The 57,671-nt window shown below is 53.3% G+C and carries 49 protein-coding genes, 1 other RNA gene, 2 pseudogenes and 1 riboswitch (3 of these 53 only partly in view); of the genes and pseudogenes, 22 read left to right on the plus strand and 30 right to left on the minus strand.

Annotation, left to right across the window (positions count from 1 at the left end; genetic code table 11):
* On the minus strand, positions 1-2 hold a 2-nt sliver of the coding sequence (locus tag HMPREF1628_RS00510) for a glycosyltransferase (RefSeq protein WP_052038721.1). It extends 1,195 nt beyond the left edge of the window; a 2-nt sliver of its 1,197-nt coding sequence is all that appears in the window; only part of the start codon is in view: it crosses the left edge, with 2 bases visible at positions 1-2; its stop codon lies beyond the left edge, outside the window.
* Positions 1-1,153, minus strand: partial view of a glycosyltransferase gene (locus HMPREF1628_RS00515; RefSeq protein ID WP_084703126.1) — the 5' portion only. It extends 2 nt beyond the left edge of the window; only the first 1,153 of its 1,155 coding nucleotides appear in the window; it begins with the start codon at positions 1,151-1,153; the stop codon is cut by the window's left edge — 1 of its three bases falls inside, at position 1. The genes HMPREF1628_RS00510 and HMPREF1628_RS00515 overlap by 4 nt, the downstream gene beginning before the upstream one ends.
* A complete protein-coding gene (locus HMPREF1628_RS00525) occupies positions 1,153-2,226 on the minus strand; it encodes a glycosyltransferase (protein ID WP_034506456.1) in 1,074 nt (357 codons plus the stop codon). Before HMPREF1628_RS00525 ends, HMPREF1628_RS00515 begins: the two co-directional genes overlap by 1 nt.
* 11 nt (positions 2,227-2,237) lie before the next feature.
* The gene (locus HMPREF1628_RS00530) at positions 2,238-3,338 is read right to left on the minus strand and encodes a glycosyltransferase family 4 protein (RefSeq protein ID WP_034506459.1); all 1,101 of its coding nucleotides are present in this window, start codon (positions 3,336-3,338) and stop codon (positions 2,238-2,240) included.
* Positions 3,339-3,468: 130 nt separating this feature from the next.
* On the opposite strand from HMPREF1628_RS00530, the gene HMPREF1628_RS00535 reads away from it, so the two are divergent.
* Positions 3,469-5,061 carry a hypothetical protein gene (locus tag HMPREF1628_RS00535; RefSeq protein ID WP_034506461.1) on the plus strand — a complete coding sequence of 531 codons (1,593 nt, stop codon included), beginning with the start codon at positions 3,469-3,471 and terminating at the stop codon, positions 5,059-5,061.
* 32 nt (positions 5,062-5,093) lie between these two features.
* Here the strand turns inward: HMPREF1628_RS00535 and HMPREF1628_RS00540 are convergent, their stop codons facing one another.
* The 4 genes from HMPREF1628_RS00540 to HMPREF1628_RS00555 all read right to left on the minus strand — a co-directional run bounded on the left by HMPREF1628_RS00540 (position 5,094) and on the right by HMPREF1628_RS00555 (position 9,169).
* Positions 5,094-6,365 (minus strand): lipopolysaccharide biosynthesis protein, encoded by a 1,272-nt coding sequence (locus HMPREF1628_RS00540; RefSeq protein ID WP_232219340.1) that lies wholly within the window; start codon positions 6,363-6,365, stop codon positions 5,094-5,096.
* Positions 6,366-6,477: 112 nt separating this feature from the next.
* A complete protein-coding gene (locus HMPREF1628_RS00545; RefSeq protein WP_034506466.1) occupies positions 6,478-7,464 on the minus strand; it encodes a Gfo/Idh/MocA family protein in 987 nt (328 codons plus the stop codon).
* Positions 7,464-8,567: a DegT/DnrJ/EryC1/StrS family aminotransferase gene (locus tag HMPREF1628_RS00550; protein WP_034506468.1), complete on the minus strand. Its 1,104-nt coding sequence runs from the start codon at positions 8,565-8,567 to the stop codon at positions 7,464-7,466. The genes HMPREF1628_RS00545 and HMPREF1628_RS00550 overlap by 1 nt, the downstream gene beginning before the upstream one ends.
* Complete coding sequence (locus HMPREF1628_RS00555) at positions 8,567-9,169, minus strand: acyltransferase (protein WP_034506471.1); 603 nt, start codon at positions 9,167-9,169, stop codon at positions 8,567-8,569. Before HMPREF1628_RS00555 ends, HMPREF1628_RS00550 begins: the two co-directional genes overlap by 1 nt.
* A 142-nt stretch (positions 9,170-9,311) precedes the next feature.
* On the opposite strand from HMPREF1628_RS00555, the gene HMPREF1628_RS00560 reads away from it, so the two are divergent.
* From HMPREF1628_RS00560 to HMPREF1628_RS00570, 3 genes are read left to right on the plus strand one after another with little or no spacing between them, the layout of a single operon-like run.
* Positions 9,312-9,986 (plus strand): glycosyltransferase family 2 protein, encoded by a 675-nt coding sequence (locus HMPREF1628_RS00560; RefSeq protein WP_034506473.1) that lies wholly within the window; start codon positions 9,312-9,314, stop codon positions 9,984-9,986.
* A gap of 8 nt (positions 9,987-9,994) precedes the next feature.
* A complete protein-coding gene (locus tag HMPREF1628_RS00565; RefSeq protein WP_034506475.1) occupies positions 9,995-10,384 on the plus strand; it encodes a DUF2304 domain-containing protein in 390 nt (129 codons plus the stop codon).
* 1 nt (position 10,385) lies between these two features.
* Positions 10,386-11,705, plus strand: coding sequence for an LCP family protein (locus HMPREF1628_RS00570; RefSeq protein WP_052038722.1), 1,320 nt, complete (start codon positions 10,386-10,388; stop codon positions 11,703-11,705).
* A gap of 255 nt (positions 11,706-11,960) precedes the next feature.
* On the opposite strand, the gene HMPREF1628_RS08950 is transcribed toward HMPREF1628_RS00570, so the two are convergent.
* Entirely contained in the window at positions 11,961-12,128 is a 168-nt protein-coding gene (locus tag HMPREF1628_RS08950; RefSeq protein WP_156956796.1) for a hypothetical protein, read from the minus strand.
* 17 nt (positions 12,129-12,145) lie between these two features.
* Between HMPREF1628_RS08950 and HMPREF1628_RS00575 the strand changes: the two genes are divergently transcribed.
* On the plus strand, positions 12,146-13,195 hold the full coding sequence (locus tag HMPREF1628_RS00575; RefSeq protein ID WP_232219341.1) for an LCP family protein: 1,050 nt from the start codon (positions 12,146-12,148) through the stop codon (positions 13,193-13,195).
* 72 nt (positions 13,196-13,267) lie between these two features.
* On the opposite strand, the gene galE is transcribed toward HMPREF1628_RS00575, so the two are convergent.
* The 6 genes from galE to HMPREF1628_RS00605 form a co-directional block, all read right to left on the minus strand.
* On the minus strand, positions 13,268-14,284 hold the full coding sequence (galE, locus tag HMPREF1628_RS00580; RefSeq protein ID WP_034506478.1) for a UDP-glucose 4-epimerase GalE: 1,017 nt from the start codon (positions 14,282-14,284) through the stop codon (positions 13,268-13,270).
* 21 nt (positions 14,285-14,305) lie between these two features.
* The gene (gene purE, locus HMPREF1628_RS00585) at positions 14,306-14,803 is read right to left on the minus strand and encodes a 5-(carboxyamino)imidazole ribonucleotide mutase (protein WP_034506719.1); all 498 of its coding nucleotides are present in this window, start codon (positions 14,801-14,803) and stop codon (positions 14,306-14,308) included.
* 5 nt (positions 14,804-14,808) lie between these two features.
* On the minus strand, positions 14,809-15,930 hold the full coding sequence (locus HMPREF1628_RS00590) for a 5-(carboxyamino)imidazole ribonucleotide synthase (RefSeq protein ID WP_034506481.1): 1,122 nt from the start codon (positions 15,928-15,930) through the stop codon (positions 14,809-14,811).
* 66 nt (positions 15,931-15,996) lie between these two features.
* Positions 15,997-17,322, minus strand: a complete 1,326-nt coding sequence (locus tag HMPREF1628_RS00595) for an ATP-binding protein (RefSeq protein WP_034506483.1) — start codon at positions 17,320-17,322, stop codon at positions 15,997-15,999.
* A 3-nt stretch (positions 17,323-17,325) separates the two neighbouring features.
* Entirely contained in the window at positions 17,326-18,006 is a 681-nt protein-coding gene (locus HMPREF1628_RS00600; RefSeq protein WP_034506722.1) for a response regulator transcription factor, read from the minus strand.
* Between the two features lie 163 nt (positions 18,007-18,169).
* Entirely contained in the window at positions 18,170-19,231 is a 1,062-nt protein-coding gene (locus tag HMPREF1628_RS00605; RefSeq protein WP_034506486.1) for an adenylate/guanylate cyclase domain-containing protein, read from the minus strand.
* Positions 19,232-19,454: 223 nt separating this feature from the next.
* Here HMPREF1628_RS00605 and ssrA point away from each other — a divergent pair.
* From ssrA to HMPREF1628_RS00620, 4 genes are all read left to right on the plus strand, one after another.
* Positions 19,455-19,822: a transfer-messenger RNA gene (gene ssrA / locus HMPREF1628_RS08795) on the plus strand.
* A 318-nt stretch (positions 19,823-20,140) separates the two neighbouring features.
* The gene (locus HMPREF1628_RS00610) at positions 20,141-20,338 is read left to right on the plus strand and encodes a hypothetical protein (protein ID WP_034506490.1); all 198 of its coding nucleotides are present in this window, start codon (positions 20,141-20,143) and stop codon (positions 20,336-20,338) included.
* Positions 20,339-21,230: 892 nt separating this feature from the next.
* On the plus strand, positions 21,231-23,795 hold the full coding sequence (locus HMPREF1628_RS00615; protein ID WP_034506493.1) for an AAA family ATPase: 2,565 nt from the start codon (positions 21,231-21,233) through the stop codon (positions 23,793-23,795).
* Between the two features lie 548 nt (positions 23,796-24,343).
* Positions 24,344-26,239, plus strand: coding sequence for a bifunctional metallophosphatase/5'-nucleotidase (locus HMPREF1628_RS00620; protein ID WP_034506495.1), 1,896 nt, complete (start codon positions 24,344-24,346; stop codon positions 26,237-26,239).
* A 134-nt stretch (positions 26,240-26,373) separates the two neighbouring features.
* On the opposite strand, the gene HMPREF1628_RS00625 is transcribed toward HMPREF1628_RS00620, so the two are convergent.
* The gene (locus HMPREF1628_RS00625) at positions 26,374-26,844 is read right to left on the minus strand and encodes a hypothetical protein (RefSeq protein ID WP_034506497.1); all 471 of its coding nucleotides are present in this window, start codon (positions 26,842-26,844) and stop codon (positions 26,374-26,376) included.
* Positions 26,845-26,858: 14 nt separating this feature from the next.
* A riboswitch (SAM riboswitch) is annotated at positions 26,859-26,973 on the minus strand.
* 83 nt (positions 26,974-27,056) lie between these two features.
* Here HMPREF1628_RS00625 and HMPREF1628_RS00630 point away from each other — a divergent pair.
* Positions 27,057-27,995 (plus strand): serine hydrolase domain-containing protein, encoded by a 939-nt coding sequence (locus tag HMPREF1628_RS00630; protein ID WP_034506501.1) that lies wholly within the window; start codon positions 27,057-27,059, stop codon positions 27,993-27,995.
* Positions 27,996-28,121: 126 nt separating this feature from the next.
* On the opposite strand, the gene HMPREF1628_RS00635 is transcribed toward HMPREF1628_RS00630, so the two are convergent.
* Positions 28,122-29,702, minus strand: coding sequence for an FGGY-family carbohydrate kinase (locus HMPREF1628_RS00635; RefSeq protein WP_052038725.1), 1,581 nt, complete (start codon positions 29,700-29,702; stop codon positions 28,122-28,124).
* Between the two features lie 143 nt (positions 29,703-29,845).
* Positions 29,846-30,439 (minus strand): flavodoxin domain-containing protein, encoded by a 594-nt coding sequence (locus tag HMPREF1628_RS00640; RefSeq protein WP_034506504.1) that lies wholly within the window; start codon positions 30,437-30,439, stop codon positions 29,846-29,848.
* A 229-nt stretch (positions 30,440-30,668) separates the two neighbouring features.
* Here HMPREF1628_RS00640 and HMPREF1628_RS00645 point away from each other — a divergent pair, with 229 nt between their 5' ends.
* The 6 genes from HMPREF1628_RS00645 (at position 30,669) to HMPREF1628_RS00670 (ending at position 37,589) form a co-directional block, all read left to right on the plus strand.
* Positions 30,669-32,243 (plus strand): xylulokinase, encoded by a 1,575-nt coding sequence (locus HMPREF1628_RS00645; RefSeq protein WP_034506508.1) that lies wholly within the window; start codon positions 30,669-30,671, stop codon positions 32,241-32,243.
* A 19-nt stretch (positions 32,244-32,262) separates the two neighbouring features.
* Positions 32,263-33,309 (plus strand): NAD(P)H-dependent glycerol-3-phosphate dehydrogenase, encoded by a 1,047-nt coding sequence (locus HMPREF1628_RS00650; RefSeq protein ID WP_034506510.1) that lies wholly within the window; start codon positions 32,263-32,265, stop codon positions 33,307-33,309.
* A 102-nt stretch (positions 33,310-33,411) separates the two neighbouring features.
* The gene (locus HMPREF1628_RS00655; protein ID WP_034506513.1) at positions 33,412-34,191 is read left to right on the plus strand and encodes a DeoR/GlpR family DNA-binding transcription regulator; all 780 of its coding nucleotides are present in this window, start codon (positions 33,412-33,414) and stop codon (positions 34,189-34,191) included.
* A gap of 196 nt (positions 34,192-34,387) precedes the next feature.
* Entirely contained in the window at positions 34,388-35,761 is a 1,374-nt protein-coding gene (locus HMPREF1628_RS00660; RefSeq protein ID WP_034506516.1) for an ABC transporter permease, read from the plus strand.
* A gap of 3 nt (positions 35,762-35,764) precedes the next feature.
* On the plus strand, positions 35,765-36,913 hold the full coding sequence (locus HMPREF1628_RS00665) for an ABC transporter permease (RefSeq protein ID WP_034506518.1): 1,149 nt from the start codon (positions 35,765-35,767) through the stop codon (positions 36,911-36,913).
* 43 nt (positions 36,914-36,956) lie between these two features.
* Positions 36,957-37,589 carry an ABC transporter ATP-binding protein gene (locus HMPREF1628_RS00670; RefSeq protein WP_034506521.1) on the plus strand — a complete coding sequence of 211 codons (633 nt, stop codon included), beginning with the start codon at positions 36,957-36,959 and terminating at the stop codon, positions 37,587-37,589.
* 110 nt (positions 37,590-37,699) lie between these two features.
* On the opposite strand, the gene HMPREF1628_RS00675 is transcribed toward HMPREF1628_RS00670, so the two are convergent.
* Both HMPREF1628_RS00675 and HMPREF1628_RS00680 read right to left on the minus strand, forming a co-directional pair.
* On the minus strand, positions 37,700-39,022 hold the full coding sequence (locus tag HMPREF1628_RS00675; RefSeq protein ID WP_034506523.1) for an McrC family protein: 1,323 nt from the start codon (positions 39,020-39,022) through the stop codon (positions 37,700-37,702).
* On the minus strand, positions 39,003-40,898 hold the full coding sequence (locus HMPREF1628_RS00680; RefSeq protein ID WP_052038726.1) for an McrB family protein: 1,896 nt from the start codon (positions 40,896-40,898) through the stop codon (positions 39,003-39,005). Before HMPREF1628_RS00680 ends, HMPREF1628_RS00675 begins: the two co-directional genes overlap by 20 nt.
* 447 nt (positions 40,899-41,345) lie before the next feature.
* On the opposite strand from HMPREF1628_RS00680, the gene HMPREF1628_RS00685 reads away from it, so the two are divergent.
* Complete coding sequence (locus tag HMPREF1628_RS00685; RefSeq protein ID WP_034506526.1) at positions 41,346-42,302, plus strand: DUF418 domain-containing protein; 957 nt, start codon at positions 41,346-41,348, stop codon at positions 42,300-42,302.
* 2 nt (positions 42,303-42,304) lie between these two features.
* Entirely contained in the window at positions 42,305-43,363 is a 1,059-nt protein-coding gene (locus HMPREF1628_RS00690) for a trypsin-like serine protease (RefSeq protein ID WP_034506530.1), read from the plus strand.
* 126 nt (positions 43,364-43,489) lie between these two features.
* Here the strand turns inward: HMPREF1628_RS00690 and HMPREF1628_RS00695 are convergent, their stop codons facing one another.
* The 4 genes from HMPREF1628_RS00695 to HMPREF1628_RS00710 all read right to left on the minus strand — a co-directional run bounded on the left by HMPREF1628_RS00695 (position 43,490) and on the right by HMPREF1628_RS00710 (position 47,057).
* Entirely contained in the window at positions 43,490-44,128 is a 639-nt protein-coding gene (locus HMPREF1628_RS00695; RefSeq protein ID WP_034506533.1) for a hypothetical protein, read from the minus strand.
* 291 nt (positions 44,129-44,419) lie between these two features.
* Positions 44,420-44,725, minus strand: a complete 306-nt coding sequence (locus tag HMPREF1628_RS00700) for a type II toxin-antitoxin system YafQ family toxin (protein WP_081940728.1) — start codon at positions 44,723-44,725, stop codon at positions 44,420-44,422.
* Positions 44,722-44,994 (minus strand): type II toxin-antitoxin system RelB/DinJ family antitoxin, encoded by a 273-nt coding sequence (locus tag HMPREF1628_RS00705; protein WP_034506535.1) that lies wholly within the window; start codon positions 44,992-44,994, stop codon positions 44,722-44,724. Before HMPREF1628_RS00705 ends, HMPREF1628_RS00700 begins: the two co-directional genes overlap by 4 nt.
* 437 nt (positions 44,995-45,431) lie before the next feature.
* Entirely contained in the window at positions 45,432-47,057 is a 1,626-nt protein-coding gene (locus tag HMPREF1628_RS00710; protein ID WP_034506537.1) for an ABC-F family ATP-binding cassette domain-containing protein, read from the minus strand.
* A 278-nt stretch (positions 47,058-47,335) separates the two neighbouring features.
* Between HMPREF1628_RS00710 and HMPREF1628_RS00715 the strand changes: the two genes are divergently transcribed.
* Both HMPREF1628_RS00715 and HMPREF1628_RS00720 read left to right on the plus strand, forming a co-directional pair.
* Entirely contained in the window at positions 47,336-48,679 is a 1,344-nt protein-coding gene (locus HMPREF1628_RS00715; protein ID WP_084703129.1) for a glycoside hydrolase family 1 protein, read from the plus strand.
* Complete coding sequence (locus HMPREF1628_RS00720) at positions 48,676-49,917, plus strand: MFS transporter (RefSeq protein ID WP_034506541.1); 1,242 nt, start codon at positions 48,676-48,678, stop codon at positions 49,915-49,917. The genes HMPREF1628_RS00715 and HMPREF1628_RS00720 overlap by 4 nt, the downstream gene beginning before the upstream one ends.
* A 61-nt stretch (positions 49,918-49,978) precedes the next feature.
* On the opposite strand, the gene HMPREF1628_RS00725 is transcribed toward HMPREF1628_RS00720, so the two are convergent.
* Both HMPREF1628_RS00725 and HMPREF1628_RS00730 read right to left on the minus strand, forming a co-directional pair.
* On the minus strand, positions 49,979-51,226 hold the full coding sequence (locus HMPREF1628_RS00725; RefSeq protein ID WP_034506545.1) for a DUF6688 domain-containing protein: 1,248 nt from the start codon (positions 51,224-51,226) through the stop codon (positions 49,979-49,981).
* 204 nt (positions 51,227-51,430) lie between these two features.
* Positions 51,431-52,120 (minus strand): cyclase family protein, encoded by a 690-nt coding sequence (locus HMPREF1628_RS00730; protein ID WP_034506547.1) that lies wholly within the window; start codon positions 52,118-52,120, stop codon positions 51,431-51,433.
* A gap of 370 nt (positions 52,121-52,490) precedes the next feature.
* On the opposite strand from HMPREF1628_RS00730, the pseudogene HMPREF1628_RS09140 reads away from it, so the two are divergent.
* Positions 52,491-53,231 (plus strand): annotated as a pseudogene (locus tag HMPREF1628_RS09140) (oxygenase MpaB family protein).
* 59 nt (positions 53,232-53,290) lie between these two features.
* On the opposite strand, the gene HMPREF1628_RS00740 reads toward HMPREF1628_RS09140, so the two are convergent.
* Positions 53,291-54,106, minus strand: coding sequence for a hypothetical protein (locus HMPREF1628_RS00740; protein WP_034506549.1), 816 nt, complete (start codon positions 54,104-54,106; stop codon positions 53,291-53,293).
* 352 nt (positions 54,107-54,458) lie between these two features.
* On the opposite strand from HMPREF1628_RS00740, the pseudogene HMPREF1628_RS00745 reads away from it, so the two are divergent.
* Positions 54,459-54,779 (plus strand): annotated as a pseudogene (locus tag HMPREF1628_RS00745) (virulence RhuM family protein); the annotation flags it as partial.
* Between the two features lie 97 nt (positions 54,780-54,876).
* On the opposite strand, the gene narI reads toward HMPREF1628_RS00745, so the two are convergent.
* The 3 genes in view from narI to narH are tightly spaced (each overlapping or abutting the next) and all read right to left on the minus strand, a layout consistent with a single transcriptional unit that may run on beyond the window.
* Complete coding sequence (narI, locus tag HMPREF1628_RS00750; RefSeq protein ID WP_034506551.1) at positions 54,877-55,650, minus strand: respiratory nitrate reductase subunit gamma; 774 nt, start codon at positions 55,648-55,650, stop codon at positions 54,877-54,879.
* Positions 55,647-56,309, minus strand: a complete 663-nt coding sequence (gene narJ, locus HMPREF1628_RS00755) for a nitrate reductase molybdenum cofactor assembly chaperone (RefSeq protein ID WP_034506553.1) — start codon at positions 56,307-56,309, stop codon at positions 55,647-55,649. The genes narI and narJ overlap by 4 nt, the downstream gene beginning before the upstream one ends.
* Positions 56,306-57,671: the 3' portion of a nitrate reductase subunit beta gene (gene narH, locus HMPREF1628_RS00760; RefSeq protein ID WP_034506556.1), read on the minus strand. The gene runs 164 nt beyond the window's last position; the window shows 1,366 of its 1,530 coding nt (coding positions 165-1,530); its start codon lies beyond the right edge, outside the window — the gene reads right to left on this strand; it ends in the stop codon at positions 56,306-56,308. The genes narJ and narH overlap by 4 nt, the downstream gene beginning before the upstream one ends.

Genomic DNA, 57,671 nt, shown 5'->3' on the forward strand with positions numbered 1-57,671 from the left:
ATGATCCCATTTCCTTATATGCGCAAAGAGCTTGTCCATAAACATCGGTGTGGAGTTTTGCGTATGCGTCTCCTGAGAACCTCTCGTAGGCTACCCGCCTTACCTCTTCTGGTTCTTTAATGACACTGCCCGAGGCAAAATCACGCATAGCATCTACCAGCGCATCGTGATCGTCGATCGGCACCAGAATCCCCGTTTCCTCTTGGACCATGTATGCGCCGCCTAAACTCGCTGACGCAATTACGGGAATGCCCAATGCTTGCGCTTCGGCAAAAACCATGCCAGCTGTTTCGATTGAAGATACCAAAACCAATACGTCCTTAGTGGAAAGCACGCTCGGTAGTTCATCGCGGCTGACTTGGCCAAGCACCTTGACCACACCAGCAACCCCTAATTCCTCAGCAAAAGCGCGTACCTCAGTCCAGCGATTCTCAGGTCCGCCAATAACATCAAGGCATACGTCGAATCCTTCATCAACAAGCACTTTGAGCGCGATTATCGTCTCTTCAACACGCTTCCTACGTTCCAGACTAGAAATATGAACGAACTGCGTCTTTCCGGGCTTCGGAGCATGTAACGGATAATCATAAAATGTCTGCGGAACCGGTAGCGTTCCAACGCCGAATTCCGCTCCGTATTTTCCCCCAAGTTCCTTCGCGAAGTTAGGAGAAACCCCTAGCCTGAAATCTGCATCTTTAACCGCATGTTTAATTGCTCGGAAGCGGGGATTGCTCTCGTTAGCGTAGAGTGTGGATTCTCTATGCTCCGTGATTCCAAACGGTACGTTCCAGTACTCAGCCATCACTTGGGCTGTGAGAATACCCGGGAAAACGGATTGCGCATGAATAATGTCCGGTTTGCCCCAACGCTTCGCATAGGCTCGGGCAGCCTCAATCGTATGACGTTTAATAAGAGCGTAGTCTCCAGGCAAAATTCCGCGCGGTACGGTTTTAACCGTCTGTCGTATTACGCGCTTGTCTCGATCTATCTGAAGCTGGCGGTTCCCCTGCTGCCAAAAGCTCTTGGGATCCAGACAATATACTCCTACCTCATGCCCGTGCTTTCGCAGAATATCTATGGCCTCTTCAAAAAAGTGCCCATTAAGCGGAAACTCGGGGCTCGGGTACCATGACGGCGTCCATAGAACATGCATTATTGTCCCTTCGTCAGCAAATCAGCAACAGCTTGTGCACGTGCACGCCAAGTATTGTTCGACCTGTCGGCAAGCACCTTGTTTGTGTGCGCAACCACTTCCTGTTCATCTTGGTTCAAGCGTTCGAACAAGTTCACAAGCGCTTGCTCTTCATTGGGAACGGTCCATCCCCAGTCGTTGCGCGAAACAACTTTAGCTGCCAAAGTCCCATCAGTAGCGATTATCGGTTTGCCGCGCCCCACGTACTCATACAGTTTGAAAGGCACGGCAAACGACCAATAGTGAGTGGGATCAACAGCAATCACCGCTACATTCGCGCTCGCATAGTAGTCATCCAGATCGCTACCTTTAACGTGCACTATCCGCACGTTAGATTCACGAATGTCATATTCGTGCTCAACGGCCCTCCAGCGATCCTCATCTGTACAAATCGTGAGTGTAACCGCGGGAACGCGCTGAACGGCTCGCACCAACTGGTGCAAGTTGTAATGAGCACCGATACCGCCAACATAGAACATGTTTAGAGGTGAGGGGGACGCTGGCACGTCTACCGGTTCACCGCCCGGAGGTAACTCTTTTACCTTTGCAATGCGCAGTTGAGGAATCTCTTGTGCCATTTCAAACGAAGGCACAAAAATTATGTCGACGTAACGCTTATAGAGTGCTAACTCATACCTGTACAGTGCGCGCATTCCAGCTGCAAGCGGTTTGCCGATTCGCTCCTCGTATTCGTCATACACCCAATACAAGTCGCGGTAAAAGACCGACGTGGGCACACCATACTTTTTCAGCGTGCGAAAAATTTGCGCATCTAATAGCAAATGCGGAAAGTGGTTGGCATCTCCAATCATCGCAGGGATTGTCGCAGATTCTGAATACATGAACGCGAACTGTTCCCCACCAGCTAGCTTCGCTTTCAGCTTGCGGAACTTCGCTCTTCTAACCGAGCTCTGTCCCGTCAAGTCAAAAACTTCGAAGCCTGCATCTTTGAATGCCTGGAGCATTCGGCGCGGCCTGATCGCAGAAGCGGATACAGACTCGTAGTTGAGCTCATACGCGGCATGGTAAATCATCCTTACCAATGTCAGAAGCCTCGCTGCTCAATACCGCGCTTGTACAGATCTATATACGAGGTAGCAATCTTATGCGGCTCAAAACTATCGCCAACCGTAGCGGCAATACGCTGCGCATCCCAATCAGCAGTATTTTCGAACAAGTCGACAACCGCGTCGGCATATCCACCCGCATCCTGCACACTCATGAGCCTGCCAATCGCCGGATCAATGTACTCCCCGTGACCTCCGTTAGCTCCTACAACTAGCGGGCGACCGTTAACGATCGCCTCGGCAGCAGCTACGAAGAAATTCTCACCTTGCGTTGGGCCAATGAAAATATCAGCTTCCGCGAGCGCCTTTTGCACCCCAGCTTTGTCGACCGTCCCAGGGTATTTCGCGTTAACACCCAGTTCATCAGCAAGCGAGATGGCCTCGCCGCGCAACGGTCCATCCCCTAGCCAAGTTAGTGTGGCCTCGAAACCGCGTTTTCTGAGCTCATCCAACACTCGTACCGCGAGCAGAGGATCCTTACGCTCAACTAGCGCTCCAGTAGAGATCAAACGGATAACTCCGTCACGCTCACGCCGTGCCACCACCTTTTCGGGCGCTGGAACCTGACATGGAATAACCTCAACCGGCTTTGAACCGCGGATGCGACGTAGCGGCTCTGCTAGATAATCGCAGACGGCAATAGCAACATCTGGAAGTAATTCCATCTTCAAGAGGGCAGGGCGAAGTTTTTGCCATGACGCGGGCAGAGTTTGCGGGTTGGTTATCCCAGACCAGTGCTCGGTGTGCGCCCAAAACTGCTTGGGGCGACCGAACACGAACGGCTCGATAGCAGAGATTGCCTGGGTATGTACCACATCAAAATCTTTAATTAATGGCGCTATTTCAAGACGTGCGCGCACGATGTCTAACGGATTGGAGGTACTCATTGGCACCCGAATGGTTCGAATCCCCGAAACAACTGTCTTTCGGCTTCCGTCATCTTCATGGGGAGGCACCAAATGCACAACGCTTAAGTCCACACCCGCTTCACGCAACGCCTGACTATCTTTCAAAACAAACGCGCCTGAACTCGGGTTCACCTGCGTGGGAAACCACGGCGTAACAATGCCAACGCGCATTCCGCTCTCCCAAAATAGATATCTAAGATTATTTATTCATCCTAACCCACCCCGTGAGTCAAGACGAGTATTCAGCATCCATACGCCTAGCCTGTAAGCTTAGAAAGGCCAGTCACGAAAGGGATATTCAGTGAAGATTGCGGATGCACCAAAGTGGGAACAGTTTGATGTGCCAAACGGGCACCTGTGGTGGCGTTCAACCCTAAATGTGGCCCCCGAGCTTTTAAGCGGTAGTTCCATCACCGATTTTGTCGCGGCTCAACGTGGAAACTGGGCGGCGATCATTCAACGTGACGATCAGGTTTGGGCAGTCACAGATGGCTTGCGTTCGTTCCCGATTCTCTACATCTACATCGACGGTGAGCTGATCCTGTCTTCGTCCCCCGGTGAGCTAACCCAGATGATGAAGAAACCAGTGCGCAATGAAGAGGCAGCACAAGAGTTTCTTCACACCGCATTCGTACTTGGAACCGATACGCTCATCGAGGATGTGCATACGGTACCAGCCGGAACAATCGCCGAGTTCAGCTCGACTAAAGCTGTTCGCCTCACTGCTCACGCTAGTGCGTTCAACCATGAACAGACACAAAATGATCCTGATGCACTCATGGAAGAGTTCTACCAGACCATTCTTGAACTCACTTCCAATTTTGTAGATGATGCGCACGGCCACCAAATTTTAATTCCTCTTTCGGGCGGCGCAGACTCACGCCTTTTCATGACTGCGCTAAGAGAAGTTGGCGCCGACAATGTACTCGCGTTTACCTACGGCGTAAAAGACTCATCTGAAGCAGAAATCTCGCGCATGGTCGCAACCGGCCTAGGATACGAGTGGAAATTCGTAGAACTAGATCCTGCCAAGGTACGACGACGCTGGTACAGCCCCGATACCACCGCGTTTTTGAAGGATACCTGGAGCGGGAACGCCCTTCCTCACATCCAAGATTGGTATGCACTAGGCGAACTTAAGAACGATCCGGATGTAGATCCGCTCGGCGTCGTTAGCCCCGGACACACGGTGGTAGGAAACGAACACGACACGTGGGCTTACGACCCGAATCTAACGCTTGGGTATGCAGACATGGCGCGCGTACTTGCCCAGCATCACTTCACCTTGCAAGGGGACCCTGGGTTCGCGGCAACGCACAGCTACTCGCGCAATAAACTTTCCGCATTCTTGCAACATTACTGGCCAGATGCAGATCAACTGGACAAGATACTGGTATTCATTCAGTTCAACCTGCTAGAACGTCAGGCAAAATACATCAACAATTCCGTTCGGGCATACGAGCATTTTGGCTTCCAGTGGGCAATGCCCATGCTTGAAGCCAAGGCATGGGACAGTTGGTTCACCGGCACGCCAAAGGCCTGGGGAGACGATCGTGAACCGTACATCCGCTTCACCAACGAACGCTACGAGCATGTCTCCGGAACTTCCCTGCCCAACTTCGGCGGCCCCGCTGCACAGTTGGATCCCACGTTCAAGAAGACACTCAAGAAAGCCCTCAATCTTGTTGGACTGTCAGACGTTATTGAAAAAGCCTATGCGGCACATGTGACCCGCCACCATCCGATGGCATTTGAAGCACTCACAGGAAACCTAACGCCCAGGCAACTGGATTGGAAATTACTAAAGGGCAGGACGATCCTGGGAATATACAGCGAGCTTTTCTTGGATGGGACGTGGACGCCGGAAGGCGCTGTGCTACCTCCAAGCAAATGATCCATACCTTAGGCCAGGCCTAGGGCAAAGTGCTAGATGGAATCCTCTGTGGCGAGTTCGCGTCGATCGAACCGGCGGGCTGCGAAAACAGACATTACGGTCATTGCAACCAAGAATGCGGCCATGATTGCTCCCATCACGTAGACGGTTCCAAGCAGATCAAGTGGAGACAGAAGCAACCAGGTCAATGGACCGATCGTGTAAAGGATCGAGTAGATCAACAACCAGTGCTGCGTGCCAGTAACAACAAACATCGTCGAAATTGGTGAGGTGATGAGCAGCATCGCCATCCATGGGATAAGGGCACGTGCAAAATAACCCGACTGGCTAAAATCTGCCCCAAATAAAATCGGTAGCAGCCACGGCGCTACCAGCCACAGAAGAGCGAACGGAACAACTCCAATCAAAATTGCACGTTTGATTACGTTCTTAACTTCCGGCAACATTTGGCCCGGCTCAACCGTAGATAGCTTTTGGAAGAACACCTGTGAGACAGCCGAATTAATCAACATCACGGGAACATTTACCACTTGGTTCGCGATGTTGTACTCACCGAAATCGCCAATGGAGACTCTGCCAATAAGCAGATTAATGCCGTTGATTCTTACCGCATCAATCAGCACATTCGGGCCATTCAATACAGGCATCTTCCAATGCTTACGGGCAAGTTTTCGCATTGAGCGAGCCCCAGATACATCCAGCGTGCGCAAGTCTTTGGCTCGAATACCAAGATTAAAGAAGGCATACGCCTGTCCAACAATCTGGCCACCCACCAGGCCGGGAAGGGTATGAATACCTGCCCATCCAAAAACCACCTGACCGCTACTGGTTCCAACCTGTTGCACCACACGGTTTTTAGCGATGGTCTTGTAATCAGTTTTCCGGTTGTACCAATACTGAAACAAAGTTGCGCCTGCCATAAAAAATGTGGTCAGGCCAGCTAGAGGCATCCAGCTTGCAACCGATTCAGAATAAAGTTTGGCTACCACATCACGTAGAGGGAACGCCAAAACAGTTATTACTAGCGAGTTGATCGCGATCAGGCGTAGCGCCAGCATGGCTACTACTTTTGCGTCACGATCATCTTTTTCGAGCATCAACGCCATGTCATAGCGCCCCGCAGCAATCGCAACTGCGATAGCTACTATCGAGTTGAAGGTCCCCAACTCTCCTAAGGCTTCACGCCCATAAAGCCGGGTAATGATCATCATCATGAAGAAGACAACCATCTGTGCAAGTGCCGTACCCGTCACAAGTGTCAAGACGTGACGAAGGAACGGAGAAGAAGCCGCGACACTCTTCACATACGAACTAATTCTGTCGAACAACAACTCCCCCTAACCACACTCAAAGATAAGGACAGGGGCAGCCCCGCTCCAAATCGAAGCAGAACCGCCCCTGCACCAAAGCACTGAACTACAGCTTCACAGCCTCACCAGACGCGGCCGAATCCAGCATCGCCTGAATCACCTTCATAGTCTGTAGACCCTCACGCATCGTCACGTGCTCCGTGCCTGTGCCTAGGATGGCGTCACGGAAATGCTCATGCTCAACGCGGAGCGGCTCGCGCTTAACCAGAGCAAAACGCGTAACCTCGCCCTCAGACACGCCGCGGAATGCCGCGATCTGATCCCACTCAACCGGGAAACGACCATTCTCGTAGAACGTCAAATCAGACATCGCGGTATCAGCCACAAGAGCGCCACGTTCACCCGTAACGATCGTAATGCGATCCTTGAACGGAGTAAGCCAGTTAACCAAGTGGCTAACCAGTACACCATTCTTAAAACGGCCGGTAGCCGAGACCATGTCTTCAAACTCGCGGCCCGAACGGTAAGCAGTCTGCGCATAGATCGACTCGTACTCAGAGCCCGCAACCCACGCAGCCAAATCCACGTCATGCGTTGCCAGATCCTTCACCACGCCCACATCCGAAATGCGAGCCGGGAACGGGGACTGACGGCGAGTCACAACCTGGTAGACCTCGCCGAGGTAACCCTCCGACACCAAGCGGCGCATCTCCAACAACGCCGGGTTACAGCGCTCCACGTAGCCAACCGCGCCAACCACGCCAGCCTCGTCAAACGCCTTCACCATTGCTTCGCCCTCTTCAAGGGTGGAGGCCAGCGGCTTTTCAACCAGCGTGTGCACACCGGCCTCAGCCAGCTTCATCACGGCCTCGAAATGGTAAGCGGTAGGTACAGCCACAACAGCTGCATCAATACCGACCTCGAGCATCTGCTCAACGCCCGGCAGAACCTCCATGCCGCGAGCCACATCAAAACGGTCACCGCCTGGATCCGCGAGCGCAACTAGCTCAAAGCCTTCCGTCTCACGTGCATTACGCACGTGGTGGCGGCCCATGGAGCCAATGCCAAGAACACCAACTCGAATATCAGACATTAAGCACCAGCCTTAGCAAGAGCATTCACGGCCTCAACAATGCGATCCAGGTCAGCCTGAGAGAGCGACGGGTGAACCGGAAGTGAAACCACGGTCTTCGCGGCCTCTTCGGTTACCGGTAGCTCAAGGCCCGGAGCGTAGGGAGCAAGGGAGGGCAAGCGGTGGTTTGGAATCGGGTAGTAAACGCCCGAGCCAACCTGGTACTCGTCGCGCAACGCCTCCATGAAACGATCGCGGTCAGTATCAACTACGCGGATCGTGTACTGGTGGTAAACGTGCACAGCGCCCTCGGCAACAGCCGGAACAACAACGCCCTCAAGGTTTTCTGAAAGGAACTTCGCGTTTTCCTGGCGCTTCTGCGTCCACGCGCCAACCTTCTTCAACTGTTCGCGACCAATCGCGGCGTGAATATCAGTCATGCGGTTGTTCAAACCAACCAGCTCATTTGCGTAGCGCTTCTCCATACCCTGGTTGCGTAGCAAACGGCTATTGCGCGCCACCTCGGGATCCGTGGTGGTGATCATGCCGCCTTCACCGGCAGTCATATTCTTGGTGGGATAGAACGAGAATGCCGCGAATGTGCCAAACGTTCCAACCTTCTTTCCATCCAATGAAGCACCGTGAGCCTGCGCAGAATCCTCAAACAACATGAGGCCGTGCTTGTCCGCAATCTTCTTCAGGTCATTCATGGGAGCCGGATGACCGTAAAGGTGGACGGGCATAATCGCCTTAGTACGCTCCGTGATCGAAGCCTCCACGGACTTCGGATCCAAGCAGAAATGCTCAAGATCGATGTCCGCAAACACTGGCTTGGCACCTGCAATAGCAACGGAGTTGCCCGTAGCGGCGAACGTAAATGACGGCACGATAACCTCATCGCCTGCGCCAATACCAGAAGCCAACAGACCAATGTGAAGAGCGGAAGTACCGGAGTTCACAGCAATCGACTCGGCCCCCGGCGTCATCTGCTGGGTGAATTCCTCTTCAAAAGCAGCTACCTGCGGGCCCTGCGCAACCATGCCAGACCGGAGAACTGCAGTAACGGCTGCAACTTCTTCCTCACCAATCAACGGTTTCGCTGCGGGAATCATCTCTCGGGTCATTACTCGCTAACCTCTCTTAGCTCACTATCGCTAATCTGTTCAAAAACTTGCCCAGTCTTTGGGCACTTGAAACGATTTTCACTACCTTCAACCGGTTGTAGCCTCACGCCACTTTGCCCAACCCAACCAATCTGGCGGGCTGGAACCCCGGCAACCAAAGCAAAATCTGGCACATCCTTCGTGACAACAGAGCCTGCCGCAACAGTGGCCCACTCGCCAACCGTCACAGGAGCCACACACACCGCGCGGGCACCAACAGAAGCTCCACGCTTTAGCGTTACGCCCACGTGATCCCAATCAGACGCACTCTTTAGCGAGCCATCCGCATTAATCGCACGCGGGAACAAGTCATTAGTCAGGACAGCAGCCGGGCCAATAAAAACGCCATCGGCAAGCTCAGCGGGCTCATAAACCAGGGCATAATTCTGTACCTTGCAGTTATCCCCCATCTTCACGCCCTCGCCAATATAAGCGCCGCGGCCAACAATGCAGTTATTTCCAATCTCAGCATTTTCTCGAACTTGCGCGAGATGCCAGATTGAAGTTCCCTCACCAATCTTCGCCTCAGCTGAAACGTCTGCACTATCGACTATTCTCGGCATAAGTCCTCCGTTCAGTTACAGTCAAACTTATTCTACGCTCATAATCACAGTTATTAACGGCGCCTATTCAGCGTTTTTACACTTAAAGATTGTAAAGTGGTTAGTGATTAGAGACGCAAATTTGAAGAATCACAGGGCACACATGCAACTGACGGACAAAACATGGCTCGTTGTTCCCCTATACAACGAGGGAAAAGTCGTGCGTGAAGTACTCACTAAAGTACGCAAAACCTTCCCGAACATCATCTGCGTTGACGACGGCTCCAGTGACAACTCCATCGAAGAGGCTCTCGCGGCCGGCGTCACAGTTGCCGCACATCCCATTAACCTCGGGCAAGGCGCTGCCCTGCAAACCGGATTCAGCTACGTACTTGAAAACACGGACGCAAAATACGTCGTTACCTACGACGCCGACGGCCAACACCGCGTTGAAGACGCACTTGCCATGCTAGACGCGGCAGAAAGCGAAGATCTCGGCTTCGTATTTGGATCACGCTTCCTTGAAGGAAAAGCCGAAACTGGAGCGTTCAAGAAACTCGTTCTTAAAACCGCGGCATTCGTCACTCGCATGCGCACCGGCGAGCAACTTACCGACGCACATAACGGCCTTCGAGTAATCCGCCGTGATGCCCTGGAGCAAATCGACATCACCCAAAACCGGATGGCTCACGCATCCGAAATCGTGTACCAGCTTTTCGACACCAAACTCAAATGGCGCGAAATGCCCGTGCACATCATCTACACGGATTACTCGCGTTCCAAGGGTCAATCACTACTGAACTCGATCAACATTTTGGTCGAACTAATCATGAAGTAGGAGCGCAAATGTCAGCAATATTTGGATCACAATGGTTCATCAAACTCCTGATCGTCGCCATCCTCCTGGCCGCAACATACTTCATCATGAAGCCAGTAAAGTCTGCGCAACACCTCGCGATGCGCCGGCTGTCAATGATGGTTTTCGTTGCCTTCGCCGTAGTAGCAGCACTATTTCCCAGCCTGCTATCGCACATAGCAGTATCTTTAGGCATCGGGCGTGGCACCGACCTCTTACTGTACGGACTCACTCTCGCGTTCTTTAGCACCCTCGTTACCGCGTACCGGCGTGACGCCGCAGTCGAACGTAAGCTCACGCAACTAGCGCGCACCATCGCGTTGGAAACCGTTCGTAGCAGTACGGAAACCAGCCAGCCGCCCACACAATCTGAGGACTAACGTGAAAGAGCGCGCAACAAAGAGCCTCCAAGAGGAAGCTGTTCGCAACCTGGTACGTGACCAGGGCAAGCAGACACTCTCGCGTGCGCCGCAGCTAAAAAGACGTCGCCCGCGTCCAACGGCTCGACCGCGGCACACACTATTCCGCTTCCGACGCCCCACCCTGCGGATCATTAGTGCTGCCCTCTTTGCTGTATTAGTATTCGTCGGCACCGCCGCTGGGCTCTTGTACAACGACCTGTCCCACCGGGCTGCCAAATCTGAACTGCAAGTTGAACAGTTCGCACCGCAGAAGGAAAATCGTCCCCCCGCAGACAGCTTCGACGGGCGTGCTGTAAACGTCCTCGTGCTTGGTACCGACTCGCGCGTTGGTGAAGGCAACTCCCGCTACGGAGACGATGAAGATCCCTCACTGCGGGCAGATGTCACGATCATTGCGCATATTTCTGCTGACCGCAGGCGCGTGCAGCTAGTTTCCATCCCGCGCGACACGATTGTGGACATCCCCTCGTGCGTCCTCAAAGACGGATCCGAAACCTACCCCCAAACTGGGCAGATCAACTGGGCCATGTCCATTGGCTCGGGATACAACGAGGAAAACCTGGACGCGGGCGTGGGTTGCACCTGGAGAACCGTGGAAGAGCTCACCGGCATTCCCATCGATGGGTTTGTCATATTCGACTTTGCAGGCTTTGAGAAGATCATCAACGCCCTCGGCGGCGTGGAAATGTGCTTCGAAGAAGACTTGTACGACCAAGCCGCAGAGCTCGACATTCCTGCGGGTTGTCACGTGCTTAACGGCCACGACGCCCTCGCCTACGCCAGAGCGCGCAAAGAAATTGGAAATGGGTCTGACATTTCCCGCATTGGCCGCCAACAAGAACTTATGGGGCGCATATTCCACACTGCGCAGTCACAGAACTTGTTGACTGACTTTCCAAAACTGTACGCCTTTATCTCCGAATCGCTCGACATTATTAAGACGTCTTCGAACTTCTCGCGGATAAACACGTCCATGGGGCTCGCGTACTCGCTATCCGGACTTTCAGGCGATGGCTTGCAATTCGTAACCATGCCACTCACCGAAGCCCCTTGGGACCCCAACCGCGTAATTCCTACCTGGCAAGCAGACGAGCTTTGGGAGTCGATCCAAAAGGATGCGCCCTTGCCTTCCAATATTTGGATCACTGACTCTGAAGGCAACGTGGCATTCCTCGAAGAACCTGCCAAGAGCAATCCAAACGGGGATGGATCTGAAGGATCCGACGGCTCTCACGATGAGTATTTGAGAGATAGTAATGGCGAGGGAGGGGGCCTGTGAACAACGGCGAGCCTCCCAAGAGCATCCCACCTAGCATTCCACCGCGAGCGGGCCGTAACCGCCCCTCCACAGAAGGTGCAAAACGCGTTCAGAAGAAGTCTAATGGGCGTCTGAGCAACGGGGCTACTGCTCCTAAAACCCACTCAAACTCAGCGTCAAACTCGCACGGACGCTCCGTTTCCTTCCCAGCGAAGCGTAACTATCGTAACTCCCAAGTTGCCCGTGACGGCGTTGCCAGCCAGCACGCGCGCTCGACTAACTCTTCTGCCACGCAAAAACCAATCCAGCCCTGCGAGCACAAGCGTCGCGTAGATCGCGCGTCATCTCAGCCACAAAGGCGGCAAACACCGCCCTCATATGCACCGGCATCGAGCCGATCGCGTGAACAGATTCCGCCCTCGTATGCGCCAAACCGGTACTCATCTACATCGAGAACACCAGTGGAACCAGCGCGCACCAACCGCGCAGTAGCGGCCTCGCCCACCTGGAAGCCTCAATCTCGTCCAAACACGTCCAATACTCCAAGCACGCCTCAAGGAGGCACCGCCCGCCGCAAACCAAACAGGCGTCGCCGCGCCCTCGTAACTGTTCTGGTAGTGCTGGCATTACTGGTTGGATGGCCCTTGTTACTGCTCAGCTGGGCGGGCGGGAAAGTAGAACATGTAGATGCTCTCAGCGGGGCCGGCGACACGCCGGGAACTACCTACCTAATTGCCGGGTCGGACTCGCGCGACGGTACACAATTCACCGACGAGACCGAGGGGCACAGGTCGGACACGATCATGTTGCTTCACCGTGCACCCAACGGCAACGCCTACCTGGTGTCGATCCCCCGCGACACGTGGGTTGATATCCCCGAATACGGGGAAGACAAAATCAACGCCTCATTCTCATATGGAGGCCCTGAACTGCTGGTGGATACTGTTGAGGAACTCAGCGGCATCACCGTTGACCACTACGTAGAAGTGGGAATGCAGGGTGTTGTCGATATCGTGGATGCAATGAACGGAGTTGAGCTCTGCCTCGACTACGACGTTGATGATCCTCGCTCCGAACTCGTGTGGCAGGCCGGTTGCCACAACGCGGATGGGCGCACTGCTCTTGCCTTTGCACGCATGCGCTACTCCGATCCAAATGGGGACATTGGACGCGCGGAAAGACAACGGCAGGTTATCGGAGCAATCGTGAAGACGGCGGCCCTTCCAACGAATTCCTTGAACCCTGTGCGGCAAATGAAGATATCCTCGGCCGCAGCTCAGTCTGTGACCACCGACCCGGATACATCGAGTCTTGAACTCGCGCGAATGGCATTGGACTTCAGAGCCGCAACGTCGAGTGGCAATACGGGTACTCCTCCGATTGCTACAATTGCGTTCGAAACCAGTCAAGGATCTGCCGTGTTGCTTGACGACGATGCGGATGAGTTCTTCCGCAAACTCGCCAACGGCTCCCTTACCTCCGCGGAGCTAAACGCCAACGGACTTCCCTAGCGTCGCTTTCAAACAGTTGCGGGGTGAGCGATCCATACAGATCACTCACCCCGCTGTCTTGAACTACGAAATCTAGTTCTTCTTAAACAACTCGTTAGTTGCTGCAACGTCAATCTTGCGCGGACCTGCCTGCCAAGCGCTCCATGCCGACTCCACGATTTGCGTTACGTCATACTCAGCATTCCAGCCCAGATCCTCCGTGATACGGCTAGCGTTGCCAATCAACTGGGGTGGGTCACCAGCGCGACGATCCTGCTCTTCAGCCTCGAAACTAATGCCACTTACCTCGCGACACGCATCCACAATCTCACGTACTGACGTGCCCTTACCCGTACCCACGTTGTAAACGTTGTGCTTTAGATCCGACTCGGATGCCAGAGCATCCAGCGCGTCAATGTGAGCGCGCGCCAAATCCTTCACGTGGATGTAATCGCGGATGCACGTGCCGTCCTCCGTAGGATAATCCGTGCCGAAAATGGCGGGAGCCTTACCACGTGCCAAGCGCTCAAAAATCATGGGGATCAAGTTTAGTGTTGCCGGATCACCTAGATCATCCCAGCCTGAGCCCGCCACGTTAAAGTAGCGCAAGCCGATCCAATGCAAGCCCCAGGCGCGCTCGCAATCAGCCATCATCCACTCGCCAATGAACTTCGTTTCGCCATAGGGATTAATCGGATGCTTCTCGATGTCCTCGTTCACTACTTCAACCGGTGGCATACCGTAAACCGCCGCGGAAGAGGAAAAGATCATCTGGTTCACACCAGCCTTTTCCATAGCCAACATCACGTTAGCCATGCCGCCCACATTCTGTTGGTAGTACCAGGCAGGGCGCGACACCGACTCGCCCACCTGTTTGCGCGCCGCAAAATGAATCACGGCCGTAACGTCCTCGTCCACCATCGTGTTCAACAAGGCCTCGCTCGACGCCGTATCTGCAACGTCAAGCTGTACGAGCTTAGCGGAACCAATGCGATCCTTTGTGCCGTACGAAAGGTCGTCAACAACCACAACCTCATCGCCGCGTTCCTGCAAAAGCCTAACTACATGGGCGCCGATGTAACCGGCACCGCCAATCACCATAATGCTCATAACTACAGTCTAAAACTCTCACTAATTGGTTTCTAAAGATCGTTGCAAAGTCTGGTTTTTCTGACTGGACTGCTCGGCCAAATCCTGTTGGAAACGCTCCATTTTTTGTTGCAGCGTCTGATCTGACATAGCAAGCATTCGAACCGCGAGGAGGCCGGCGTTACGCGCCCCGCCAATCGAAACGGTAGCGACGGGAACCCCGGCGGGCATCTGCACAATCGACAACAGCGAATCCATACCATCCAGATATTTGAGCGGCACAGGTACGCCAATCACCGGTAGCGGCGTTGCCGAAGCGAGCATACCCGGCAGGTGTGCGGCTCCCCCAGCACCGGCAATAATCACCTTTAGTCCGCGCTGCGCGGCTTCCTTGCCATACTGCAACATCGCTTCTGGCGTGCGGTGGGCAGAAACCACGCGCGCCTCAAAGTCAACGTCAAACTCGCGCATAACCTCAGCGGCCTGGCCCATGACCTTCCAGTCCGAATCAGACCCCATTACGATGCCAACTTGAACCATGTCGCTCACTTTCCAAACAGAATATCGATGGCCTTGCCCGCCTTGTCACGAGCTGTCTTCACATCAGCGGCACACACCGTTACATGTCCGAGCTTACGCCCGGGGCGCACGCTTTTTCCGTACAGATGGACGTGGACTCCGGGCAGCTGCTTCAGCACGTCCGGGAGAGCATGATAGGCATCCTCGTACTTAGAACCAAGCAAGTTCTTCATTACCCAAACGCCCGGAATTGGTGTGGTTTCACCCAGCGGTAAATCTAAGACCGCACGCAAATGCTGTTCAAACTGGCTGGTTAACGCACCGTCAATCGTCCAGTGGCCAGTGTTGTGCGGACGCATTGCAAGCTCATTGACCAACAGAACTGGCTCCTGACCATCCACAACAAACATTTCAACGGCCAGGACGCCCGTCACTCCAAGTTCACGCGCAATCAGATCACCAACAGCTTGCGCCCGCGCAGCGACCTCTTCAGATAACGAGGGGGCTGGCGCAATCACCTCAGAGCAAATGCCGTCTTCTTGGATCGACTCCGCGACCGGCCACTGCTTCACCTCACCGGAGGGCGTGCGTGCCAAGAGCACCGCAACTTCGCGGGTAAACGGCACCTTTTCCTCCAGCAACACCGGCCCGGTAGCCAGCCAATCATCAACGCCGCGAGCGTCCGCAACTACTCGAACACCCTTGCCGTCGTAACCGCCCGTCGGTGTTTTTGCGATCACGGGCCAGCCGACCTCATCGCCAAACTCCGCCACGTCCTCACGAGTGGTAGCCTGCGCCCACCTGGGCACTGGCGCCCCAATTTCCTGCAGTTTCTTGCGCATGGCGAGCTTATTTTGCGCATACAAAAGGGCGCTTGCCGGCGGCTGGATAGATATACCGGCGCACTCGGCAAGGATCTGGGGCGGGATGTGCTCATGCTCGAACGTAAGCACGTCGGCGCCCTTGATCAACGACTTCATGTCATCGAGGCTCTTCGGATCACCCACGGGCGCATTCACGGTGACCTGCGCGGCCGAACCGTCACTGGCTTCGACCATGGTTTTTAAAGTAATTGCCAGCTCAGTTGCTGGAGGGACCATCATTCTGGCAAGCTGTCCGCCGCCAACCACAGCTATTGTTCGACTCACCCGTTCAGCCTATCGCGCACGGCTCGATAGCGGCGGCCCGTCTCACCTGCAGGCCGCCCCCTCGCTTTAGAATCTGCGCTTGCGCCTGCCCACCGACACCAGCATTCCCTCTGGCATCACAACGTCCGGGTCCAAGCTGGTTGGCATTGCCGGTAGTGAGACAGTGAAGACTGCGGGTTTTGCCTGCGTCAGTTCTAGCCGGCCGCCCGTTCCTTTAATGAGGTCGCGTGCCAGCGGAAGGCCAATGCCCGTAGATCCATGCGCAGAGACGCCCTTTTCGAAAATCATCTCCGTCATGTCTTCGGCTACACCTTCACCTTCGTCAGAAACGTCAATCAGAACGCCACGCGACGATGTTCCCTTACGACACACCACTCGGGTTGTGCCCGCCCCGTAACGGAGCGAATTCTCAATCAGCGTTGCCAAAACCTGCGATAGTACCGACGCTGATGTAAGCACAGGTTGCGCGGCCTCGTCTGTGAAAATCAGCTCTCGGCCCTCTACCTCGAATGTTTCCTCCCACTCTTCGCGCTGCTGATTAAAGATTTCGAGTACGTGGATTGCCTCCGCATTACCTCCCGCGCTCTTGGTTGTGGTCAAAAGGTCGCTGATCACCTGCGTGAGGCGCTCAACCTGTTCAAGGCACACACGCACCTCACTTTGAATCTCCGGATCATCCGTGATGAGGTCGATCTCCTCCAAACGCATGGACAAAGCCGTGAGCGGCGTACGCAACTGGTGTGAGGCGTTAGCAGCGAACTGGCGTTCCGCGGCAAGCCGGCCAGCCATGCGCTCCCCTGTGCGCACAAGCTCTTCTTGGACCAGGTCAATCTCTTCAATACCGGAAGGATTCACGCGAGCCCGCACCTGTCCGGAACCGATTTGTTCTGCCTGCGCAGCCAGATAAATAAGGGGTGCGGAAATACGCCGTGATCCACGCAAAGCTAACCAATAACCAACCACAAGGGAGGCCATAATACCGGCGAGAAACACCGCAACAAGGCGCGCGATTGAGAGGATTGTTGGCCATGCCGAAATCTCGCTACGTACCGTGGTACCCGACGGCAAGACAACTGAGGCGGTCATGCGAGGAGCACCAACATGCCCTCCTCTTTCAACAAGGCCAGCTTCATCCGGATTGTTCACACGCACGTACGCGCCGCTGAGCAGATCGTTTCCCAGCACCCAGTTGTCAAGGTTGCGCTGTGTGAGCTCATCCCCCGATTGGATTCTGCGCTCAACCATGTTGCCGAGTAGTTGCGTGCGCGACTCAAGATTATGCTGTGCGGACTGCCAAACCAGACCGCCGCCAATGAAAAGCGAGGGAATGCCCAGAATTAAGACCGCCACGGTCACAGCCGTGGCGATCATTTTAATAACGCGTGCGCGCATGTGTTAGGCCCGCTCTTTTTCGAACCTGAATCCCATGCCGCGAACGGTGGTGATGTAGTGTGGATCCGCAGCGTCGTCCCCCAGCTTGCGACGTAGCCAGGAAACATGCATGTCGAGAGTCTTGGTGGAACCGGTGGGGTCCGACCCCCAAACTTCGCGCATAAGCACGTCGCGCTCAACCACGTTGCCCGCCTCACGAACGAGGACGCGGAGCAGGTCGAATTCCTTAGCGGTTAGCTGCAACTCGCGATCTTTCACGAATGCGCGGTGCGCACCCACATCGACGCGAACGTCCTGCACGGTGAGTTCGCCATCAGCCTCTTCGGTTCCCGTGCGACGCAGCAGTGCGCGAACGCGGGCAAGTAGCTCTGCGAGGCGGAACGGCTTTGTCACGTAGTCATCCGCGCCAGCGTCAAGGCCGACAACCATGTCTACCTCGTCCGCACGAGCAGTCAAAATCAAAATCGGGGTGGACAGCCCAAGTTTACGCACCTGGCGAGCTACATCCAGCCCGTCCATATCGGGAAGTCCAAGATCAAGAACGATGAGGTCGGCGCTATCAACCTCGTTTAGAGCTCCACGACCGGTGCCGTGTGCCCTAACTTCGTAGCCCTCGCGGCCAAGCGCGCGAGCTAGGGGCTCTGCAATAGCAGGATCATCTTCAACCAAAAGAACAGTAGTCACGCTTTTATAGTAGGCCATATTTGGGCATTGCACACGCCTTGAGGAAGTAAAATGTAATGCGACATCAAGATACTTTTTACTATTTGAGCGTGTCTGTAATCAGTTTTTCGCTACATATAGACGTTTCCTATACGAATTGTTCGCAAAATTGAATGATTAAAGTTTAGAGAGATTCAATTGGCAAATGTTCAACAGGTGGACGGTCTTCAACGCTCACCTGGAACGGGACTACCCGGCCCACTCCTCGCAGATCAGCTTCCTTGGCTGCCGACACGCGATACCAAGGCCCAGCCTCGCCGCGCGCGATCCTACCAGCGGTTTCTCCGTCGGTAATGATTTGCCCAACCGGAGCTACATCAACCAACCTCGAAGCGAGATTCACGGGCGGCCCAAAGACGTCCCCCGACCTCGAAAACACTGCCCCCTGCACGATAGATGCGCGCACGGGCAACATTTTGCGCATACTGTTTAAGCGCTGCATCAGTTCGGTAACTACGCGCAGTCCGGTTGGCAGATCATCAGCGATGTAGAACACGGCATCGCCAATCATTTTCACTACGCGCCCTCCCGCGGACGGGATCACGATGCGGCACACGGTTTCGAACTGGTCGATCAGATCAACGAGATCCTCTTCGGGAAGCGAAACGGACGAAGACGTGTAGGAGACCATGTCCACGAAGCCGAGCGTGCGAATAAGTGGGAAGCTGTTTGTTTCCCGTTCGCGACCACGGTGCGAAACTTCCTGATCGACGCGCGTAATGATTGATTCAAGTTGACGTTTCCAAGAGTAAATGAGCTCCTCTTCAAGGAAGGGCAGGAATTCGCGGAACTTGTCTAACGTGACGAGCCTGGCGGACGTGTCATCTAATGTGTATCTGCGCGCCACGTCATCGACGAGGGCCTCCATCTGCCACAGCACGAGCCGGTCCGTAATGTGTGCTTGCGCGCGAACGAGCGACAGCCCGGTCTGCAGGTCAATGCGACCCGAGTCGATCAGATCGGACCAACGCTGGTATGCCTTGAGGTCCTGCGTGGTGAATACAACCTCGCCTTCGACAGCCGGAGCGAACCCCATGGCAACCCAATAGGAATTAACGCGGGTTACTGGGGTTTCGGTGCGCGCCGCTACATCTGCTGCGCTTAGCGTTGGTTCGCCGCCCAGCAGGATCTTCCTGTAGGACCCTGTAGTTGAAGGCGACTGATCGGCGTCGGGGGTGTTATGCATCACCTCAACTCTAGTCTTTTGGCGAGCTGGTTAGCGACTGTTTAGAAACCTGCCAGCAGCCACGGGCCGTTTTGCGGTTTATTTCGCGCTATCCATTGATTTATTGTTGGATTTCGCCATATACTTATTTGTCCTTAACAATCGCATTTTGGTTGCGCTGGTTTTCTAAAAATATTTTGGAGGCGGCCACCGCGTGCGGGGTTAGGGATGGAAAACTACATAGGGGGATGATCGGTTTCGACAGCGATCTTCAATCGATGTGAAGCGGGCCGAGGATGTCTACTGACCTCGTTAACCATGTATTCAAAACAATAGGTGCTGAACAGAACCGCACCGACTTTGCCCTCGCTGCCTAATCTAGCGAGCAAGTCCGTCAGCCCAAGCAATGCTCTGAGTTTGGTTCCTGGCGTCGTTTTATGAGCCACTGGGTTGCCATCGCGTTGGGAGGCGGTAACCGACACTTTCTCAACTGAGCCACCTAGTTGCAGGTTTGCATGTTGCTAGTGGCTGAGAAACTTATTGCAAACTGCGCCCGGAGAAGAAATTGGGGTGGGTCGTTGGACCCGGGTTCAATTCCCGGCATCTCCACTACTGGCCTCCCAGCACCTGCTGGGAGGCCTTATTTTGTGCGGCAAACGCTCTGTAAGGCTTGAGTTGGTGCGGATATTTACATCTTTCAAAACGATAACAAGCGCGTATCGTCCCCGATGAACATACACGTTCACCAACTACGCCACGCCCGAAGATCTTCGCGGATTCACTCAGCAGATATTCTTGGAAGACACCGCCCACGATTTATTAACCAAAGTGGGCCAAAGAACCTCTTCCGCTGGGTGGCCCGTGGATGAACAACTGATTCCACTCCAGCAATTGCTTAGTTCCAAGCACTTTTCTGGATAGATTAAGTTCATGGCAGACAAGAATTTAATGAATCGCGCCGCGCAGGAGTTCTTCGGCTATACGCTCACTCCAGAGGAAAACTGCAGATACTCGGACGCAGATCTGAAGAAGAAACTAAGTGAACTTGGTTGGCCCGAAACTTGGCGTGATGTGATTCCCCGACTTCGAGGTGAGGTTAGCTGGGATTACAACGAGTTCTACGAATAGGCTTTACACCTCCTAAAGCCATGCCTTGACAGGCGGTTCATAGTTTTACCCTGGCCCATTTGACTGGGGAGGGAACTGTGAACCTACACCCGAAGACAACATTTCACGGCTCCCCGTCTTATGTCCGCTGGTGGGCGCCCCTTCAAGGTTCCCGAGCTCGATAAATGTTGCACTGTTGCGGGTAGTACGAGGCGATGAGAATCTGCGTTCTTCCGCTAAAGACTTAGTCGATCAAGTATTTGAAGAGTCCATCGCGGATTTCTGCGGCGGCAACGAGCATCTGACCATAGCACTTTTAGAATGCCCAAACGTTCATCTCCTCGTCCTCACATACTTTGGTCTCGAAGCGCTCCGTCTGGATGGCGACATTGAGTTTCGACTTCTGGGCTTCGAGCGCCTTTACCGCCTCAGCAGACTCGTGTTGAATACGCCCGGAAGATTGTTCATGTTCGCGAGTTCAGCTTCCCTATCCGAGCAATGCCCTTCGAAAGCTTTGAGAATATCATTTCTGCACCCGCATACAATCCTGCAGTAGCCAGTTGGGATCTGCCGCAGGCAAGATAGCGTCTCACGAGTTGCGAGTGGATGTCCCCAGACCGCAATTTACTACGTTTTGGACAACCCTACCAGGGGATCCCGGGCTTCTCTGCTCGTGCGACTAGCTCAGAATCCCGCGCGTCAAACGAGTTGGCCCTCAAGCCCTCGGGAGTGGGTTGGCTTATCGGTGAATAACACTGTGACAGGTGTGACCCATTCGAGATTAGAGCGACAGGGCGTGTAATATACTTCACATCAGAAGATAGGTTGGAACTCTCGGGTAAAGATCTTAGCAACGCAAAACGATTGAAACCGCGATTTATTACTACCTGTCGGAAAGCACCGAAGGAGTGACATGCCCGACACATTCGAGTCACTTGATGAATGGTTCGATCATCGCCCGAAATGGCTTCACGCCGCGGCAAATCGGTTAAGCAAGCATCCTGAGTTATCGAGTGAAGATATAGTTGAACTCACAGCTCTTTGTAAGAAAGAAGCAGACAATGAATTGTCTGAAGAATCAGCTTCCTTTTCTACTGCCCCTTTCTGCCACATAACAACCACCGGCTTACGGTTGCGTTCAATCAGCGGTATTAAAGGCGTAAACGCCCTCGCTCCAAAAAATCCACTCGAGTTTGGTAGCAGTAATCTCACTGTTGTTTATGGCAATAACGGATCAGGAAAGTCGGGTTACGTCAGAATCCTCAAACATGTATGTGGTGCCCGCGAGCCAGGCATTATCCACAAAAATATATATGGGTCCAAGGAAGAAGCACAGGAAGCTCACATTACGTACGAACAGGGCGGCGTACTCAAAACCCACCATTGGGATGGGAACGACACCGGCGAAACTCTCAGTACTGTTGACATTTTCGATACTTCGTTTGGCACGGTTTTTGTTAACAATGAAGATGAGGCGAGCTACGAGCCACCGATACTATCCGTTTTCAGCTCTCTGATTCTCGCATGCGAAAAAGTTGCCTCAGCTCTAGAAGCTGAGATTCGTCAGTGCCAGCCAAGAAAACCGGATATCTCCGCTGACATGAAAAATACCCCTGAAGGCCGCTGGTATGAAGGCATCAATGCCGAGACAACTGACGAAGAGATCACAAAGCATTGCTTATTTAGCAGTGCTGACGAGGATGAGATGCACACCTTGCGACAGCGCCTTGCCGAAAACTCGCCGACAGAAAAAGCTAAGGAGTTGAGAAAGCAGAGACGGCATGTCGACAACCTGGTTCAGGATGCCCGAATGCATATGAACCAATTATCGGATAATAATTGCCGGGAAGTCATCGCAGCAAAGAAGAAATGGATGGTCAAAACGGAAGCGGCCAAACTGGCCGCAGAAGAGGCATTCTCGGGCAGTAACTTAGAAGGAATCGGCTCTGATATCTGGAAAGAACTATGGGAAGCCGCCCGGAAATACTCTGTCTCGGCTGCTTATAAGGAAACCAACTACCCTAATGTTTCTGATGGTTCTCGCTGCGTTCTTTGTCTTCAGACTCTTAGCGCTGAGGCTAAAAACCGGTTGATCTCCTTCGAGAAATTCGTGAAAGAGGAAATGCAGAAAGCCGTAGGTGATGCGGCCAAGGAATACGAGGATGCTATTCAATCTATTGAGGAACTACCAAAGTTGGACCTGTTGGAGACCCGTATAGATGCCACTGGGATTTCAAAAGATGAGTTTTCCAGTCAAGTGATGGATTTCTTTACTCAATTACAGAACAGAAAAGATCTGCTTTCAAAGATAGATTCAGAAGCGGAGATTCCTGTGCTAAAGCTTCCTACGAAATGGATCAAAGATGCAAAAACCTACTCGAAGAACCTTGATAAACGCGCGAAAAAATACGATGAGGATTCTACAAGCGACGATCGAGATCGTCTCAGAAGGAGCTTAGATAGTCTACAAGCTAGAAAGTGGTTGTCGGAACATAAAGCAACCATTGTCGACGAAGTCGCAATTTTGGAAAAGAAACACAAGCTTCAGAAAGCGAAGAAATTAACCGGTACCACAGCTTTGTCAAACAAAAAGGGCGAGTTGGCAGAATCCTTGATTACGGATGCGTTCACAGAAAGGTTAAACTTCGAGCTCAGAAAGTTAGGTGCCACTGAGCTAAAGGTCCATCTTGTCAGAAAGAGAGTCTCCAAAGGTCGTGTGCTTCATAAACTTGTAATCGGAAATAGCCCTCTAGATGTTTCTGAAGTCTTGAGCGAAGGAGAGAATCGGATCGTTTCCCTAGCAGCCTTTTTAGCAGATGTGAGAGGAACCGAAAATAAGGCACCACTTGTCTTTGATGACCCAATATCCTCGCTTGATCAAGACTATGAGGAAGCAGTAGTGCGAAGATTAATTGAGCTGTCACGCGACAGACAAATTATTATTTTTACCCACCGGTTATCACTATTGGGAACAGTCAAGCATTTTGCTGATAGGGAGTCACTCAAGCCTGACGTGAAATGTATTCGCTCCACTGGACAGCGTAAAGGCGAGCCAGCCCCCATTCCATTGTCACAATCCGATATAAGGACCTCCTTGAACAGACTTATTAACGAGCGATACCAAGAAGCTAAGAAAGCGAGTGAAAACGGCGATTTTGATCTAGAAGATACCTTGAAACAATCAATGTGTAGCGATTTTAGAGTGTTAGTAGAGCGATCGATTGAAAACGACCTGCTATGCGGCGTGGTACAACGATTCCAGCGCCCAGTTCAAACGCTGAAAATTAGAGAATTGGCAAAGTTGAATCAGGAAGATATCGACCGCCTCGATTCGCTCATGTCAAAATACTCGGCATTTGAGCATTCACAGCCCCTAGAATCCCCAGTGCGATTGCCGAAACTAGAAGATCTACTGCGTGACATGGAGTCGTTGAAAACTTGGCGCAACGAATATAAGGATCGTGCTGTGCGACGGTGACAAAATCCTATCTTCTGAAAATCAATAGCATCTGCGCGCGGAAGATTTGACTGGTAATGAGTTACACGCCTGAAAGTGTTCGCATTTGCCGCTGAATTATGCGAGAACTAGCAAATGACATTTTCGAGCGCAAGTTCAACATGTAAAACGGCATCTCCACCATTGGTCTTTCAGTACACTCTGGGAAGCCTTTGCTACTTATGCACAGATTATATTCGCCATGGTTGCGAACCGTCTTCTCCGCAGCTCAGTCTTTTTGGTTGAGGCGCAATCGTAAATGAGTAGCCCCAAAGCTGGGATATGACTTTAGCGACCGCTCACATTTTGCATGTTTATGAAGCACACGTAACCGCTGACAGTGCGGAAACGTCGATGGTTTCGTACCCACAAGAAGAAAACCGGAAGACAAGAACTGTATTTGAGGCGCGGTAGTACATCAATTCGTGCGGGTGGTGGAGAAAATACCAGAACCTTGCAACAAAGGTTCAAAGAAGGAGTAAGATTATTCCCCCGATATTAAAACACTTTCAAAATGCAAAGGAGCTCTAGTGAAGAAAGTAGTCGGATTACTAGCGGTCACAGCGCTTGCACTTAGCGCGTGTGCACCGAGTTCAACGAGTGACGGTGGGAATGACGATTCTGTAAACATCACATTCCTCGGTACTTCCGATATTCATGGCCACTATATGCCTTGGGACTACAGCCTGGACGAGGAAAACACCTCCGGAAGCTTAGCCCAAATCGCTACCGCAGTAAAAGAAGTGAGGGAATCTGAGGACAACGTTGTTCTCATCGATGCGGGCGACTTCATTCAAGATAATTCCAGCGAACTATTCCAGGACATGAACCCACACCCAGGCGTGAGCGTTATGAACGACCTCAACTATGACGTGTGGGCAATCGGTAACCACGAGTTCGATTACGGGATGGAAAAGCTCGACAAAATTACAGAACAGTTTAAGGGCGCAGTACTAGGCGGTAACCTTTACACCGACGCTGGCGAGCAGTACTGGCCGGCCACCACCGTCATTGAACGCAGTGGCATCAAGATTGGTGTTGTAGGCCTAACTACGCCAATGGTTTACGAATTTAAACAGGAGACCGACACCTTCAAGGGCCTGAAGTTCAACGACACCATTGAAGAAGCTAAAAAAGCGATCGAATCTCTTGGTGAGGTGGATGCAGTAGTTGGCGTATTCCACATGGGCGCTGAGAATGAAAACAACATCCCGAACACGGGTGTAACCGAAATCATCGAGCAGGTCCCTGGCTTTGACGTTGTGTTCGCTGGACACATGCACAAAGAAGAAAACGAAAAAATTAACGACACCCTCGTTATTGAACCTGGCAAATATGCACAACTCCTCTCCCGCGTTGACCTCACATTCGCTAAAGACGGAGACGGGTGGAAGCTAACGAACACCACTGGCGAAAACATTTCAATCAAGGACTACGCTTCCGATCCTGCAGCAGAAGAACTTCTTGCTGAAGGACACAAGATTGCTCGCGATGACGCCAACATTGTTGTTGGAAAACTTGAGGGCCTACCGTTCACGCCAGGCAACAAGATCGAGGCAATCCCGCAACACCAAATCGAAGAAACACCACTGACCGTGTTCATCAACGAGGTCATGATGCACTACTCGAACGGTGCTGACGTGGTTGTTCACTCCATTGACAACGACCATGCTGGTCTTCCAGTTGGCGAAATCAAGAAGAAGGATTTGGCAACTAACTACCGGTACGCCGGCGGAGAAGTAACTGTTTACGAAATGACCGGCCAGGACCTCAAAGACTACATGGAATGGTCCGCTGGGTTCTTCAACCAGGCCCGTGAAGGCGATGTGACGATCTCGTTTGACAAGGATCGCCGTAACTCGAAGTACTCCACTCATGACATTTTCGCTGGAGTCACCTACGAATACGACATTTCTCGCCCAGCAGGAGAACGTGTAACCACTCTGAACTGGCCAGATGGCAACCCTGTAGGCATGGCTGACAAGGTTAAGGTGGGTATGAACTCCTACCGCCTGAACCATCTCATTTCAGATGACGGCCCACTTGCAGGACGTGACATTAAGAAGATTTACTCCACCCAGCAAGAGTCCGCGTTTGGCGAGGTAGAAGGACGCATCCGTAATCTCGCTGCACGCTACTTGGAAGAGATTGGCGGAACGTACACCGGACACTTGAATGGCACGTGGAAGATTGTTGGCGTAGCGGAAACACCGCAGTACGTTGCAGATCTTGTCAACGCTCAAGTTATTTCAATCGGCGAGGCAGAAAACGGCCGTTCAAACGTCGAGTCTGTAAACGTAAATGATCCCGTTACTAGCGAGATGATTACGGAAGTGGCGAAGCGCGCAAACGTGGATCCAGCACAGATTGGCGAGGCCAAGACTACTGGTGATCTCTACATGAAGGTCGCCGAACTCATGAAGTGAGTTTAGGGATCTAACCAAAAGCGCCACCGAGCACGAACCGATTTATCGGTCTCATCCGCCCGGTGGCGCTTTTAAATGCTGATCCCTACAAGCCACGAAGAATGATCTTCAGCGGTGAAGAATCAGTTACTCGCCTACCCTTCGGTAGCTTCGCTCTCCGAAGCAGATTTGCGGGCGTTCTCCACCACCTGCTTGAACAGTTCCTTTACCGCAGGATCGTTAACCGCCGAACCTGGAATCATGAACCCGCCCGGATGCATGGGATTGATAGAACACTCGCCATTCGGCTTGGACGTCAAACTGTACAGCCTTACGCTTTTTCTATCGCCAACGCAAAGTGCTGTACCCTTCTCGCGGAACTCGATCCGGGCGTCGGGATGCTTCCTCACATACGCCAACATGTTTTGCAGTTCTTCTTCAGAATGATTCCAAAATGTCCATACCTGCTCATCGTTCCCGAAAGTAACGTAGTTACCCTCGACGCCGATTATCTCAACGGGATAGATTGGGCCTCTGGTAGAAATCTTTGCCTGGATCCAATGCGGCCCATGTCCCGCAATCATCAACTGGCAGGGGCTAACAGGGAAAAGTGGGTCCTTGCTCATGGCGAGCTCCTTAAAAATCGCGCGTCCACCAAACTTTTGTTTAGCGGCGGATCTTCCCTCAGGGGCACCGTGTGCGACACGCGGTTGCCAGCCAACCAGCCGAGGGGCTTAACGTTGGACTTCTTGATCCACCCACAGAATACCCCAAACGGAGCACCTGTCAAGGCATAGCTGTTAGGCTTGAGCGAAGCTCTTACACAAGTGAGGTCGAAATGGATCAGCAACAATTTGATGGCCTAGTAAAGCTCTTCGAAGAAGCCAAAGATGGCTCCGGAAACCCGCTCCAAATGGAGTATCTACTCGTCAAACAGGGCAACAGCGAATACCTCCACACCTTCCGCGGACACACCGGGCCGTCAGATATCCGGTCGATTTCTAAGACCGTCCTCGCCCTCGTTCTTGGCACCGTCATCGAATCGCGCGATGATCTAACCGAAGACACGCCGGTATGGCCGGTGTTTACGAACCTGTGCGAAGTCAAAGACCCAGAAAACCTTGAAAAGTGGCAGCACATCAAAATCAAACACTTGATGAACCACACCATCGGGTTTGACCGCATACTGATGATGCGGGGCGACATTCAAGATATGGACCCCGCTGACTACATTAACTACATCGTTAACGAGCCAATCATGCACGAGGCGGGAACTTACTACCTGTATTCCAACGCAGGCTTCTACCTCATGTCTATCTACCTGCAAGAATTCCTTGGTGAGGACCTAGAGGACTACATCCGGCGCGCGCTATTTAACCCGCTTGGCATCACCGATTACAGGTGGGAGCGCTACGGAAAATACCTGGCCGGGGCCACCAGACTATGGCTCCTACCCCACGACATGCTGAAGATAGGCGAGCTACTACTTGAAGGCGGCAAGGGCATTGTGAGCCCACAGTGGATTGAACGCATGAAGCAATTCACCGCTTTTACGCCCGGCGTGGACACGCCTACAAATCCGTACTTCCGCCGCCACGCCTACGGCTCCAGCCTGTGGCTTTCCAACCGGGGCAACATCTTCTTTGGCCACGGAACCGATGGGCAAACCCTCGCAATCATTCCCGAAAGAAACGCCGTAGTTATAACTACCGCCACCCAAAAAGACGTGAAGCGGCTAGAGGAACTCGTGGACAAGGCCGTGGAACTGCTCTACTAGCGGCCACACCTCCTCGTCCGAGCCAATTTAAGTAGTGGGGTGTTGCTCTTGTACTAGAGCAACACCCCACTACTTTTAAGCCATCAGCCTGCTTTCATGCGCGACGGTCAGGCCCGATTAGCGCACCTAATTAGCAGCCGGGTTATCAGCCATTCGCGCGTTCACGTCTGCGAGGTCATTGTAAACATCCGCATTCGCCCAAGCGAGGAACGCCTTCTTGAACACCTCGTGGTACTCGTTGTATACCGCATGGTTGTCTTCGTTCGGGTAGATGAACCCGCGCGTGTGCACCATGTTGTCCACCGCCACGTCAACGGAGGGTAGCGCTCCCGCGCCAACACCGCCAAGAATTGCAGCGCCTAGCGCGGCGCATTCGGACACGATCAGGCGCTCAACTGGGCGGCCATAAATGTCAGCTTGCACCTGGCTCCAGAACACAGAGTTCGCGCCGCCACCCGACAAGCGGATGGTCTCAAATGGCTCACCCATCGCGGTTTCCATCGACTCCACGCTCATGCGCAACTCATAAGCCACACCCTCGAGCACGGCGCGCGCGGCGTGAGCACGAGTATGAATCTGCGTAATGCCCAGCATCCCGCCTCGCGCATTGTCATGGAAGTACGGATTCGCCTGCGAGTTGAAGAACGGGAAGAAGATCAACCCATGCGAGCCCACCGGCGCCTTCGCCGCCTCAAGCGTGATGAGGTCGTACGGGCTCAAATCAAGTTCAGCGGCCGCTCTTACCTCTGGCTGGCCGTAGGTGTCACGCCACCAACGCAAGACCGCGCCCGCGGCGTGTGCAGTACCCTCCATGTCCCAACAGCCCGCGATCGAATGAGCTCCAAACGACACGCCGCTTTGCAGATTCGCCGCCATGTCCGGCGCCTGGTCCAGCTGGGCAACCATGACAGCAGCCGTGCCGAGCGACAACTCTGCCAGCCCCTGCCTATTCACGCCCGAACCTACGGCAGCACACTGCTGGTCGCCACCGCCCGGCGAGAGCACCGTGCCCTTCGCGAACCCGGTCTGTTCACTGGCTTGCGCGCTAACCTCGCCGATCGGGCGAAGCTCGTGCAAGAGAGGTGGCATCATGTCTAGGTCGAGTCCCGCACGGTCAAATAGTTCCGGCGAGTATTCCAAGGTTTTGATGTCGAACATGCCGTTGTAGTTAAGTGCAGACGCATTTGCAACCAGCTCGGTTGATCCAAGCTTGTGTAAAATCCACTCTTGCCCGTTAACTATCTTCCAAGTATTGGCATAAACCTGCGGCCAGTTCTCTTTCAGCCACATCAGTTTGGGATACACCCACAGGCTGGAAATGTTCAGGCCTGAAATTTCGTAGTAACCCTCCTCGCCAAACTCCTCCTTCATCCAGCGAGTCTGCTTGCCCGAGCGCCCGTCAGACCACACAATCGCGTCACTGAGCGGATTCCAATCCTCATCAATCGGAATGAATGAGCCGCGCTGAGACGACACTCCAATCGAAACAATATCTTTCACATCGCCAGGGAATGAGGCTGTTGCCTTCCTTGCGGCATAACAAATGCCTTCCCAAAGCTCATGCATATCCTGATCCACCCAACCAGGATGAGGATGCTTGGTGCGATACTCCTTGTAACCGCTGCTAATGATCTTGCCGGCACCATCGAAAATAATGACGCTTGCGCCTGTTGTTCCTGCGTCAATACCGGCGAAATACTTGCTCATGCCTTCACACGCCTTTCGTCGTTAACCACACCTTTGTGGCCGTCTCATCACCATACGGGAACGCAGAGACGATTTGGCGCTTTCTCAACTAAATGAGAATCCGGCGTCCCCGTTGCAGGCGGGCGCATGCGCGGAGACCTGTTTTAGCGGTGATTCAAAGCCTCTCGGGCGCACTCAACCAGAGGGACAATCGAGTCACGGTTCGTGTGATCATAGCCTTGCGCAATATTGTCGGCCACGGCTACAGCCCATTCTCCGCGGTCGCGGTATTTCTGCACTCGCTTAGCGAAGATCTTGAGCAGTGTCTTTTCAGCTGCGGGTAGGCCTTCATAGCGGACCCCGCCCTCGAAGTAGAAGAACGGGAACTCGCCCTTGGCCAGCTCGTTCTTAGTAAACGTGCGGGCTGCGCACTTCCAATCTCGGTCCGGATGCTGCGGCGTACCTCCATTTGCCCACACGATTACGCGACCTTGATTCAAAATGCCGGCATCTTTTGCCATCTTGCGGAACTTTCCAAAGCCACGAATGATCGACATTCGCACGCCGGCGCCGTAGACCACCAGGTCATATGACGTGAGGTTGATGCGCCCACTCTTCACGCCCTCGACAACCTCAGACAATGGGCGAAGATCCGCCTGGAGGTCCTCTGCAATCCAAGTCCCATAAGTCTTAGAGAATCCAGTCAGAGTGTTGTAAATGACCAAAACTCTAGGTGTGCTTTTGGGTTCGTCCGCCATTATTTCCGTCCTTCACTTGTGAACCGCATACGAATATACACGGCTAAGACCTCGACTTTTTGTTGAAATACAGCGTTTTTTACGACAACCGTGTCAGAAAACCAGCGATGGAAAAACAGCCCTGAAAACAAACTTTCATATATTTTGTGGGTTTTCGCAGAAATCCTGTTGATTTTTGTTAATCGTGTGGATACTCTGATGGTGCATTCAACGAAGAATGGAGATTCTAATGACACCTGAGAACAAGCACCACCTGGGTGCTGGCCCCCTTGTTATTGCTATCGACTCGTCCACCACGTCCACCAAAGCGATCATTGTCGACGCCACCGGACACGTGCTGCACACCGCGAAACGCAACATTCAGTTGCACACGCCCGCGATGGACTGCTACGAGCACAACCCGATTCGCTGGTGGGAAACCACGCGAGATGCGATTGGCGAGGCAGTGGCGGCGCTCTCCCCCACAGACCGCGAGCGCATTGAAGCAATCGGCATTACGCACCAGCGGGAGAGCTTCGCACCTTTCAAGGCCGATGGCACACCACTTCGTAACGGCATTTTGTGGCTTGATGGCCGCGCAACTGAGCAGATCCGCAAGTACGGTTCTGCACACATCCACCAGCTGTCCGGCAAACCTGCAGGCGTAACCCCCGCGATCTACAAGATGGCTTGGGTTGCCCAGCACGAGCCGGAGGTGTTCGAGAAGGCCGACAAGGTTGTCGACGTCCTCGGATACATCACTTTCAATCTGACCGGGCGCTGGGCTTCTTCACAGGCGGCCGCGGACTCGCTCGGCCTTTTCGATATTGAAAAGCGCGACTACGCGGATGAGCTTCTTGAGATTGCAGGTGTTCGCCGCGATCAAATGTCTGAGCTTGTTGAACCAGCTAGCCCAATCGCGAAGTTGAAGGATGACCTGGTATCCGAGTGGGGCCTGCCAAAGTCGATTCCAGTTATCGCCGGCCTTGGCGACGGACAGGCCGCCGGCATTGGCGCGGCAGCAGTTACGCCGGAGATTGGTTATCTAAACCTCGGCACCGCAGTGAATGCAGGTGTTGAATCCCCGGTCTACAAGTACGATCCAGTATTCCGCACGCACGTCTCAGGCATTCCCGGCAACTACGTATTTGAGGTCCTGCAGTCTTCCGGCTCCTACCTGGCCGGATGGTTCCGCAAGTCGCTGGGAGACCCGAAGCTCCTGGGCGAACCCGATCCGGCTCTGGATGAAGCAGCTTCAAAGATTCCTGCCGGTTGCGAAGGTCTCGTGACACTCCCCTACTGGAATGCAGTGCAGTCCCCGTACTGGGATTCCGTTGCGCGCGGCGCCGTGGTGGGCTGGCGCGGCACCCATTCGCGTGCGCACATGTACCGTTCGATCCTCGAGTCGATCGGCTTCGAGATGCGCTACAACCTCAACCACATCGAGGAAGGCACGGGTGTGAAGCTTCAGGGCCTACGCATTATGGGTGGCGGCACCCGCTCCAAGCTGTGGCGCCAAATCATGGCCGACTGCACGGGCCTGCCCCTCACTGTCTGCCTCGAAGATGAAACCTCCGCCCTCGGCGCCGCAGTTCTTGCAATGGCGTCCACGGATGCGTACGAGGACGTCCAAAGCGCAGCCGTTGGCATGGCCCGCTATGGCGATACCATTGAGCCAGACATGGATGCGCATGAAAACTACAAGGAGATTGCGGACATTCAGCACGAGCTTTACCCGAAGCTCAAGGACACTTTCGAACGCCTCCACGATCTTTCCTTGAAATACCCATCCACGAAGCCCGAGTCCCCTGCGGCTGAGCTTTAAAGATACGGAAAGGAACAACATGTCGATCATTACCGTACTGGGCGCCGGAGCTATGGGTTCTGCGCTGTGCACGCCACTTATCGATTCGGGCTGGGAGGTACGCCTGTGGGGAACGTGGCTCGACGACCACCTCCTCGATGCGATTGAGGCCGGAAAGCCGCACCCGCGCACCAACGAGCACGTAGCCGAGGGCGTCAAGCTCTACCGCAGTGGAGAACTTAACGACGCGCTCGACGGCGCTAACGTCGTGGTCATGTCGGTGGCTTCCGTGGGCGTCGAGAAGGTTACGGAGCTAGCCCTTGACGGAATCGAGAAGGCCGAGGCACTTTGGCTGACATCCAAGGGATTCAACGAAGGCCCGGATGGCAACATCCAGCTGCTGCCGGACGCAATCAGGCGGATTGCTAAGGGTAACGGCAAAACCGTCCCGCCGATCGTTGCAATCGCTGGTCCCGTTAAAGCCAATGAGTGCGCGGCACGCAAGCCCACCGCAACGATCTTCGGCTCGAAGGACAAGAATCTGGCCACGCGTTTCGCTCGTGAAGCCCGCTCCGATGTTTACTGCATTGAGCCGAGTGACGACGAAACCGGTGTGGAAATCTGCGCTCCCATGAAGAACGTGTATGCCATCGCGCTTGGTATCGCGGATGGCCTTGAGGAAGGAACCGGGGTGCCGCACCACAACCTCAAGGCTGCAACGTTTGCGCAGGCTGTGCGCGAAATGTCCCTTCTTGGGCAGTCACAAGGCGCAGATCCCGCAACCGCTTTCGGACTAGCTGGCGTTGGAGACCTGGAAGTCACCGGCTTGTCGGGTCGCAACAAGGTTTATGGTGTCCGCCTTGGCCGTGGAGAAACCGCAAAGGAGGCTCTAGCCGAGATGGATCGACTGGAGCAAACCGTTGAGGGCGTACCGGCAGCAGGCCTGGCCGTTGGCTTTGTGAAGCAACACGCGCCCGACTTGGTGGACGAGCTTCCGCTACTAGCGGCTGTAAGTCGCATCATTTCGGGAGCTGTAACTGACGTCAAGACGGAAGTTGCAGCCGCGGTACTCCCCAAGAGACCGTAACTTTTACCCTTGGCCCCGCGAACCTGACGGATCGCGGGGCCAAGTTTTAGTATTGAATAGTCTTCTAACCTGAGAACAACATTTCGATAAGGGAGAGCAGAGATGGAAAAGAAGGGCATCCATGGTCCTAGAGCCCGCAGAAACTCCATACTCTCCCACTTGCTGACCCACGGAAACTCCACGGTTGAGCAGCTCGCAGAGCTTCTTTCTGTATCGCAAATGACCGTCTACCGCGATGTTGCCGAACTTGAATCACTGCAACTGGTACAACGCAGAAACGGATTGATCAGCCCCGCGGCATCCTCGCTGTCAGAGTCCTCTGCTCACCTGCGCCAGCAGGCGAACCGGCCCCAGAAAAAATGCCTCGCTAAGGCCGTGATGAAGCACATCACGCGCGGCATGTCGCTGTTAGTTGATGATTCCACCTCTAATATTTCACTTGTTGAAGACCTATCGGAGGTTACTCCAGTTACGGTTGTCACCAACGCGGAGTTCATCGCCAAAATTGTCCGACCGCAAGGAGACGCCAAGCTCATATTGGTGGGCGGAGAATACGAGCCCTGGGCCGACTCCTACTTTGGAGACATCACCATCAAATCGCTTGACCAGCTGAGGGTAGACCTCTGTGTCATGTCCGCCACCGCTCTCACCGCCACGCACGCCTTCCACCCTGACCAGCGAGTGGCTGATGTTAAGAGGCAAATGCTTGCCTCTGCAGATAAAAAGATTCTCGTCGCTGATTCCAGCAAGTTCACCAAAAACGCGCTCTATAAAGTTGGGCCGCTAACTGATTTCGACCTTGTCATTACAGACTCCGAAACTCCACAAACCGTGTTAGAACAGCTTGCCGATCAAGACATCCTTGTTGAAGTTGTGCGGTAGTCCCCTTGTGCCAAAACTCTTCCGCAGGTAGTAGTCGTCCGATCCTTTGCCTCAGCAAGCAAAACGTGACCAACCTCGCACCCTATTTGTAATGATTCTCAGGCTTAACTGAAGAAAATTATCAGGATGCATACAGATTCACGCCGCTTAATACTCTTTGGTAAATAAAAGAACTGACGCAAAGGAATATTTTCAGATGTCGTTTGTTAAACGAGCTTGGCTTAACGTCTCTCGCAAATTAGCCAAGTCGCTTACAATCTTTCTAGTTTTATTAACCGCCTGCACGCTTCTTCTATCCACCTTCGCGGTGCGAGAGGCTGTGGCCCGCACGAGCGACGAGGTGGGCTCAGAACTGCTAGCTGGCTTCTCGGTACAAAATAATCAGCGCACGAACCCCGGCACTGCTCGAGGTGCAGGAAATGTTTCTCGCGCCCAGATTGAAGCAATCGCCAAGCTTCCGGGCATCACGAAGTACGTGGCTAACATGAGCTCGGTGGCAGACATTGAAAATGCCGAGATTTTCAAACTAGATGGCGCAGCATCTGACTATTCACAAGAGAGAGAAGAAAAGTTTGGCAACGCCGTGATGGTGAACGCGGTGAACAAGTCAGACCTTGCCACCCCCTTCCGCGCGGGAACCTTCACCCTAGCGCAAGGCCGTCACCTCACCGACAATGATCACCACAAAGTGATGGTGCACGAAGAGTTTGCAGCTAAGAACAACCTGAAGGTTGGAGATACGCTGCGCATGCGCGGCAACATTTACGACCCGGACAACCGGTTCCAATCCGACGCCGCTGTTGATGCAGAGATCGTTGGCACCTTTAGCGGCAAAAACGCTCGCCCGGCCGCGCAGCGCCTAGAGCTATACCAGAACGCTATATTTACCGACCTTGATACAGCGCGGACCTTGAACGGCACTACGCCCGAAAATGAGATCTACCAAGATGCTGGCTTCTTCGTTAACAGCGTCAAAGACGTGGACAGTGTTATGAAAGCTGCCGCAGCTCTACCCCTAGATTGGGACCACTATGAGCTAGTGAAGAACACGGACATGCTTGGAGCACTGGCGTACTCGCTTCAAAGCATCAACTCCCTCGTTAATGCCACTTTCATTGGCACCCTGATTTTCACCATCGTGGCACTCGCACTGGTCCTCGCCCTCTGGATGAATGAGCGCCGCAAAGAAACAGGAATCCTGCTGGCCGTAGGCGTAAGTAAGGCCAAGATCTTCGCGCAGTACTTGACGGAGAACATTTTCGCTTTCGTTGTAGCCGTCGTAGCATCGTTTGGCACTGCCACCTTGCTTGCGCAGAAGCTGGGCGACGGCATTGTTTCGCGCGCGTCTGCTCAAACAAGTGCGCAACTTAACGGCGGTCAGAACTTTGGTACCGACTTCTACACCTCCACGATTCAAAAGACTGTGGATCACGTGAACGTTGTAATCGAACCATCGCACCTGGTCATGGTTGGGGTTGCCGGCCTGATTCTCGTAATCGTTGCGACCCTGATTGCCTCGGCACCGATGCTTTCGAAGCGTCCAAAGCAACTGCTAACTCAGATCGGTTAAGTAATGCAGTTTTGGACTCAAGCGGGTTTGGCAGTAAGGCGCCACCCCAAGAAAAGCGTCACGCTGGCAGCCATCATTTTCGTTATTTCAGCTGTTTTCATACTGCAGGGCATAGTTAGCGCAACCGTAAACACCGTAACGAACGCGGCTACCGAGCGAATTGCTCCCGGATTCACGGTTACTTCCACTGCGGGAGATTTCCAAGAAGAGGCCGCACAGAAGCTACTAGATTATGACCGCCTGACCGGCCACAACTTTGTGCTACACACCGCGGCAGAAGCGCAGCAGCTCGGATTCGTTTCCGTAACGGGCGCCAGCGACGTGAGCAAGCTACCGACTTTTGCAGAAGAAGATGCCCAGATAGATGAGGCTTCTTTGCAGAAACTGCAGAGTACCCAAAGCATCATTTTGCCTGAACTGATTGCGCAGCAGCTGGGTATAAAGGCTGGCGACAAACTGACGCTCGGTAAGGACTCTAGCGAAGTTGAATTAGAAGTTGCGGGGGTTTACAAGCAGGATATTTCTGGCTCTAAGAACCCTGACGTGTCGGTGTATGCAAGCCTAGAAACTGCACAAAAGCTGGCGGGCAAAACGGCGGTTTCCAGCGCCACCTACCTAACCAAGGCAGAAGACGTTGACCACGCAATCAAGTTCGCGAAAGAACACGCCACGCAAGGTCTAGAGGTTGCTAGCAATACCGGAGGCGCCGCAGACCTGCTGGGATCGGTATTCGGCTTTGCAACCCTACTGTTGCGGTTGTTGCGCGTCATCTTAGTTTCAGGCGGATTGATCCTGGCTTTCGTACTCGCATTCTTTGTGCGTTCACGCATCCACGAGATCGGGATCTTGCTAACCATTGGTTTTTCGAAACTGCGGATCTTCGCCCAGGTTGCCACAGAGCTGATTATGCTGACTATTCCAGCGTTAATTGTTGCACTGATTGCCAGCGAGATCGCGGGGCATTTCCTCTCCGCACAGATTTTGCAGTCAGCTACTGACGGACAGATTAGCGCCGTCCCGTTGAGCGCGCTAAGCAGCTCGGCTATTGCAGCTTTTGGTGGAATCATCGCCATTGTGCTGGCGGCCTTGCTTATCGCGATTCTCCCGATCTTGCGGCTTCCACCTAAACGGATTTTGGCCAAAATGAGCTAACCCCTCGCCCACTACTTTTCACTTACAAAATAGGAAGATTTCCATGACCACGCTAAAACTTGAAAACGTATCTTTTAACTACTTGGCCGGACAGAAGAATGTCCTCGACAACATCAGTGTTGAGTTTGAGTCCGGGAACTTCTACGCCATTATTGGCAACTCTGGAACTGGTAAGTCAACGCTACTTAGCTTGTTGGCGGGCCTTGATGCTCCCACCCAAGGAACCATTTCGATGGATGGCGAAGACATTGCTAAGCGCGGCTACACGCACCACCGGCAGCACAACATTGCTTTGGTGTTTCAGAATTACAATCTGATTGACTATTTGACTCCGCTGGAGAATGTTCGCCTGGTGGATTCGAAGGCGAAAGTTGATTCGCTTTTGGAGCTAGGTATTTCTGAGGAAGAAGCGAACCGTAACGTGATGCAGCTTTCTGGTGGGCAGCAACAGCGAGTTGCTATTGCGCGCGCACTGGCCGCAAAATCGCCCATCATTCTTGCCGACGAACCTACCGGCAACCTCGATGGCGACACCGCTAGCGAAATGGTGGCTATCCTGCGCAATCTTGCCCACGAGCAAGGAAAGTGCGTCATCGCTGTTACGCACTCAAAGCAGCTGGCACGTGAAGCTGACGTGGTTTACCGCCTGAAGAACAAGAACCTCGTCAAGCAATAACGAGCAGAGGCTTGCCGGTTCGGCTTAGCAGCAGCCGGCAAGCCTCTGGAGATACCTAGCAAAGGGGCGCGCACCGTCTGGTGCGCGCCCCAACCGCATAAAGGCCCGCCTTAAACGAGGATGCTTAGCGCGTTAGCAAACTCAGCTTCGCTAACCTTCATGAGCGAGACAAACGACTCATAATCCTTAGCTCCCTGCGGAATACGTAGCCCATGTTTTATGACGAAAGTATCGTCACGGGGCTTCTCGTTATTCTCATATATGGAGCCTTTATTAAGCCACAGCTTATGAGCACGTGTTTCACCGCCTTCGGGATACAAGAAGTACCCCACGCGTGCATCAAACCTATACATGTATGCCAAAATCTGTAAGTAGTCTCGATTGCGAATATTCTCAATCGGCTTATATTTCGCATCTGCGATTATCCGGTTATCGTGATCCCTACTCACAAAATCGGGGTAGACCCATCCGGAGCTATTCGAAAACAAATGATGCCGCCCCTCTGAGCTTTTGTTTCTTGGGTGGAAGTAATCTGCACTAATGAGCGAGTTCACGTACTCTTCCCACAGCCAAGCGCCGTCGAAAAGCACGCCGTAGATTTCTCTCTTGCCTGAACCAACAAAATGTTTGCGCTGCTGCAGAATCAACAGACACAGTTTTTGCAAGCTTGCGTATTCGCGAAAATAAGCGTGGCGTATCAACCGTTTCGTGTTCTGGTTTATAACTCTTCTGCGTTCATATGCTCGATACGGCCCAGTCACTTCTCGCACTAGTCGCACGTCATCTTTTACCTGCGCCAAAAGAAATTTGCCGTTCGGCTTTAAGCTGATGACCTCAATGGTATGCCGGACTAGCTGCATCATCGCATTGTCAAAAGAAAATTGGCGTTCGTTAAACTCAACCTTGCCGGTGAATGGAGTGTTTTCTTTAATGTGGCGAGCGATGTCAATGGTTCCTCTGATCGTCGCTTCATTACGCTGGTAAGTAACGTACTGCTTGTACAGGCCCTTACGCATCGCTTGCTTCAAAAAGCGTGGAAAGAGGAATATAAGATACTCGAATACCTGGCCGTCGTGGTCAAGATCGGTATTCAGGTCAACTATATTGGGTAACCCGAATACGCGGGCCAACAAGTAACGGAAGAAATGGTCTTCTGTGTGGTTACTAAAACGAGATTTGATTGTTAACCGCTCATCTCCAAAACCGATAAAGCCCATCAGGTTGCTAGTTCTGTACTCCCCGCGTGAGTGAGAAATGACGACATTCTCCGCATCCAAATCTTCAGATTCTTTGAGGGCGTCCTGAACTATGAATACGCCTTCGGATTCAAGATCGCGGAAAGGTTTATTTGCCAGTTTTCCAAGTAAACGAGGAGTCTGCGCGACCTGCTCGGGCAATAACAACGAGTTGTCATTAATTTTCAGGTTTTTCATTCAACGCGCTTTCAGAAGTATCAGGGTAGCCGTATGCCTTCGCAAACTTCGCCATGATTTCTGCTTCACCATAGAGCCCTTGGACGTATTCACGCAGGAGCGGCTCGAGGTAGTCGGTCCAGAGTTGATCGAAACTTATGTCATCCAACTTCAAGAAGTACGCGGGCCCTATTTCATAGTTCTCATTCAGGTCTTCCACGCCGGTTATAACCCGGTTAAGCGCAGTCATCCGTTGCTGAGCCTGCACGCGAACTTCGGGATCATTTATATTGTCTAAAATCGCAATCTGATCCTGGGCACGAAGTTCAATGAAACGGAAGCGCCTACGCATAGCAAAATCGAAAGAATCAACTGAACGATCTATATCGTTCATCGTTCCAATAATGTAAACATTTCGTGGAATGTAAAACTTCTTCGTCTGATCCAAATGGAGGTTGAAATATTGGGTTGCTACCCCGCCGCGTTCACCTCTATACCCTGGATCGACAGCGAAGAATAGCTCACCGAAAATCTTGGAAATCTCTCCGCGGTTGATCTCATCAATAATGAACACGTACTTCTTTGCTTGAATCGGCTCGACTTGGCGAGCAGACGGAGTCTTCATGAACTTTTTGATCTTGTTACAAAGAACAAAAATGTATGAGTGTTCATGCTTGTGATTCACGGTATTAAGGATTCTCTTCAGATCCTTGACTTTTCTAAGTTGCCCCTCGTCTGCAAGAACGGTTTCTATATCAGCCAGGTTTAGAACGATCCGACTCGTAACCTGATTTCCGGGGATAGACACATGCACGCGTGTGTCATCCACGTTTGTTACAAAAAACTCGTTTCCATTTGTTGTCTTAAAAGGAGTCACACCCAGATCGATTGATTCAAAGAAGTCTCCCATTGCCTCTTTAACGGAGCTTTCCCGACGGATCCGGTCACCCGACTTCTGCCTATCCTCATAGTTTTTACGGGCCTCGTCCACGAACTTCTTGAAAATCCCATCCTGAAGTTCGAATCCCATCGTGCCATCATCATTGATGCGAGGGCGAAGCCCTTCTACGAAATCCGAGTAGTCGTAGCTTGGGTGGAACTGAACAAACCCAACTTGTCGTTTTTCGTCGTCCTCAAGCTCAGTGAAATCTTGAGTTCTTCCCTCAGAAATAATGTCAGCCGCTATCTGCCTGGCCAAATATGTCTTGCCTGTTCCGGGAGCGCCCCTGAAAATGATGTTCTTGGAATCGATGAGGGTCTGGGAATACTTATTCCGAAGAACGGCGCCCTCAGCAGTAGCGTCTTCCTCTTCCTCATTGGCCAACTCCACATCCCCAGCGTCAAAGCTACCTTTTTCCCGGTAAACAAGTTTAAATTTGTCACCTGGGTTGCCGAATCGCTTCAGACATTCCTGTACCAAGTGAAGGGTTGAGAAGATGTTCCAACAATGGATGACGAAGCTACCCTGATCGCTGCGATTATAAATTAGGGTGGCGAAAGTATTTTGCCCGCTATAGCGCTGATACTCCTTTTTGCTGTAGAAAATACCTCTGTACTCGGTAGCGTCTGGAGATTCCTTGCCAATAGGAAACTGAAGCCGTTCGTCCAAACTGAGCTGTTTGATCTGCTGCTCGTATAGCTGGAAAGCCAAATAAGGTAGCGTCATATTGGAAATGTGGCGTTCCCGAGGCTCCCTAGCTCTCTCTATCTTTTCGCCCTGCGCATTTTCAAACCAGACGCGCAAAGGCTTGTACTGGTCCCCCATTTTGAGATCATCCATTGTGAAACGAGGATCAGTTGAAACTATGTTTTCAGCGGTAATCGTCAACGTGAACTGCTCGAGCGCCTGCGTAGTTGATTCGGCTTCCAGCTCTAACAAGCTATCTGATACCGCCATCGGTATTCCCTTCTGTGCATTCAAACCTGTTCAAACTAACGACCTCGCGGTGTGCGCGGAGCATTAGGACCCGTTTACTATCTTAGAGATCTAACACAGGTAGCACACTGCTTCGTCTTGTCCTCTCATTCCAAAGTCATGTAAGCGCTCTGCATGTTGCATTTCTTATTACCGAAGCGGGCTTCGGGTACATCATCTAGCCGCGCGTCTTCATGTAGCTAAAACCGGATCACGACTACTGCTTTGCCCTCTATTTTGTGGGATGACACACGGCTGGCTTGCTGGAGCGCCAATTTAGAAACAGATCCAGAAGACATTCAGAAGTTTCTAAATTTTTTGCCAGAAACGGCGGTTATTTATAGAAAGTCAATTTTCGACACGTCGGTTTTAGGGAGCATTTTTACCCAAAGAACGGTTCTCTAAAGTAACAGTAAAGGAGAAAACTGAGTGTCTAAACCTTCACGAATCGTGGGGCTTGATGTAGCGCGATCACTCGCGATCATCGGAATGATAGTTATCCACATGGCCTCCCTACTTTGGAGTACCAAAGTAATGCTCTCTGGCCTACCTGCATCATTATTTGCCATCATCGCCGGCGCTACCATGATGATTATCGGTAGAAACTACACCAGTACCACTTTCTTACGGTTAATTGCCCGAGGTGCCTTAATCATTCTCATTGGCCTGGCACTACTTCCCGTTGGTGGCGAGATTCAAGTGGTCCTCATCGTAATGGGCGTAGTAATGATGCTGGTTTCCTGGATTCCCGCATTGGGAACATGGTGGAGGCTCGTTCTATTTATCGCCGCCACAACTGCCGCGACAATTGTTTATGCCCCTATCGAACTGCCACAGATTTATCCGCTACTTGCATGGATCGCATATTTCATTGGTGGCATGCTTCTTTTCGACGTGTACCTGCGTGGCCACCTACAACGCGACCGTGCTGCGAACACCACCACTAACACTCGACTGACCTGGATCGTAACCGCTATCAGCGTTGTCATCGCCGGCATTGGAATGTACTTCCGATTCGACCCAAACATTCCCAGCTGGCTCAGCTTTACCGGTCACACTGGTGTTGCCGGGGAGATTATCCTCTCCGTTGCCGTTGCAGCCGTAGTGATCCACCTGTGCCTGATTGTAGGAGACCACTCACGAATCGTGGTTTACCCCTTCGCAGCCATGGGAACAATGTCGCTAACCATTTACATTCTGCACATTCTCACCGCTTTCTACTGGCAGCAAAACATCGCGTTGCATTCCACTTTGTCAGCAACCGGTTTCATCGTATTGTTCCTCGTCGTGGCCAGCCTTTGGAAGAAGTTCGTGGGACAAGGTCCTGCTGAGAAACTCGTTGCCACCACAATCAAGGCCATTGTTCCTTCCAAGAAAGAGAATTAAACGTGAAAAAATCATCTTTTTCGATCGCGGCCATTGTCAGCGCCACCCTAATAATGACTGCCACTCCGGCCTTCGCACTCGAATATGGCGATCCGGCACCAGAAAATGTGGAAAGCAGTTCCGTTGCCGCGCTCAAGATGGGCAAAATCGGCAACTTCGGTGACTGCACCGGAACGCTCGTTGCAGACCAGTGGGTGCTAACGGCACGCCACTGCCTGGAATCTGTCAATAATGAAGGAACCCAGGCACGCATCGCCGGGAAAGTCTACAACGCCGACTCTTGGGCTCTTTCCCCTACGTCTGACGCGGGGTTGCTTCACCTAACGGAAAAGGTCACTAACGCTACCCCAGCGAAAATCTCCCACGACATCCCCACCCCTGGGCAGACGGGAACTCTTTACGGTTGGAGTAGCAGCTCGTCCATGGCGCGAGCGGGACAACTGCCAATGGCCAAAATGGTTGTTAAAGAACTGCTAGGCGGCGCACCGTCTGGTTCTGGCGCGCCATCCGGTTCCGAGGCGCCTACCGGTTCTGAAGGGCGATCCACTTCCGAGGCGCCTACCGGTGCTGATGCGTCTACCGAAACTGTCCCGCCACAAGCTATGCAGCCGGGAGCCAAAATGCCTGAATCCGGCCAAACCGAGTCTAATCCTGAGGGGATGGAGAACGCCCCGGCCGACAGCTCTATACAGCCTATGATCGAAACCTCCATCTTGGATGTGTACTCAGTTTCTGGAGCTGGTATGCAGGGCGGCGACTCTGGCGGCCCGTTCTTTGTTGACGGCAAGCTTGCAGGGCTCGCTACCGCAGGAACTGCTCATGGCGACCCGGACTTGCCGTCCCCCAGTGCCGCAATCACCACCATTGCAGGCACCGCTGAATGGATCGACAACGTTATCTCTGGCCGCAATACACAAAGCGTTCTGACTGCAGAGAACACTCCTGCACCACCCAAAACGCTTCAGACCAGCGGTGATAACATTTGGGGCTACCTTGCAATCGCATTCGTAGGCCTTGCCGTTGCCGCAGCCGGATCACGTATCCGCAATGCGTGCCAGTAACAACACCTACGCAATCGCCTGCAAATAGCGACCTATTAGCCGCCTCCCAGAAAATGCTGGGAGGCGGCTAATACTACGAGCGGTTTCACAGTAACCTGGCGCGCACCCCACCTCTGCTGAGGCTTATTACCGATCAGTATTTCTGAACCTGCCGGGGCCGTAGAAAGCCATTTGCCGGTCACCCCACCACGCAAGGAACTCCTCTGCAGTTTCACCATTGTGCTCGCAATCGAAAGCGGAATCGAATGATGCGATGATTCCCTCACTCGCCTCGGCAAGCGTCGCAGCGACCAGCCCATAACCTGTCGAAGCTACAGCGGGGCCACCAAAGTTCCTGTATTCAAACCAGTAATGGTCTTGATCCAGCACCTTTGCAAGCCGATCAGGAGGAAGCAGGCCCTCAAATTCTTCCACTATTTGCCACAAGCCAAGATGTTCTGGCTTCGACTCGAATGGGTAAACCAAGTCCTCCTCACAAATTCGGTCATCATCCTCCACAGGTAAGCAACTGGGCCACGAGCTGGAACCCCACTGCCCGTTAATCCAGTAGGCAAACCCCAAATGCATCCGTGGCTCCCACACCACGTCTTTATCGACATAGCGAATTTCTGCATCATCACCTGGATAAAAAGCCTTCACCTCGATCGTTGCCCCAACGCTGTACCTGTCGAGCAGGCTCTGGAACAGTTCTTGAGTACGGGCGCGCGTTTGCTCAACTAAAGGCATGAATCCATCGGTTGGATAGACCTCGATCGTCGTTGACATTCCACCATCTTACGTACCGTAACAACAGTTTCATCACTATGAAGCCACCAGCGGAGCGATTCCCCACTGACTTAAAGATCAGTTCGAAACGCTGAGAGACAGTTTTGCTTCTTACGTTCGTGCACTTCTTGTACTCGATCCGCGTGACCAGTACAGAAATGGGTGCATACCAACAAGCTTGTCCCGTTTATGACGTTCCGAACTAAGATCAGGAATGCTCAATCGCCTGGTCGGATAACATTGTGTAGGAGATTCTGATTGCGGGGACTTTAATCTGCTTGAGATTATCGCTCACCGACGAAACAGCTCGTCATGTGATCCTGTTCGTTGAAAATAGGCAAACCCGCCGTCAGTTTTCCAGATAACTAGCCAGTCACCCGCATTTGCAACGTGGCACTCATTGCTGCCATCCCACTCGCCAGAGAGCCTGTGCATCCGGTGCCTGCGTTTTAGGATTTCAATAGATTCCTGCGTATTGTCCAAAACCAGATCAACCACAGATTCCAGTTCTGCAAGGTCCCATTGCCGCTTGATGACCTTCTTTTTCAGATCTCTGCTGAATGCCGAGGTGAACTTCGCCTGTAGACGCCTGCTCATGCCAAGGCTGCTTCGATAAGATCGCGGCCAGTCATATAGCTTTCGCTACTGCCCGAGGCAATCATTTCCCGAGTCTCGCGGATAGCTCGGAGACTTTCCTCGTTTGGACGCTTGTAATCGAGAGACAAAGGAATCGAGTTGGTATTCACCATTTCCGTGAAAAACGCTCGCACGACGGAAGACAGGTCAAGCCCGTAGGATTCCACGACACTTGCCGCCCCGTCCTTCAACTCACTATCAAGACGGATAGTCAGATTACTTGACGCCATTTTCCCTCCATTCACAGTTTGCACTCACAGCTTACAACGCTTGTTAGTGCCCAACAAGGTGATGTGTGCCCATTCAACTGCCGGTAAACGCGCATTTTCGCGTCCCTGTGGCTATATCCGTCAGCGAAAGGGTAAAACTCAACACCCCAGGTAAGTCCCAAAGCAAAACAATTCCGGCCCAGCTTAGGCACCCACCGCGTGACTGTTTCTTTCTACCCATAAGGACATTATAAAAATGGGGGGCGCTGAGCAGAAAACAATACTCGGAGCATCGTTCAGCCTCGCCTCGCATCAACGACCTCTGGACATTCCTATACCGCCTGGCCCTCTACTCCGTTATCTACGGAACCCTGCTAACCTTGCGAGGCCCCTTTCCGAAACGATCGCCAGAGAAGAAAATGAGCGCAGATACCGTTCCAAATGCCTAACAAGCCGCGTCAACGCATGTCGATTCGTCTACCTTTCCAGTGATCCGTGAGCCACCGGTCGTGGCTAGTAATGATCAATGTGCCCGTCCAGCTTAATAGTGCCCTCTCAAGGGCTTCCATTGAGGCTAAATCAAGATAATTCGTTGGCTCATCGATAACGAGTATGGTTGGAGCAGATGCAAGGGCAGTCGCAATTTGCGCGCGACGTTGATTGCCGGCCGATAATTCTGGAACGGGTATGGACCACATTGCCGGATGCAAGATTCCTTTACCAACTTCTCCGACTCCATCGCGCCAAACATCGGTGTTGAAGCCTGTGTCATTTTCTTTAGGCAAATGCTGAGGCACAAGACTGATCGATTCGTCGCGTGCAATAATTCCACTCGCTACGGTCCCAGCAGGTGGTTGCCCACTATAGATCCAGTTCAAGAGTGTAGATTTTCCGGAGCCATTCGCACCTGCGACCAGCAAATGTTCACCGTACGAAATATCAAAGCTAATGGCGTTCAGGCGATGCATAACGAATGCTTGCCTGCACGATACTGCTATTCCTGTGCGCGTGGCTGGAGCCTCAAATTCGAATGACAAGTTGTAGTTACGTGGTTTGCGCACCTCTTGACTTATTAGGGACTCTAATCGCTTGTCATCGTTTCGCATTCGGCGTTCAGCCGTTGTGGCAGCGCGATCTGCAAAATACTTCTTCGCCTTCCCTTCAGCTGTTGCTAAACGGACTCCGCCTCGGGAGATTCTGCTGGATTTCTGCCTATGTTTTCTCAACCTGTATTTTTCGCCTTGTTGTAAATCATGCTGCTCATCATGTTTTTTCTGGGCTCTGATTTTTTCTTTCAGGTAGTTGGAATAGTTTCCCACACACCGATAAAGACTCGACGTTTCACACGTTCCATCAACCCTCGCAACCTCGTTCCATACAGTCGTGTCCATGTCGTAGATGACTGTTGCTGTATCTTCAATGAAGGCACGATCGTGGCTTGCCATCAAAACCGGACCTTTCCAGTCATTCACCGTCTCGGTGAGAAACCTAATCGCTTCTACATCAAGGTGATTGGTAGGCTCATCCAAAATCAACACTTCAGGTTTCAAGATGAGAGTGGCCGCCAGCTGCAGGCAAACTCGCTGGCCTGGAGATAGCGTCCCAACATGGCGATTAAGCCCAGAATCTGTGAAAGCGCTCAAGCCTAGCTCGGCCAACACCTGCGCAACCCGCGCGTTCAGCGTCCAAATGTCGAAGCTTGTCATCTGGGCTAGTAGCTGATCATATTCTAGCCCCATTTCAACGAGATTCGCGTCGGCCTCCAGCCGATCAGCTACGTAATAAAAGTGGGTAGCAATGCTTCGAAGTGGATGCAACGCCGCGTCGAGATATTCACCGATACTCCCATCAAACTGTTCAGCCTCAGGCACTTGGAACAACTCTGTTGCGAGTCCACTAACTCTTGCCGTACCCATTTCGGGAGCCAGATCGCCAGATGCGATCCGAAGCAACGTGGTTTTCCCGCACCCATTGGGGCCGATCAGACAAGCTCGCTCACCTTCACCAATATGCAGATCAATACGGTCCAATACTGGCTTAGATGAATAAGAAAAAGAAACATTATCGAGGTTGATTGCAGGCATGACGATCTCCAGGACGCAACGATTGTTAGGGCGGCGTCTCAGCCAGGCTGAGTAGAGATCACAAAACCATCGGACATTGCTCCTCGAGAAAGCAATAAGTATGAATTCCAAAATTCAATATAGTCGAACTCCAAGCTACTATCTACCAATTGGAGTCCCCCCCCCAACTCTCTAGCAATGGCTTTACTCAATAAACATCAAGAACTCGCGCTCCGCGCTTTGCAAGCCTTGCCCCCCAATCGTGCCTATTTTCTACTCGCGTCCAAGATAGTGGGCACATGAGCAACACCAGCAGACCACTAAACGGCCTACTAATCGGCACCGCATCCGCAGCCACCCAAATCGAAGGAGGCGACACCAACAACAACTGGTACGAGTGGGCACAAGGCCCCAACATTGCGGACGGTTCAACGCCGTTTCGCGCAAACGACCATTGGAACCGCTGGCGCGAAGACAACGAACTCATGAGCGAACTCGGGTTCCCAATCGCCCGCATTGGCCTCGAATGGTCACGCATCGAACCCGAACCAGGCCACTTCGACCATGCGGTAATTGACCGCTACCGCGAAGAACTTGCAGACCTAAAAGAACGCGGAATAAAGCCCCTCGTGACGCTCCATCACTTCTCCAACCCGCTGTGGCTAGAGCGAAGCGGACAGTGGACAAACCCGCTCAGCGTCAAAGCATTCCTGCGCTACGTCCGCTACGTTGTGCGAGCACTATCCGACCTCGTAGACGAGTGGGTAACAATCAACGAACCTAACGTTTACGCCACGCAGGCTCACCTATTCCGCGAAGACCCGCCTGGAAACGTCAGCTTGCGTGACACCCTGAAAGTCATGCGGCACATGGCCATCGCGCACCTATACGCCTACGAGCTCATCCACTCCATCACGCCAGACGCGACAGTCACTATTGCTCACCACCTGCGTAGCTTCGCTCCCCTAAACCCAAACAATTCGTGGCACAAGTTCCTCACCAGCGCAGACTCCTACCTGTTCCAAGATCAACTAACCGAAGCATTTGGCAAAGGTAAGTTTGGGCCAGTAATGGGATGCTCACCCGTACCCGAAGGACGCTACGTCGACGTCATCGGCCTCAACTACTACTCGCGCACAGCCGTTGACGGGCTCAAAGACGGCACATTCCCGGATGTTCCGCTAAACGACCTCGGCTGGGAAATCTACCCGCAAGGCCTTGTTGAATGCTCCAAAGACCTAAATGAGAGGCTCGGCGTTCCCGTCTGGATCACAGAAAACGGATGCGCAGATAACGGCGATGCGAACCACCTCGAAAGCTTCCGGCCAAAATTCCTTGCCGACCACCTGAGCGCAATCCTTGACTCCTCAGTACCGATCGAACGCTACTACCACTGGTGTTTTGTTGATAACTGGGAATGGTCCGATGGGGAAATCCCCCGCTTTGGAATTGTCTACAACGATTACGAAACCCAGCGACGCATCGTGAAACCATCTGGCCGCATGCTCAGCGAAATCGTTAAAAGCGGCGAGCTGAGTAGCGACATAATAGCGCGCTACACCGCGGGTCAAACCTATCGCACTCCAAGCACCATCAACCGCGCTGGAACCAAGCACACGAGCGACCCGCAGGAGAAACCGTGAGTGAGCGACGCCCACTGGTAACCCGAGGATGGATAGCCTCCTTTGGCATCATGTACCTGGGCATCAACATCGCGTGGGCCGCGCCCTCCCAGCTACTGATTGCCAACCAAATCCTCGCCTGGCACCCCGCTGACAAAGAGGCACGCCTGGCATTTATCATGGCGCTCGGAGGCTTCCTCGGCCTCATCGCCGGCCCCCTCGTTGGCATCTTCTCTGACAAAACCCGTAGCCGGCTAGGCAGGCGCGCCCCCTGGATCATCATCGGCTCCATCGGTTCGGCAAGCACTCTGCTTGCAATGGCATTTGCGCCTGGCTACGTGTGGCTTGTGGTTGGCTGGTGCATATTCCAAATGCTTGTTGCCGCGCCCGTGACTGCCTCGCAAGCAATCCCACCAGACCGGGTGAACCATTCCCAATACGGGATAGTTTCCGGCGTCATGGGAATCAGCTGGACGATGGCGCTAGTGGTGGGCACACTACTGGGCGAAAGTCTATCTATCAAGGCCGCCTACATCGCCAGCGCTGCCCTCATGATCCTGCTGTGCCTGCCCTACCTGGTCAAACACAATCAGACATCATTAAACACCCACCCAACCGAAGGCGCGTTTGCTGGCGCAATCATGGAAGCCGAGGCTGCGGGCGGACTCACCAGCAAAGAAGCCACCGGCATTGCCGCATACCGCGACTTCACGTGGGTGTTCATCTCTCGCCTTGCCGCCACTTTGGGCAACACGGTTGCGCTTTTTTACCTGCTTTACTTCCTGCGCGACCAAATCAAACTCGAAGACCCCGACCTGGGTGTACTGCAGCTAACCGTCATTTACGCTGTTGTCGTTGTTTTTGCCTCAATTATCTCGGGTAAAGCATCGGATAAGGTAGGGCGGCGCAAACCGTTTGTACTGTTTAGCTGTCTTGGCATCGCAGCGGCATGCCTGCTAATGGCGTGGACAACCAACTACACAATCGTGATCATTGCAGCTATCATTCTGGGCGCCAGCTGGGGCATCTTCACAGCCATTGACCAGGCGCTAATCAACCAAGTTCTCCCCTCCGCTTCAAGCCGTGGGCGTGACATTGGCATCATGGCCATCGCGGTTGCCACCCCCAACCTGGCCTCGCCAATGCTCGCCGCTTTCGCCCTGCTAGTACTGGGCGGCTACCCCGGCCTTTACGTAATGTCAGCATCGCTTGCAGTAATCGGTGGAATATCCGTAATGATGGTGCGAGGAAGCCGGTAAGCGAAACCGAATCAATCCGGACTCGGGTCCGTGAAATACGGCGTTAAGTGCCTGTCCTGCGTTAGGCCGTGTACTGGAGGGCTATGCGATCTTCCGGATGACAATCATTCAAATAGAGGACGGCGAGGAAGAACCACTCCGCTGGCTTCATCAAAACCCACACGACATCGGCCGCCCACTGCGATCTGATCAGCTTGGCAACCGGAAAACCATACCTGTCATACAAGCGGCGAATAACCCGATGAGTTCTAGGCACGCGCTCTTCCAACACCTGCTCAAACGCATTAGCCACAAGCAACTGGCGATTCACAACCACCGGCCGGCCATGACGCAGGCCCATGCGAATCGGTTTTACCACCGCTCGGTGCCCGCCGGCCGCCACGGTGCAAAGGTAGTGCTCGTCAAAAGACACATTCTGGGGAGCAACCTGCTGCGATAGATTCCAGTCGCTGGTCTCGGTAAACGCCCTCACCACCATGCTCGGTGATTGGCCAAACAAAGCTAGAATTCCGACCACCACGGCAAGTAGCGGGAGCGCTACCACGAACCCTAGAAGCGGCCAGCGTTTCGCATCCGCCACCGTTGCATCCAGTTTGCTCAATATCGAGGAGCCATCTATGCGGCCTCGTCTATCTTCATCAGCTTCGTAGGCGCGAACTTGGATGGCAACTACTTTCACCACAATCGCAAGCACGGCCAGTAGAGGAAGAATCAGCAACGCGTCGAGGGACTTTTCAAAGGTGGTGATCTGGATAGTCCACGCCAGACCGAACGCGGCGCCCAAGTAAAGCCCCGCAATCGCGAGCACAACCACGAGGGGCGGCAACTGCTTCGCCTCATTAAACCTCAAAACGAGGAACCCGAACACGAACAGTAGCGAGATAAACAGCACGTGCGACCACGCCCGCGTGTAAATCGGCGCGTGGGTCTGGTAGTTCACCAGCTGAACGTGCCAGTCCGCAGTAGGCACAACCTCTTTGAAGAACCCCAGGTATATGAACTCATAAACCACTATGACACACAGGGTCCAAACGTCCAGACCCGCGTCGAGAACCGGCAAGTCCTTACCGCTCACGGCTTTGGCCGCGCGGATTATTTGGCTGACAGTCAGCGCCACTGGGTAGCCTGCCGCGAGCGCTATTAGGGCTCCTCCAAGCAGAATCTCAACCAGAATCTGCCCGAGAATCTGGCTCGCATCCGAAGGAGGCTGGGATGCGAGGATGGCAATCGCTCCGGCAACTCCGATCAACAGCGCCAAAACGACTCGCGAAAAAGAGGGGTGTTTGCTGGCGTAGCGGTACAGCTTCACTTGTCCTCCTCTCCTGCAAATACGATACACGCGTTTTATGGAGCCTTGAACTAACGCAGGGATTTGCGGTCACGTATTGATTCGAATACGCAACAGGGGCGCGACTTCAGATAGTTTGAAGTCGCGCCCCGCATATGCGCATTGTTAGCGAATATTGTCGATCACTGGTGTAAGTCTCCCTACAACGAGTGGAACCCTACCGGACTAGTCCTCCAGCCAGGCGATGATATTGACCTGCGCAGAGTCAACCTTCTCGATGCGTAGGGGACCCATCGTGACCAGCTTGAACTTAGGTGAATCACCCAGCGCCACCATCGACATGTCTTCAACAGCGGTGATGAGGTGGTCCGAGTAGTTGCCTAGTAGCCAGTGGTGAGCCTCAGGGCCGTGATCATTAAGCGGCGACGCTACCGAGAGCCAGTCCATGCCCACGCAACGCAAATCCGGGAACTCCTGCGACAACCACTTTGCCAGCTCCGTGTGAATAGCTAGACCTTCACGCTTGTAGATCTCAGGATCCTCCGTACGATACTTCTCGAATCCCGTACGCAGTAGCAAAAGCCCCTTGCCCTTAAGTTCTTCAGCGAAAGGCTCTACATCTTCCTTGGTGATGATCTCGCCAGGCTTGCACTTATGCGGCAGATCAACAACTAGTACCTCATCACCCATGTAGACGAAATACTCCATGGGAAGATCTTCAAAGTTTGTACCAGTGGTATTGAAATGATGCGGGCCATCCATGTGCGTGCCGAAGTGGTTTGGCAACTCCATGATGTAGGCGTTGAAGGGATATCCATCAACGCCAGCTTGGCGATCCTGCCTGAGCTTCAGCACCGGCTCTCCGGGGAAAGCAACATCATTTTCACTCATTTTGTGTGACAAGTGTACGAACACCTTTGTTCTCCTTCACTGTTAACTCGTCAAGGTTATTTAAAACGAATATCTCTTGTTCTCAGAGCTCTGACCTCTTGTGTCTAAGCATACGTGACCTACGCGAACATGTAAACGGATTAAATAAAATTGGAATGATCGGTGATGCGCGGGACTACTGCAGTAGTCGACCTTATAAATCGTGCATCTGGGCGCGTCTTGCAATACTGGCTTCATGTGGATTTCTAACGCGCGCTATCAGGTTGCGGAGAAGATCAAGCAAAAGGTGGCGGGGCCGGATAGACAGGCTCGCGCTGATCTGATTTGGCGCACTCCCGGTGAACGCTGGTTCACCAACGACGATCCTATAACCCGCGTGAATGGCGCTCCCACGATGTACATGGCTGGCATCCGCGCCCTCTTGTTGCAAAGCCTACATCCGCTTGCAATGGCTGGCGTTGCCGGGCATTCGGGTTACCAGGATGACCCTTGGGGTCGATTACAGCGGACCGCAGAATATGTTGCTACCACAACGTTTGCGCGGATTGAGGACGCCGAAAAACTGATTGCTCACGTGCGCCGTATCCACACGTTAGTGAAGGGAGAACTTCCTGACGGCAGGGCATATGCGGCATCGGATCCGCACCTACTAACCTGAGTGCACTGCGTTGAGGTTGAGTCATTCATGATTGCCTACCAGCGGTTCAGCCCAACTCCCCTAACGCCTGAAGAGTGCGACATGTATGTGGCACAGTCAGCGATTTCTGCGCAGCTGCTTGGCGTAGTTGATCCGCCTTTCACTGTGGCTCAGCTTTACGAGAGGCTTGCGTCTTACGGCCCCGAGTTGGAGTTCTCCGCCGCTACCGCTGACGTTATTGACCTGCTGATCAATAACCCTCCTTTGGAGCCGCCGATGAGGTGGGGCTACGACATGCTGAAGGTTGGCGCTATTTCGCTACTGCCAGATTCAGCGCGAACACTGCTGGGCCTCGAGGACTCAAACGAGCCTTCGCGAGTTAGCCTGCAAGACTTTTTGTGGAGGCGACCCGTTGCACGTGTTGCTACTACCGCTTTGCGCTGGACGGTTGGCCAAACGAAACTATCGGCCGAGGTTGAAGCTGCCGCCGAGCACTAGCCGAGGCGCTTAGCAGTTCCCCCGGCAAGGACGATAACTGCGTCTGGAAGATGCAAACCTTACCCTTGTTGCGTTGGGTCTACCGGAGGTTGCCCCTGCACCGGGCCGGTTGGGTACTGCCCCTGTGCTGGTCCTGCAGGAGGCTGCGCTCCAGAGCCGGCCTGCGGATTACGCAACTGCATAAGTGTGAACACCGCACCCACGATCATCGCAATGCCCGCAAGCGTCAAGAAGATAAGACCGATTCCAATCGAGGCGCCAGTGTCGCTAAGACCGGAAATGCTGCCAATACCATCGATCACGCCAAAGAGGCCGCCAATCAAACCAACCACGCCAGCGGCAATGCGAACTCCGCGGCTTGAAAACATGATCGCGGCGACTCCCAGAGAAATCACCGCGAGCATGAGGATCAGCAAGAATACGCCCTCATTACCCACAAGCTCGCTGAAGTAGTTGATCGAGAAACCAAAAATGTGAGCGATTGGCAGGAACAGCGAGATCAGGCCAAGCACGCCCGCACCCGTCAGGATTATCGGACCGTAAGCGAAAATCTGGCCCTCACTTGATTTGCCCTGCGTTTCGCGCACCGAGTTCTTCGCCACCTCGAACGCTTCGTTGGCCGCGGGGGCCACCTTGTGGTCGTAGAAGCCTTTCATTCCTGAGGCGAACTGTTTCGCACCATCCTTAATCTGCTGCATGGATGCGTCAGCCTGGTTCGGGGCCGTGTTGGCCGCCTGCGGACCGGATTGCGCGGCCTCACCCTGAGGGCTACTAGGTACCGACTCGTTTTCTGGCTTCACTTCCGGCGCGGGAACGCTCTCGCGCGGCGTTTGCGATTCTTCAGGCGTAGGTTCGGGCAGATTCTGGTCGGTCATGACTTCCTCCTGGATAGACCTCACATGTGTCGTTCGCAGATTATCACCTTCGCGGCGCGCGAACGACGCCAGCCCAACTTCTAACGGCTACCACACACTACCGGTGTGACGGGTACGAGGCTGCGCTCTCACATTTGGCGGAGCAGATAAATCTGTGTCCGTGGAGTTCATTAGAATGATTCAAAAGCATTTTGCGGTGTTTAGTACGTCGCGACGCAGAATTCGGCTCTGCGAAGAGAATCGATTGTGCCGGCTACCCGGGTGGTTGTTCAGGTTCGACGAGAAGGAAATTTATGGCCGCTAAGAAGAATAGGAAGAGTCTGGAGCATACCCTCTGGGATGCGGTCGATAAGTCGCGCGACAATCAGGAACCATCTGGCTCACCCGAAAACTCATGGCGCAACTCTTCGACGTAGACGTCAGAACTGTAAACGAGCACCTAAACAACAACTTCAACTCCGGAGAGCTAGATGAAACCGCAACTATCCGGAATTTCCGGATAGTTCAAACCGAGGGCACGCGACAAGTATCCAGACTGGTGCAACACTACAACCTCGACGCCATCATCTCCGTCGGATACCGCGTGAACTCAATACGAGCCACGCAATTCCGACAATGGGCAACCAATATCCTTAGAGACTTCACACTCCGCGGCTACGTCCTCGACCGCGAAACATAAAGTGGAACGGGCACCGCAAAACCTAAAACAAGAACAAAAATCGAGGGGCAGGAGTTCTCCACCTCCTACCCCTCGAATAAACCGGTAGTTTTTACGCTCCTTCGGAGCGAGAATCTCGACTTTGCGGCCGAGTTCTCACTGGCTTCCAACCGCGCGCTCTAGGCGTTGATCGGATGGACTCCTCACGCGAACGGTACACCACGTACGGCCGCGTCGGATACATCACCGGTGCCGAAACAACATGCACCAGCCTCGTAAACGGCCAAATCGCGAACAGCAAGAACCCCGCAATAATATGCAACTTAAACGGAGTTGGAACCAAAGCAATCAGCTCCGGCTGCGGCTGAAACGCCAAAACCGAACGCAACCACGGGCTAATCGTCTCCCGATAGTCATAACCACCTGGCGCGCCCAGAATCTGGTTCTGCAACGTCGCCCAAAAACCCAAACCAATCGGCAAACACAACAGCACATACATGAAAATGTCGTTCCTCGTCGTCGCAAACCGGACCGACTTCGTAACAATACGCCGATACAACAGGCCCATCAGACCCACAATCGTCATCACGCCCGCAGCCGTGCCACCAATAGTCGCTACCAAGTGGTAAGCGTGGCCAGAAATCCCAAAAGCTTCAGTCCACGACTTCGGAATCAATAACCCCATCACGTGACCGAGCCCCACAAACAGGATGCCGAAATGAAACATCGGTGACGCCCACCTAAGCAAAGCAGACTCGTGCAACTGCGAAGACCGCGACGTCCACCCAAACTTGTCATACCGATAACGCCACACCAAGCCCACGATCAGCATAGCCAGCGCTAAGTACGGGAACCCCGTCCAGAAGAAAGTCTCAAACGCACTCATCTGCGTGCCCCTTCACTCGAAATCGGGAATGGAAGTGACTGCACGCCAACCAGCTCCGAAGGCGGGCCTTGCAGCACAAGTTTACGGAAAGCCTCCTGTGCTTTCTTATCCAAAGGAGGCAGAGTCAGAACCAGCCCCTCAACCACCGCTTGCCACGGGCTATTTAGCGAGCCGAGGGCAGTGCGCAGCACTTCGAGACCGTCACGATGGATAGCAAGCAGATGCGCCGCAAGCTCATCACCCGTGCGGGCACTGAGCTCGAGCACAGCCGGCAAGTAATCTGGGAGCTCACCCCCAGTTACTTTCCACCCCATTGCCTCAAACGCCTGCTTGAAAGCTAAAATCGCCGACCCCCTCATGCGCGTATCGCCCGCCGAATAATACGACAAGTACAGATTGCACTTACGTTTTTGGTCGAACGTGCGCACATACAGGTCCTCAATCTCGCGCAGCTCAGTGGACTGCGCCCAATCGACAAACTCCTGAAACCGATCAGCCACAACTTCATCAACGTTTTCAAGTTCGAGGCGGATAACACCCAACTGCTCGTGAAAATCCTCCGGCGGATAATCCAACAACACAGACGCAATCATGTGCGCCGTGCGCTTCTTACCTGCCTCCGCGGAATTCAATGCCTCCGCGGCCCGTTGTTCACTCATCGACGCACCTCCAACGGAACAAACGTCTTCGTTCCGCCACCCGGCTGCGCATATCCGGCGCCACCCATACCCGGCCCGCCGAACGAGTCAAGCGAACAACCCAGCTCCGCCAAGCCGCGTGGCGTTTCCGAGGACGTAGTTGGAATCACGTAACGGTCATCATATTTAGCAATCGCCAGCAGACGGTACATTTCCTCCATCTGCCCGCCCGTCATTCCAACAGCCTTCGCCCCCGTCTCGTCCGGCTCCTCATCAAGATGCAGGCCGCGCATATAAGTACGCATCGCAGCCAGACGGCGAAGCGACTTCTCCACCGGAACCGTGTCGCCAGCCGTAAACAAGCCAGCCAAATACTCCAGCGGGATACGCATCGTAGCGATCGATGTCATGAGGATCTTCGCGTCCTCCCCATCTTCACCGGCCGCAGTTACCGCATCCACTACGGGAGAAAGAGGCGGGATATACCAAACCATCGGCATAGTGCGGTACTCCGGATGCAGTGGCAACGCAACCTCGTACTCGCTAATCAGCTTCCAAACCGGAGACTGTTGCGCTGCGCGAATCCACGAATGCGGAACACCGTTCGCCTCAGCCTGCGCCAACACCTCCGGGTCAAACGGATCTAACAAAAGGCTGCGCTGCGCCTCGTACAGATCCTTCGGATCCTCCACAAAGGCAGCCTCACCCACTCTGTCCGCGTCATAGAGGAGAACACCCAGGTAGCGCAAGCGCCCCACGCAGGTTTCTGAACAAACCGTTGGCTCGCCCACCTCAAGACGCGGGTAACAAAGCGTGCATTTCTCGGCCTTACCCGTGTGGTGGTTAAAGTAAACCTTCTTGTACGGGCATGCCGAAATGCACTGGCGCCAGCCGCGGCACTGATCCTGATCCACCAGCACAATGCCATCCTCGCTGCGCTTGTACATCGCGCCCGAAGGACAAGACGAAACGCAAGTAGGGTTCAAGCAGTGCTCACAAATGCGCGGCAGGTAGAACATGAACGAATCCTCGATCTGCGTCTTCACCTGCGTTGTCATCTGCTCCAAAATCGGATCCTGATGCATGGTTTCAAGCGAGCCACCCAGGTCATCATCCCAGTTTGGACCCCAATTGGGGTTGTTCATTTTCTCACCGGTAACCTGCTTGACCGGGCGAGCCGTTGGCAAATACTTCGAATCCTTTGGAGCGCCAAGAAGCTTCTCGTACTCATATGTCCACGGCTCGTAGTAATCCTCTAACGCAGGCATACGCGGGTTAGCAAAAATCGTTGCGAGCTTATGCCAGCGACCACCGCCCTTTGGCTTCAACTTACCGGACGTCGTTCGTTCCCAACCGCCCTTATAACGCTCCTGGTCTTCCCAC

The organism is Actinomyces sp. S4-C9 (assembly GCF_000758775.1).
Classification (GTDB): domain Bacteria; phylum Actinomycetota; class Actinomycetes; order Actinomycetales; family Actinomycetaceae; genus Gleimia; species Gleimia europaea.

Excerpts from the sequence above, each read along its gene's own strand:
- HMPREF1628_RS00545 (WP_034506466.1), bottom strand. The coding sequence starts at position 7,464 with ATGTCTGATATTCGAGTTGGTGTTCTTGGCATTGGCTCCATGGGCCGC.
- narI (WP_034506551.1), bottom strand. The coding sequence starts at position 55,650 with ATGAGTGCGTTTGAGACTTTCTTCTGGACGGGGTTCCCGTACTTAGCG.
- HMPREF1628_RS00700 (WP_081940728.1), bottom strand. The coding sequence starts at position 44,725 with ATGAGCAGGCGTCTACAGGCGAAGTTCACCTCGGCATTCAGCAGAGAT.
- HMPREF1628_RS00705 (WP_034506535.1), bottom strand. The coding sequence starts at position 44,994 with ATGGCGTCAAGTAATCTGACTATCCGTCTTGATAGTGAGTTGAAGGAC.
- HMPREF1628_RS08950 (WP_156956796.1), bottom strand. The coding sequence starts at position 12,128 with ATGAGTACCGGTTTGGCGCATACGAGGGCGGAATCTGTTCACGCGATC.
- HMPREF1628_RS00645 (WP_034506508.1), top strand. The coding sequence starts at position 30,669 with ATGACACCTGAGAACAAGCACCACCTGGGTGCTGGCCCCCTTGTTATT.
- HMPREF1628_RS00635 (WP_052038725.1), bottom strand. The coding sequence starts at position 29,702 with ATGAGCAAGTATTTCGCCGGTATTGACGCAGGAACAACAGGCGCAAGC.
- HMPREF1628_RS00675 (WP_034506523.1), bottom strand. The coding sequence starts at position 39,022 with ATGAAAAACCTGAAAATTAATGACAACTCGTTGTTATTGCCCGAGCAG.
- HMPREF1628_RS00715 (WP_084703129.1), top strand. The coding sequence starts at position 47,336 with ATGAGCAACACCAGCAGACCACTAAACGGCCTACTAATCGGCACCGCA.
- HMPREF1628_RS00650 (WP_034506510.1), top strand. The coding sequence starts at position 32,263 with ATGTCGATCATTACCGTACTGGGCGCCGGAGCTATGGGTTCTGCGCTG.
- HMPREF1628_RS00740 (WP_034506549.1), bottom strand. The coding sequence starts at position 54,106 with ATGACCGACCAGAATCTGCCCGAACCTACGCCTGAAGAATCGCAAACG.
- HMPREF1628_RS00695 (WP_034506533.1), bottom strand. The coding sequence starts at position 44,128 with ATGTCAACGACGATCGAGGTCTATCCAACCGATGGATTCATGCCTTTA.
- galE (WP_034506478.1), bottom strand. The coding sequence starts at position 14,284 with ATGAGCATTATGGTGATTGGCGGTGCCGGTTACATCGGCGCCCATGTA.
- narJ (WP_034506553.1), bottom strand. The coding sequence starts at position 56,309 with ATGAGTGAACAACGGGCCGCGGAGGCATTGAATTCCGCGGAGGCAGGT.
- HMPREF1628_RS00655 (WP_034506513.1), top strand. The coding sequence starts at position 33,412 with ATGGAAAAGAAGGGCATCCATGGTCCTAGAGCCCGCAGAAACTCCATA.
- HMPREF1628_RS00640 (WP_034506504.1), bottom strand. The coding sequence starts at position 30,439 with ATGGCGGACGAACCCAAAAGCACACCTAGAGTTTTGGTCATTTACAAC.
- HMPREF1628_RS00605 (WP_034506486.1), bottom strand. The coding sequence starts at position 19,231 with ATGCATAACACCCCCGACGCCGATCAGTCGCCTTCAACTACAGGGTCC.
- HMPREF1628_RS00525 (WP_034506456.1), bottom strand. The coding sequence starts at position 2,226 with ATGATTTACCATGCCGCGTATGAGCTCAACTACGAGTCTGTATCCGCT.
- HMPREF1628_RS00565 (WP_034506475.1), top strand. The coding sequence starts at position 9,995 with ATGTCAGCAATATTTGGATCACAATGGTTCATCAAACTCCTGATCGTC.
- HMPREF1628_RS00615 (WP_034506493.1), top strand. The coding sequence starts at position 21,231 with ATGCCCGACACATTCGAGTCACTTGATGAATGGTTCGATCATCGCCCG.
- HMPREF1628_RS00680 (WP_052038726.1), bottom strand. The coding sequence starts at position 40,898 with ATGGCGGTATCAGATAGCTTGTTAGAGCTGGAAGCCGAATCAACTACG.
- HMPREF1628_RS00560 (WP_034506473.1), top strand. The coding sequence starts at position 9,312 with ATGCAACTGACGGACAAAACATGGCTCGTTGTTCCCCTATACAACGAG.
- HMPREF1628_RS00630 (WP_034506501.1), top strand. The coding sequence starts at position 27,057 with ATGGATCAGCAACAATTTGATGGCCTAGTAAAGCTCTTCGAAGAAGCC.
- HMPREF1628_RS00660 (WP_034506516.1), top strand. The coding sequence starts at position 34,388 with ATGTCGTTTGTTAAACGAGCTTGGCTTAACGTCTCTCGCAAATTAGCC.
- HMPREF1628_RS00670 (WP_034506521.1), top strand. The coding sequence starts at position 36,957 with ATGACCACGCTAAAACTTGAAAACGTATCTTTTAACTACTTGGCCGGA.
- HMPREF1628_RS00665 (WP_034506518.1), top strand. The coding sequence starts at position 35,765 with ATGCAGTTTTGGACTCAAGCGGGTTTGGCAGTAAGGCGCCACCCCAAG.
- HMPREF1628_RS00550 (WP_034506468.1), bottom strand. The coding sequence starts at position 8,567 with ATGACCCGAGAGATGATTCCCGCAGCGAAACCGTTGATTGGTGAGGAA.
- HMPREF1628_RS00555 (WP_034506471.1), bottom strand. The coding sequence starts at position 9,169 with ATGCCGAGAATAGTCGATAGTGCAGACGTTTCAGCTGAGGCGAAGATT.
- purE (WP_034506719.1), bottom strand. The coding sequence starts at position 14,803 with ATGGTTCAAGTTGGCATCGTAATGGGGTCTGATTCGGACTGGAAGGTC.
- HMPREF1628_RS00595 (WP_034506483.1), bottom strand. The coding sequence starts at position 17,322 with ATGCGCGCACGCGTTATTAAAATGATCGCCACGGCTGTGACCGTGGCG.
- HMPREF1628_RS00610 (WP_034506490.1), top strand. The coding sequence starts at position 20,141 with ATGGCAGACAAGAATTTAATGAATCGCGCCGCGCAGGAGTTCTTCGGC.
- HMPREF1628_RS00710 (WP_034506537.1), bottom strand. The coding sequence starts at position 47,057 with ATGCCTGCAATCAACCTCGATAATGTTTCTTTTTCTTATTCATCTAAG.
- HMPREF1628_RS00625 (WP_034506497.1), bottom strand. The coding sequence starts at position 26,844 with ATGAGCAAGGACCCACTTTTCCCTGTTAGCCCCTGCCAGTTGATGATT.
- HMPREF1628_RS00530 (WP_034506459.1), bottom strand. The coding sequence starts at position 3,338 with ATGCGCGTTGGCATTGTTACGCCGTGGTTTCCCACGCAGGTGAACCCG.